The sequence below is a fragment of the Curtobacterium sp. VKM Ac-2852 genome (assembly GCF_013205045.1).
In the GTDB taxonomy this organism is placed as follows: domain Bacteria; phylum Actinomycetota; class Actinomycetes; order Actinomycetales; family Microbacteriaceae; genus Curtobacterium; species Curtobacterium flaccumfaciens.
Window position 1 is genome coordinate 137938 of record NZ_JABMLI010000001.1, and the last position, 57671, is coordinate 195608.

Consider the following 57671-nt stretch of genomic DNA (forward strand, 5'->3'; position numbering starts at 1 on the left):
CTAGCGGACTTTCCCAGCTTGGTACCAGATCACGTGGATTTCGGTCATTGGTCGACGTGTGTTCATCCGCGTTCACTGCCCGCCGCACGGCCCAAGCGTCGGTCGATCGAGGCCTTAGGTGCCAGAAACCCCAGGTGAGAGGCCCTCACGGTGCGCGCTAGAGCACGCTGTGCGTCAGATCAAGGACCTTTGGACCCGGACAGGTTGGTCTTCTGTCCCTCGGAGTGGGGGCACTCCGCGGTTCGCTTTCCGGAGCTTCCGATGTCAGCCAGCGGCGAGCGGCTGCTCGCAGTCGAACGTGAGGGGCTTCGTCTCGGCCTGCCGGACACCGGGAGTCGAGTTCGCCTGCACCGCTGCCTTCGCGTACTTCGCCTCGCCGAGGAAGGCAACGCGGTAGGTCAGGCTCTCGCCGGGGGCGAGCAGGGTCTGCAGCTGGGCCACGGGATGCCCACCGTCGGTCGCCGTCTGCACGGCGGTCGTCTTGCCGTCCTTCGTGGCACCGAGGAAGATCGCGTCCTCGGGCGCGTACGCGGCGAGAAGGGTCTTGATCTTGCCGGGCTCGACGCCGAAGTCCCCACCGCCGGTGACGTACTCGGGGAGACTGGTCGCCGCATCGGCTGGTGCCGTGTTCTTGATGGTGATCTGGACGACGGACGTCGGACGCCGGTCCTTCCGGCACACCGAACTGCCGACGGAGACGCTCTTGTCGAGGTAGTAGTCCATCTTCGAGCCGGTGCCGTCGTTCAGGTAGACGGCGAACTGGCTCGAGTCGGCGGTCGCCGTCGGCAACTCGCCGGCAACCGGTGTCCCGCTGATGCGGCGCTGCTCGGCCTTGTCCGCGCTCCAGAGCCGCAGGCGGCCCTCATCAGCGCTCTGGGTCAGCGCAGACACGAAGGCCTTCGTGTCGAACCCGCCCGAAGAAACCTTGGCGAAGACCGCGCTGGCGGCGGATGCGAAGAACGCGTCCTGCACGGCCGGGTCTGGGTACTTGGCGTACACATCGCTCAGCAGCAACTGGACCGCGTTGTCCGCGGTCAGGGTGTCGCCGGTCGGAAGCTGCACGGGGCCGGTCGCCCTGAGCAGGTAGCTCAGCGTCACGGGATCGATGGCGAGTACGCCGTCGACCTGCTGCGCGAACCGCTGCTTCCACATCTCCCGCGCGAGCTTCGCCGACACGTCGAAGCGCGGCGTGAGCGTGACGTCAAGCATGTACTCGCCGGTGATGTCTCCGTAGAGCCCACGCGTGTCGTCGGTCAGCGGGAGTACCGGCTTGTCGTAGGGTCCGAAGGACGACCCGGACGCTTGGCTCCCCAAGTTGATCGCACCGTCCTTCACCTGCAGGAGCGCCACTGCCCCGGGGATGCCGCCGCCCGCGCGCAACTCGGCGTTGTTCTGGAACAGCAGCAGGTAGTTCCGGTCCCCGTCATGGCCGAGCATGGCCGGCGCGAGCTGCACGATGCGGTTCGCTGCGACCGCCTGCTCGGACGCTGACGACAGGGCGTTCCGCAGCTGCCCCACCGCCGTGGTGACGGGCGACAGCGTTCCACTGGTGTCGATCCGCGCCGCGTCGGTGCGTGCCTGCTGGAGCGTCTTCGTGGCCTCGGCGACCGCCGGCTGCGCGTCCTCGATCGGCTGGAGGTCGATCCTGCCGTTCTTCGGCGCGAACGAGTCCGACCCGAGCCCTCCGATGACGCGGGCAACCGGACTGACGGCGCCGCTGGCCACGTCGTCGACAATCACCGACACGTCACGCACGGCCCGCAGGTTCGTCCCGAAGAACGGCACGGACTGCGCCGCACCCCAGACGGGGTCACCGGTCAGCGATCGCGCCGACGCTGCTTCGTCCTCGAGGTGGCGCGCCGTCTTCTGGGCGGCGGCGGTGTCGCCGCCGGTCAGCTGGGACCGAAGCGTGTCGACGTCCCCGACGGCGCGCTCCAGGTGCCCCTTGGCGAGCATGCCGCGGACACCGACCCAGGCGACGGCGAGGATCAGCAGCAGGACAAGGGCGAGGACGACCCACAGGACGATCCGGGCCCTGGACCCCCGGCGTACTGCAGTGCGTCGCGACTCGGGCGCGTCGGACATGTGGCGATCCTACGGTTCCGCGCGTCCGACAACCGTCACTGACGGACGGAATCCGCGTGTTCGCGGTACCAGTCGATGGTGCTGCGAAGCCCGTCCTCGAGACCGATCTGCGCCGTCCATCCAGCGTCTGCCAGCTTCGACACGTCGAGCAGCTTCTGCGGAGTACCGTCCGGCTTGGTGGTGTCCCAGACTGTCTCGCCCTCGAACCCGACGATCTTGCCGATGGTCTCCGCGATCTCCTTGATCGTGACGTCCGATCCGGTACCGACGTTGACCTGGTCAGGACCGTCGTAGTGCTCCATGAGGTGGAACACTGCTGCCGCCATGTCGTCGACGTGCAGGAACTCACGACGGGGAGACCCGGTCCCCCAGTTCTCGACGGTCGACGCACCGCTGCGAGCGGCTTCGTCGTACCGACGGATGAGTGCCGGCAGGACGTGGGAGCCGGTCGGCGAGAAGTTGTCGCCCGGGCCGTAGAGGTTGGTCGGCATGGCCGAGATCCACGGACGGCCGAACTGCCGACGGACGGCCTGCACCTGCAGGATGCCGGCGATCTTCGCGATGGCGTACGCGTCGTTCGTCGGTTCGAGATGCCCCGTGAGCAGCGCGTCCTCATGGATCGGCTGCTCGGCCATCTTCGGGTAGATGCAGGACGAGCCGAGGAACACGAGCCGTTCGACGCCGTGCTCAACCGCGGCATCCATCACGTTGACCTGGATCTGCAGGTTCTCGCTCAGGAAGTCGTGCGGATAGGTGTTGTTCGCCATGATCCCGCCGACCTTGGCAGCGGCGAGCACGACGTGCTTCGGCTGCTGGTCCGCGAAGAAGGCGAAGACTGCGCCGCGGTCCTTGAGGTCGAGCTCGGACGAGGTGCGCCCGACCACGTCCGTGAAACCCTCCGACTCGAGCTTGCGCCAGACCGCCGAGCCCACCAGACCACGGTGTCCCGCGACGTAGACGCGATCAGCCCGGTTGATCGGACCGGCGGTGAAGTCGGTCGTGGCCATCAGGAACCCCAGCTCTCGAGTCGGACGGTGTCGATCCACGGACGGCCCTCGTGCTCGAGCGCTGAGATGTCGGCGTCGACCATGATCCTCGCCAGCTCGGCGGTGTCGACGGTCGCCTCCCAACCGAGCTTCTCCTTCGCCTTCGAGGCGTCGCCGACGAGGGCGTCCACCTCGCTCGGTCGCAGGTACCGTTCGTCGAACCGAACGTGGTCCTCCCAGTTCAGCCCGGCGTGCGAGAACGCGGTGGTGAGGAAGTCCTTGACCGTGAAGTCGCCACCGGTCGCCAGGACGAAGTCGTCCGGCTCGTCGACCTGCAGCATCCGCCACATGCCCTCGACGTACTCGGCGGCGTACCCCCAGTCGCGGACGGAGTCGAGGTTTCCGAGGTACACGTGGTCCTCGACGCCGGCCTTGATCCGAGCAACCGCACGGGTGATCTTCCGGGTGACGAACGTCTCACCGCGACGCGGAGACTCGTGGTTGAACAGAATGCCGTTCACCGCGAACATGCCGTAGGCCTCGCGGTAGTTCCGGGTCACCCAGTAGCTGTAGACCTTCGCTGCGCCGTACGGGGAACGCGGCCAGAACGGCGTCTCTTCGTTCTGCGGCGGCGGGGTGGCGCCGAACATCTCGGAAGAGGACGCCTGGTAAAAGCGCGTGTGGATGCCGGACACCCGGACCGCCTCGAGCATGCGCATGGTGCCGACGCCTGTCACGTCTCCGGTGTGCTCCGGCTCGTCGAACGACACCCGCACGTGCGACTGCGCCGCGAGGTTGTAGACCTCGTCGGGCTTCAGCTCGCTGAGCAGGCTGACGAGCCGCGCACCGTCTCCCAGGTCTCCGTAGTGCAGGAACAGCTTCGCGTCGGGGTTGTGCGGGTCCACGTACAGGTGGTCGATACGCGAGGTGTTGAACGTGGAGGCACGACGGATGAGTCCGTGCACCTCGTACCCCTTCCGGAGCAGCAGCTCGGCCAGGTACGAGCCGTCCTGTCCGGTGATACCCGTGATGAGCGCGCGCTTGGTCAATCGTTCCCCGATCCCGTGGATGTGTCCGTCGGACGCCCCTGCGCCAACCCTTGCAGCAGTTGAGCATATGTGTCGAATGATGCGCGGCTCGACAATCGCTCGTCTCGAAAACGCCGACCTGCTTGGCCCAATTCCGCAGAGCGAACGCTGTCCCCGCCGAGCATCTCCGCTGCTGAAAGGAGGGCCTGAGGATCACCTGCAGGCACAGAAGTTCCACCTCCGGACAGGAGGATCTCGCTCTCGGTGACGCTGCCAGGGTCAGTAGCAGCAATCACCGGAAGGCCGGTACTGAAGTACGACGTGAGTTTGCTGGGCACTGCCATACCCGCTACACCGGGCTTTTCGTTCACGAGGAGGACATCGGCCGCAGCCAGCGCACGGCGGAAGGCGTTGTCCGAAAGCGATGGAAGCATCCGTAACGCCTCGACGCCCTTCGCCGCTTGCTCAAGCACCGTGCGCTGGTTCCCGTCGCCCAGCAGAACGAAGCGAACACGACTGCCTTGCCCAGAGGCCAGCCGCGCAGCCTCCACAACGTTCTCAAGCCCCTGCTTGACGCCCATGTTCCCCGCGTGGAGGACGATGATGTCGTCGTCGGCCCACCCGAAATCGCTGCGCGCCGACGCACGGTCGACGATCTCGATCTCCTCGAGGTGTGACCAGTTCCGGACCACGGTGACCTTGCTGGGCGGGACGTTCATCCGCTCCACCACCGTGTCTCGGAATCGCTCGTGGATGACGACGACGCCGTCGGCCCGTCGAAGGAGCCATCCTTCGAGCCGCGCGACCGCTCGCGCCATCAAACCAGGACGCTCACCGAGTTCGTCGAGGCCTAGCGAATACAGGTCTTGAACCCAGACGACCACTGGCGCCCGGGTGGACAGTCGCGAGCGGACGAAGCTGATCGCGCTCGACAACAAAGCCGGCGACACAAGGACCACCACATCGGGTCGGCCGAAGCGGGTCGCACTCGAGACGATCCCGAACGAGATCTCGGAGAGCGCCCGAGCGAGTCCCCCGGGCTTCGATGGCAAGCGGTGCCGAAAACGCTCGATGCGAACGCCCGCCCGCTTCTCACGTGTGTGTCGCTCTGGGTCTCCGTCGAACCGCCACTGCGGGTAATGGGCGTGCGCGGTGAGCACCCGTGCGCGTCCTCCGCGACGCACCAGGTCCTCTGTGAGGCCAGTCGAGTACGGCGCGATACCCGTGGTCTCCGGGGCGAAGTTGATGCCGATCAGCAGAACCGACAGGGGACTCGTCACCGGGTGAACATAACAGTCGTACGGCTTCAGGCTCGCATGGGAAGCGCGATGTCCGAATCGAGAGATGCTCTAGGACGCGTGCTGCATCCGGCTACCCTGTGCCTTGTCGATTCGAGAGAAGGTTCGCAATGGCGCGAGTCGTGATCATGCAGCCGTACGTCCCGTCGTACCGGGTTCCGCTCTTCGCCGAACTCGCAACGCGCCTTCGGAAGCAGGGACACGAGTTGGTCATCGCAAGCGGTGAACCCACTGGCTCGCAGGCAGACCGGCATGACAGCGCATCACTGGAGGGCGTTCGAGAACGTTTCGTCCGCACAAGCTCCCTGAAGATTGGGCCGGTTCACTTCCGCTTCGGGTGGGGACGGAGCGCTTGGCGCGACGCGGACGTCATCGTTGCGGAGCTGGCAGCCGGGTCTCTCACGACGTACGGGGCGCTGATGCAACGGCGCCGACCCGTCGCGGTGTGGGGGCACGTTGACTCCTTCGTCCAACCGGACACGGCACTCGGCCGGGCACTTCGGCGATGGCAGGCGCGCTCGTCGTCCCGCGTGCTCGCATACACCACGCGGGGGGCGACGCTCGCTCGCCGATGGGGGGTCCCGGCAGACAGGGTGACCAATCTCCAGAACACTGTCGACACTGCCGATCTGAGTCATGCGATGGAGCAGCGACGCTCGATCGACCCGCAGGCGATTCGCGAGCGTCTCGGGCTGGATGGTGGGCCCGTGTTCGCGATGATCGGAGGCATAGACGAGAGCAAGCGTGTCGATCTCGTTGTCGCAGCGCTTGATGTCCTTTGGCAGACGCATCCGTCAGTCCAGTTGGTGGTGGGCGGCCGGGGTGGGCTCGAGCCGGAGTTCAAGCGCTCGCGCGACCGCGGCCAGGTCCGGATGCTCGGGTATGTCGAGGCCGCGACGAAGGCGGACATCGCGCGAGTTGCCGTCGCCCTCCTCAACCCTGGCCGGGTCGGTCTGGTGGCCGTCGAGAGCATGGCGTTGGCGCTCCCGATCATCACGACGCGAGGGACTCGGCACGGACCGGAGTTCGACTATCTCGAGCCGGGGACGGACTGCCTGGTGTGTGCACCGGAACCGACTGCGCTCGCGGAAGCCATGACGTCGCTCGCTGACCACCCGGAGGCCGCAAATCGGCTCGCCTCCGCGGTCGCGGCCAAGGGTCCGGCGTTCGCCCTGGGAGGCATGGTGGACCGGTACGCCGATGCGATCGATTCACTGCTGCAAAGCATCAAGACGAGATCTGGTCACCCTAAGATGTGATGAGACGAGGTCGCTCCTCGCAGGCAGAGGGAAATCCGGGACTCATGGCAGGGGACGTCGTGCGCGTCATCAAGCTCAAGGCTGCGCCAGGAGAGCGAAGCACGTGGGGCCGTTCGAAGCTAGCGGTCTACGCGTGGGGGGTCGCGGAACTGCTCTTCGTGACCAATCCCTGGCAGATCTCGTCGAAACTCCGAGTGAGGGTTCTCCGGGCCTTCGGGGCCGAGATCGGCGACGGAGTGATCTTCCGACCCAGGACCCGAGTGCGCTTCCCTTGGAAGCTCCACATCGGTGCCGACAGTTGGATCGGGGAAGGTGTCTGGTTCCACAACCAGGACCACATCCACATCGGCAACGACGTAGTGATATCGCAAGAGACGTTCCTCACGACCGGGAGTCACGCGCATCGGCGCGACATGAGTTTGATCACCAGACCCATCGTCATCGAGCCCGGGGTCTGGGTGACTTCGCGTTGCATGGTCGTCGGCGGCGCAGTCATCGGCACCTCGAGCCTCATCAAACCGATGAGCCTCGTCGAGGGACACCTCCCTGCCAACTCGATTGCAGAAGGGCGACCAGCTCAGATTGTCGGTGTTCGCTTCACCGAAGGGGCGCAAGAAGGGTGAGAGTCCTCATCTCGGTGACCTACATCTCGGAAGACGGCGCGTTCGGCGGGCCGGTGAGCGTCGCCCTCAGCCAGGCAGCTGGTCTCGCAGAAGCCGGTCATGAGGTGACCGTCCTCGCCGGTTGGGACGGAATTGCGCGACCAAGAGCACCCGGATTCGAGCTCGTTCTCCTCAAGTCGAAGCCCTTCGCCGGCATGGGATTCGTAGCGACGAGCACCCGATCGCTCGGCAGTTGGCTGCGGAGGAATCTGCGGAGATTCGACGTCGTCCACGTGCACAGCGGTCGTCATCTTTTCGACCTCGCGGTCGCCACGGCCGCACGCCGCATGGGACGTCCTTACGTGGTTCAACCACACGGGATGATCGTCCCCTCTTCTCGGCCCGCGATCTTGATCCTGGACTCTCTCGCGGTGCGTCCGATGCTTCGCCATGCGTCCTCGGTCCTGGCACTGACAGATGCTGAGGAGCGAAGCCTTCGACGGCTCGAACCAAGAGCTTCGGTAAGGCGGATCAGGAACGGGATCCGACCCGTTCAGGCGGCGACGTCCCCACGGCGCGCCGAGGTGCTCTTCCTCGCCCGTCTCCATCCACGCAAGCAAGTCCTCGTCTTCGCCGAGATGGCACGCCTCCTCAGTCAAAGGAACCGTACTGTCCAGTTCGCAGTGGTGGGTCCGGACGAGGGCGACCTCACCGCCCTTCGGTCCTTCATGAGCGCGAACCCTGACCTGCCTCTTCGGTACGAGGGCGCGATCCAGCCTGGCGACGCTCCGGCGCGGCTGGCGCAGGCGCTGGTGTTCGTCCTGCCGAGCCGCGGAGAAGTCTTCCCGGTCACGGTGCTTGAAGCGCTTTCCGTCGGGACCGCGACGGTCATCACGGATGACTGCGGAATCGCTCAAGAGCTTGCGGACCACAAAGCGGCGCTCGTGTCTGAGGGTTCGCCCGAGGATCTCGCTCAGCGGGTCGAATCTCTCCTTCTCAACCCGTCCCTGCTCGAGTCTACGACTGCAGCGGGGCGAGCCTCGGTCAGAACCCTCTACGGGATTGAAGCGGTCGTGAACTCACTCCTGCCCTTCTACGAGGACGCGGTCGGCGCTCGCGGCATCCTGTGGATGACGAACACAGCGGCACCGTACCGCATCCCGGTCTGGGAGAGCCTCGCCCGCAGGTTCCCCGTTGAGGTGATGCTTCTCGAACCTGACCAACGATTGGCGAGAGACAACAACAACCGCGGACCGGAGTGGGAGGCGCGCTCGCGAACCAATCTTGCTTTCGGACTCTCCTGGCTCAAAACAGCGGTGCTGAAGCGCGGCGAAGCGCGTTACTACTTCGGCTGGCTTCGGCACGCTCATCTGCGAAACAAGCGGGCTGTCGTCTTGGGAGGGTGGGAATCGCCCGTCTACTGGCTGGCATTGGTCAGAGCCAAGAGAGCGCGCGTTCGAACGGTCGGGTTCTACGAGTCACACCTTGGCTCGCAAGGGAACACTCGCGGACCGATCTCCTGGTTGCGGCGTCGGTACTTCGCGACGCTCGATGCGGTCGTCACGCCAGGTCCCGCCGCAACTGAGGCCGTGCTGCAGATGGGTGTGCCCAGGAGCCGAATCCACGAGGGGTTCAACGCCGTGGATGTCACAAGCATCCGTGAAGTCGTTCAATCGACACGTCCCGTCCAGCACGGTGACCACCGCCTCCGGATCATCTACGTGGGACAGCTGATACCTCGGAAGAACGTTGGAGCCCTCATCGGCGCGCTCACGGCTTTGCCAAACGCTTCACTCACGATCGTGGGCGTGGGGCCGCTCCGTGCTCAGCTCGAGCAGCAAGTCATCGCGACGCTGTCTGACCCGGATCAGGTGACCTTCGTGGGATACGTCCCCGGACAAGATGTCGCAAAGCTGATGCTGCAGCACGATGTTCTCGTGCTTCCGTCGCTTTCGGAAGTTTGGGGGCTCGTGGTGAACGAAGCGCTTGCGTGCGGGCTCCACGTAGTCGTCAGCACGAGGGCGGGAGTGACTCGCTCGGTTGAGAAGCATGCCGGAGTCGTTGTCTCGGACCCTGACACTTCGTCCTTGCTGTCGGCACTGCAGAGTCTTCCGGATCCAGTGGTTCGGATACTGAACCCAGAGATCCTCCAGCAAACGCCGGCCCGATTCTCCGATGTCTTCGAGAGGGCGATCATGTCGGAGAAGGAATTGTGAAGCGGTCGCCACTGGACGGGTACCTGTCGTCATCAGATAACCGGACCTGGCGCCCCGGAGCACTGCCTCAACCACTTCTGGGGACCATCGTCTTCGCGATCCTCGCCTTGATCGTTCCCTTGTTCGTCGTCGCGACGACTCCGAACAACGGCTACGACGCATGGGCCGGTTGCCTCGCGATAGCGGTCCTCGCAGCGGCGCGGTTCGCTTGGGCCGTCTCCGCTCGTGAGTCCCACATCGTCGACATGGTGGTGTCCGTATTCGTTTACGGATTCCTCGGAATTGCTCCGATGGTCCAGCTCCGACAGCGCGCGGAGATCTCTACTACGCCTGGATTCATCGAACAGTATGCGTGGCAATCAGTCGCCATCGTGTTCATCGGGTACGGCGCGCTGCTACTTGGTGCGTTCTTCGGCAAGCGATCGTCGCCGCAAAACCTCCCGGCTTCGGAACCTGCTGCTGTGACGCTTCGGAACTCCCGGGTCGTACTGACGACCCTCCTGGCATTTGGAATCACGGCGTACTACGTCTACTCGCTCGGACCCGAGGCGCTGTTCCACACCAGGAGCGTGATCGACGCCGAGCGTGCAGCTACTTGGAGCAATCCGACGACTGCTGCACTGGTGACCGGGTTCTCAAACATGGGCCTGCTCGTCGCTGCCGTGGCACAGATACTGCTGTTCCGTCAGCGGCGCGCTTCTGGTGGGCCAGCTCCGTTGGTGCTGATGGTCGCCACCCTCGTCACGCTATTGGTCGTCGTCAACCCTGTCTCCAGCCCCCGTTACACGGTCGGCACGGTGTACGTGGCCCTATTGGCGGCTTGTGGGGCTTGGTCTTCGCTCAGGAAGTACCGAACGGTCTCGGTCTCGTTGATGACCGCCCTCTTCTTTCTCTTCCCGATCGCGTCGACCTTCCGGAACTCGATCGACGCGAAAGTCCAGTTCAAGGGCCCACTCGAATCGCTCGTGAGCGGCGACTTCGACAGCTTTTATCAGATCAACAACGCCGCCTATTTCATCGCGAGCCGAGGGATCACTTGGGGAGACCAGCTACTCGGCGTGGTCCTCTTCTGGGTCCCGCGGGACATCTGGCCTGGGAAGGCGGTCGACACCGGAATCCTTTTGGCAGAATTTCGCGGCTATTCGTTCACGAACCTCTCCGCTCCGCTCTGGGCCGAGTTGATGATCAACGGGAGCTGGCCGCTCCTCGTGCTGGGGATGGTGCTCATCGGGTTCATGGTTCGTCGATGGGACAGCAAGCTCGCGTTGCACATCGCTTGGGCCGGTACCCCTGGGCTCGTCGGCTGCATCGTTCCGGTCTACCTGCTTATCGTGCTGAGAGGCTCGCTTTTGCAGTCGATGGCGTCCCTATCGGTCATCCTGCTGTTGGCGTGGTTCCTGTCTGCCGGCTCAGCTCGCGTCAAATCGAGTCGCAGGTAGCCGGCACTCGAGCCTCGTCACCACGAACAAGTGACGACGCAACCTGGGTTCATACTTGTTTGTGTGACGCGAGGCGCGAAAGACGATCCTCAAAAAGTTCGATCAATCGCCTCTTGAACCGTCCCGGTCCGGCGCCGTAGAACTCTCCGGTGGACCCAGACTGGCCGACGATCCTTGGACGAACGGGAAACCGCTCGAGACGGATCTGCTTCAACGCCGCCGAGCGGGCGAGTGAAGCCGCGACGGCGTGCTCGAGGTAGACGCCCGCAGGCTCGTCGATCATGGTCGTCTCTGCGAGGATCACGTCGAGCCACTCTTGAGCACGTCCGGTCATCAGTCGGGTGTCAACGAACGACCGGTCTGCAGTCGTCCGAACTCGCACGACGGGCCCGAGCACGGGCAGCAGAACTTGCGATGGGTTCTCCAACACGAGGCGGCCCGTCATCTTGTGAATGGTCGCGTCCCTGCCAGAGGACCGGATGATTCCCTCGACGGCGAAGCGGATGGCATCGGCCTCGACGCGTCCCTTGCCCTTGTCCGCTTCAGAAGTCGTCGGGTCGAATCGCACCACCCGAGTCAATGCCCGATCCCTGTCAGTGAGGAGTTCGGTGAGGTCAGCTGTAGCTTCACCACTCGTTTCGACGACCACAAGATCGACTCGTTCGTCGAGCTGGGACCGGATTGCGCTGATCGCCTGTCGGTACTGGAGCAGCCGCACCGCGGGATCAGCCTGCGCGACGAACAGATTGGTGTTCGGCCGAACCGTCGCGGTCAGCAAGACCGTTTCGCGAGTCATGGCTTCCTCCGAGTGGAACGAGCAAGGCTGATGGTCCCGCCGAGGAGCGAGACGAGGATGAAGAGCTGGGCGATCAACGCCGCGTGAGCTGCGCCGAGCGCGCCCGCGGAGCCTCCGAGCACCAGCACCAATGCGAGCTGACCGACTGCCGCAAGGACCATCACGATCGCGACGTAGCGGTCCCGTCGGAACGATTGGAGTACCACGACTAGCGGCTGACAGATGATGGACGGGATAACGACCAAGGCGAGGACCTGAAGCGTCGCTGCTGAGCCTTCGTAAGAGTCGCCAAGGAGTATCCCGACGACGAAGGGCGCTGCGAAGTACACCGCAATCGAGACGGCAATCGCCGCGAGTGGCATCCAGATAGCTCGTCGCAGCTCTGACCATGCACCCCGAAGGCTCGTGCTCCGAGCGGCGTACGGTGCCAACGCAGAAGAGAACGCCGCTGCTAGGAGCGACATGGGTTGTGTCCAGCGATTGACAGCGCCGTAGACTCCCGCCGCCGCGGGTCCTCCCACGGCCGAGAGCAGTGTGAGGTCCAGCGCCTGGGAACTGTTGGCCACGACGGTGAGCCCGAAGTAATGGGCACCGGACCAAGGGTTGGTCAGCCTCGGACGCCGCCGCAGATTGCGCGGGCTCATCGACCAACCCACCACCGCAGCACCGACCGACCCCGCCGACAACGCGATCCACAAGGCCGTCGGTGCGGAAACGTCGGCGGCCAACATCACGAAGAAGAGGACCGACGCGAACACCCTGTCGGCCAGGATGACGAGTGCGACCAATTCGCCCCGCGCAGCACTTCTGAGCGGAACTTGGTACGCCTGATTCGCCACCAATGCAACCGTGATCGGACCGGCCAGCCACAACGCAGAGCCCGGAAGCAGGATCGCAACGCCAGCACCCCACAGCAGCGCCGCGCAGACGGTGATCGCGAGCTTTGAGAACAACCGATCGACGAAGGCCTGGTCTGCGAGGGCGCGCCGGGCAAGTTCTCGAGTCCAGTGGTTGTTCGTCCCGAAATCAACGAAACCGGCAGCAGCGGTACCGAGCGCGATCGCTGAGACCGTCGAACCGAACTCCGATGGAGAAACCTCCCTCGCTGCAACGAGGTAGAGCAACGCCACAAGCACTTGTGCCGCCCCGGTTGCGGCCGCCAGGAAGAGCGCCTGATGGGACATGGGGCGCTCTTGCGACATCTGGTCCCTCATGGAAGCAGAGCCGATGTGAACGCCTCGCTACTTGCCTTCAGCACTGCAGGCGGCCTGGGCGACGACTCGGCCCGGTGCAGTGCCTCTGCCAGCGCCCTGGTGTCGAGTTCCACCCACTCTCCGAGAGCCGGGTATGCGGCGAGATCGTTCTTGAGGCTCTTCGCGCCGGCAGCGACGATCCTGGTCCCGATCGCGGCAGCTTTGCCCAGCAACCCACTCGGCCCCTCGTTCGAGTGGGCAAGGACGACGCAGTCAACACAGGCAACTGCTGAGTCGAGCTCCACGTCGCTCAGTAATCGGTCAACGACGACGACGCGTCCCTCTGTCTCGAGAGTCGCGAGTCGGTGCCGGACTTCGAGCGGGATGTCCTGATCAAGCTTCCCGGCCACGAGCAGCCCGACATTCGTGTCGAGTCCGACGATGGCGTCGAGGATCAGCTCAAGGTTCTTCCGAGCCGAGATGGCCCCGAGCACCGCAAACCAGTATCGGTCGGCCGTGATGCGGTGAGTAGAACGGAAAGCTTCGACGGCAGTCGGCGTTGCCAAGGTGCGGATCGGGTCCACAGCGATCCCGAACGCTGATTCCCCAGCCCACGTCGGTGACTTCAGAACCCGCAGACGGACTCTCCGCATTGCCGCGACCCGCCGGAACGCCATCGTCCGGAGCGCGGTCTTCAGCCGGGTGATCAAAACATTCCTCGCAGGCTGAGCGGTCTCACGCATCACCAGAACGCTCAATTCGCCGCTCCCCTCCCACCTGCGACGGAGCGCGAGACTGATTGCGGTTCGGTCTCCGTCGGGAACGATGACGTAGTCCGAATGCATCACACGCGAGGCGCGGACGAGATCGTCGAGTCCGCTGGCCGGTCGACGTCTGACAGCAATCCCCTTCTGAAGCCCGCTGAGGTGAAGACGTTCTTCCTCGACTTCTGGATGCTCACCAAGAAGAAGAGTGACATCGTCGCCTCGTTGCCGCGCGGCCTCCGCGATGAGCCGGGCATAGAAGAGCCTGTGACCTGTCGGGTTCGGCTCGATGACCACCGTGCGACGAATTCCCGGCATCACGGTAGCCATTGCATCCTCACCACTTTCCCTTTTCGTACGAGAACCGCTAGTCATCGCGCCGCACCTGGCGCGATCAGTAGGCACCGCGCGAAGCGACGACGGCTTTGGCTGTCCGCCAGAGGACCACGAGATCGCCCGTGATCGACCAGTTCTCCACGTAGTAGAGATCGAGCCGCACGGAATCCTCCCACGACAGGTCGGACCGACCGCTCACCTGCCACAGCCCCGTCATCCCCGGCTTCACCAGGAACCGACGGTGGACATGTGTGTCGTAGCGAGCGACCTCACGCGCCAACGGCGGTCGGGGCCCGACCAGAGACATGCTGCCGGCCAGGACGTTGAACAGCTGCGGCACTTCGTCGAGGCTGTAGCGGCGCATGAACCCGCCGACCCGGGTGACCCGGGGGTCGTTCCGCATCTTGAACAGGACGTCGTTGCCCTCGGCCCGGTCGAGCGCACTGAGCTCCTGCAGGCGTTCCTCGGCGTCGACGACCATCGAGCGGAACTTGATCATCCGGAAGGTGCTGCCGTTCAGCCCGACGCGCTCCTGCCGGAAGAAGACCGGACCGGTCGAGGTGGTCTTCACCAGCACGGCCAGCACGAGGAGCAGCGGCGACAGGACGACGACGAGCAGCCCCGCGCCGAGCAGGTCGAAGGCGCGCTTCGTGTAGAGCTTGCGGCCCGAGTACGTCGGCGTCTCGACGTGGATGAGCGGCAGTCCCTGCACCGGTCGGGTGTGGATGCGCGGGCCACCGATGTCGGTCAGGCTCGGCGCGACCACCAGGTGCTGCCGACCCGGCTCGAGCGACCAGCTGAGTTCCCGGACGCGCTCCGGCGGCAGGTCGTCAGAGCTGGTGATCACGACAGTGTCGGCACCGGTCTCGCGCAGCGCGGACCCGACGTCGTCGAAGCCGCCGTGGCTCTGGATGGTCGACCCGGCCAGCAGGCCGCGGTGGTTCGTCGACACCACGGCGCCGACCACGCGGTAGCCGGCTTCGGGGGAACGCGCGAGTTCGCGGCCGATGTGCAGCACGCTGGTCGGGGATCCGACGAGCAGCACCGTCGCCGAGTAGGCGCCCTGCTGACGCTGGGCGACGAGCCACTGGCGCCAGATCCACCGGGACAGCAGGAGGACGAGGATCCCGATCGGGAACGCGATGAGCACATAGCCGCGGGCCAGGTCGACGTGCAGCAGGAACGCCGCGATCGCGAGCAGGCCGAACACGCGGACGCTGGAGTCCGCGACCAGGCGGTACTCGGTGCTGCCGACGCCGATCACCCGCGCGCCGCGGGTGTCGTACAGGGCGAGTGCGCTCATCCACACGACGATCACCACGATGGAGATCGCGGAGTAGCTCAGTCGCAGGTCGGCGGTGTTCGTGGCCAGGTTCGACTCGAGTCCGAGCCAGGCGATCTGCACGCCGAAGACGACCCAGATCAGGGCCAGCAGGTCGGTGAAGAGCACACGGCGTGAGTACGTGCGGCTCCACTCGTCGGTGGCTCCGAGGGCGCGCGGTGCGCGGAGCGCGTCCGCCGTCACGAGGACGACCCGGTCACCACGTCGCCCCACCGTCCGACGAGACCCGGACGGTCGTGCCGTCCCACAGCCACACGTCCTGGCCGGCACGGTCGATGGTGACGGTGTTGTCCGTGTCCGCGCCGTCAGCGCAACCGACCGGCGTGACGGGGGTGCTCGGCGTCACCCCGGCGGCGGGCATCGTCACGAGCTGCACGCCGTCGCACGACGCGACCCCCACGCGGGCCAGCGTGTAGTCGCTGCCGTCGACGGCGATCGAGCGCACGCCGCCCATCGGCACGTCGACCCAGGCTTCCTCACCGGTGCGCCACTCGAGTTGGCCGTCGCAGATGACGACCGCGGTCTGCTGCCCCTGGAACGCCTCGATCGGGTCGGCGCACGGCGCCTGGACGGTCCCCTTCGAGAGCACCACGCCGTCGGCACTGATGCCGGCACCGGCTGCGCCGGGTGCCCCGGCTTGCCACGTCACGCCGGCGTCGGCGCTGGTCCGCGCCGTCGTTCTGCAGTCGTCGCCGACGCCTGCCAGGATCGAGAGCTCCGCACTGGAGGCCCGGATCGCCATGAGCGATCCGACATCCGTCCCGAGTCCCACCGGGACCCACCTCGCCCCGCCGTCCACGGAGTGTTCCAGCACCGGCCGCGGGCCGCCGCACGACCCACCGGACGCGCGCCACGCCTCCTGGCCGTCGACCGCTGCCAACAGGCGGCGACCCTGCTGCTTGGTCGACGCGGCGTCTGCGTCGGCAGACGCGCTCGGCTTCGGTGTCTCGCTCGAATCCGGTGCCTGCGAGAAGGTCGGGATCGGACCTGCCGGTCCGTTCTGTTCGGGCGCGGTGCGGCCCAGGGCGAGCGCGACGAGCACCACGTCGACGACGATCAGCGCCACCACCACGACGGCCACCAGGATGAACGTGGTCCGGGGCAGTGCGCGGCCGAGGCTTCGGGTCCCCCGGCGATTCTTCATCTGATCGGCCCCGTTCAGCGTCCGGCGCGGCGGAGCACGCCCAGCTTCTTGCCTGCACGCTTCGGCGGGTGCGTCGACGTGGTCACGGTGTTGTCGTCCTCGTCGTGGCCGTAGCTGTAGCCGTAGCCGTAGCGGCCGTGGCCGTAGGCGCCTGGGCCCTTCAGCGGCATCTTCGTCAGGACGAAGCCGGAGACCGGGGCACCGACGTTCTCGAGGGTGGCGACGGCCGCGGCGAGCTGGCCCTTCAGCGTCTGCCCCGAGGCGACCGCGACGATCGCGCCGGAGGCCTTCTTGGCCAGGATCGCCGCGTCGGTGACGGGCAGCAGCGGCGGGGCGTCGAACAGGACGTAGTCGAACTGCTGCTCGAGCAGGTCGATCAGGTCCTGCATCGCACGCGAGCCGAGCAGCTCGGACGGGTTCGGCGGGATCTGACCGGCGGGCAGGACGACGAGCTTGCCGCGTCCCCACGGGTGCGCGACGTCCTCCAGGTCGGCGCGGCCGATCAGCACGTCGGTCAGACCGGCGTTGCTCTCGACGTCCATGTACTCGGCGACGCGGGGGCGGCGCAGGTCGGCGTCGATCAGGATGACGCGGAACCCGGCGCTGTCCAGGGCGATCGCCAGGTTCGCGACGGTGGTGCTCTTGCCCTCGGACTGCATCGACGACGTCATGACGAACGTGCGGGCACCGGTGCCGATGTCCAGGAACTGCAGGTTCGTGCGGAGCGTGCGGAACGACTCGGCGCGGGGGCTGCGCGGGTCCACCTGCACGATGAGCGGACGCTCGGCGGCCTTGGCGTCGAAGGCGATCCCGCCGACGACCGGCTTGTCGCTGATCTTCTCGACGTCGAGCTCGGTGCGGATCCGGTTGTCCAGGGTCTGGCGCAGGACGGCGATGCCGATGCCCAGGGCGAGCCCGACGAGCAGCCCGAGCGCGACGTTGACGGGGACGTTCGGGCTGACCGGCGTGCTCGGCACGTCGGCCTGCTTCACGCGGGTGAGCTTCACCGTGCTCTTGCCGCTCGCGTCCGTGGCCTCGATGTCCTGCACGACGTTCGTCAGGCTCTGCGAGGTCGCGTTCGCGATGTTCGCGGCCTGCACCGGATCGGTGCCCTCGACCGAGATGGCGATGAGGGTGGTGCTCGTCGGCGCCGTCGCCGACACCATGGTCGCGAGCTGGTCCGCGTTCATGTCGAGCTTGAGCGACGAGATGACCGGCAGCAGCACGATCGGTGTCGACACCAGGTTCGAGTACGTCAGCACCCGCTGCTGGGTGAACGTGTTGCCCTGGGCCAGGTCACTGGCGCTGCCGGACGTCTCCGTGGAGACGAAGACCTGCGCCGATGCCGAGTAGACCGGCTTCTTCAGCAGGGAGAACCCTGCGGCTGCCGCCACTCCCACCAGGGCGAGTACGACGATCAGCACCCATCCCTTGCGGAGCACCGTGATGTAGTCGCGGAGTTCCACGCCTTTGCCTTCCCCGATCATGGCCGTCCCCGTGGTCCCGACACAGGCACGCCGGGGTACTCCCAGCGCACGGCATACAAATAGTGCCACAGGAACGAGCGCTGCTCGGGGGAAGTCGCCATCCGGCGCGCGGTGTCCTCTACGGTGGCCCCATGCGCTCCGAGCCGGCACAGACCACCACCGAGCCCAGCGTGCGGCGACAGCGCGACCTCATCGTCATCCTGGTCGCACTCGGCGTCGCCGTGATCCTGACCCGGATCGTCGGACAGGTCACCCGGACTGGGGGCATCCCCTCGCCGGTCCTGCAGGTGCTCGCCGCGGACGCCGCCGTGTGGGTGCCGCTCGTCGTCGCGGCCGCCGTGGTGCTCCGTCGAACCCCGCGTTCGGCGATGGTGTCGCGGCTGCGGCTCGACCTGGGGATCGTGGTCTTCGCGATCGGCATCGTGATCGTGTGCCGCGCGGTGGACGTGTTCCTGTCGATCGCGTTCACGGGGTCGACCGGGCTGGTCCCGGCACCGACGCTCGGCACGCCCGACGTCGGGCTGCTGCTCGTGTCGGCGATCGGCATCGTCATCGTCAGCCCGGTGCTCGAAGAAGTGGTGTTCCGCGGGCTGTTCCAGCGCCGGCTCGCCGCTGAGCTCACGCCCCGCACGCGGTTCCTCGCGGTGCTGGTCACGGCGCTCCTGTTCGCGCTGCTGCACCTGCTGCTCGGTGCGGGTGGCACGTCGCTCGGCGGGTTCCAGGTGTTCGTGACGACATTCCTGCTCGGCCTGCTCACCGGCACGCTCGTCGCGATGACCGACCGCATCGGCGGCGCGATCCTGGCGCACGTGCTGTTCAACGCGGTCGCGGTCGTCGCCACCTGGCCACGCTGAGCGGCCAGGGCCGCGTCCCCAGATGGGGTCAGGGTCGGTCGCTCAGCAGCCCGGACCACTAGCCTGCACTGAGCATGACTCGCCCAACCAGCATCGTCGACAACCCTCTCGTCCGTCAGGCTCCGATCAGCGGCCTGTTGGCGCTGTCGGCGTTCCTGAGCGTCGTGATGCCGACGCTGGCGATCACCCAGCACCACCTGTTCGTCGCGAGCGTGATCGGTACGGTGGTCGCGACGCTGATGAGCGCGATCCCCACGCTCGTGCGCAGCGCGGCCTGGGTGGTGCCGGTCCTGCTCACCGTCGACTTCCTGACGATCGCGCTGCTGCGTACCGGGACGGGCTCCGGCTCCTCGCTGTTCACCGCGATCGTGGTGCTCCCCGTGGTCTGGTGGGCGTCGCTCGAGGGCCGTCGCACCGTGCTCTTCGCGATCGCGGGCATCGTGGTCGTGATCCTCGCGCCCTACGTCCTGACCCCGTCCGACGCGCCCGGCGCGAGTGAACTCGTCCGTCTGGGCATCCTCGTCGTCGTGTTCGGCACCGTCGCCGTCGTCGTGCACGAGCTCTCCCGCCGGGCTCGACGGAGCCTGCGCTCCGCCGAAGCGCGCGAGGGCAAGGTCCGCGCCGAGATCGACCGGGCAGCAGCGGTGCAGCGTTCCCTGCTCCCGACGACGACCGGTCGCATCACCGAGGACGTCGTCGTCGCCGGTGCCTGCCTGCCGGCCCGGAGCGTCGGTGGGGACTTCTTCGACTGGTACCCGACGCCGACCGGCGTGGCGGTGAGCCTCGGTGACGTCATGGGCAAGGGCGTCGGCGCGGGGCTGATCGCGGCCGCGGTGCGCGCGACCCTGCGCAGCGCCCGGACCGTCGAGGACCCCGGCGAGGCGCTGAAGCGGGCCTCCGACGGACTGACCGCCGAAGGTGTCGGGCCCGACCTCGCCTTCACCACGCTGTTCCACGCCCGGATCTCCGACGACGGCAGCCTCCAGTGGGCCGACGCCGGGCACGGGCTGAGCTTCGTCCTGCGCGCCGACGGGCACGTCGACCGGCTCCGGTCGGGCGACATGCCGCTCGGGCTCGGCATCCGCGAGGAGTGGGCGACGACCCAGGGCGCCCTCGAACCGGGTGACCTGCTCGTCTCGTTCAGCGACGGCGTGCTCGACCTGTACGACGACCTCGACGACACGATCGAGTCCGTCGCCGCGATCGCCCGCGCCGGCCGCGACCCGCACGCGGTCGTCCTCGCGCTGTCCGCCCGCGCCGACGAGGTGCCGCACGACGACGACGTCACGGTGATCGCCATCCGCCGGCAGCCCGTCGAGGTGGACACGGAGCGACCGCTCGCGATGCACGCCGACTGACGGCGCGGAACGAGCGCACGCCCACGGACGGCCCGGAACGAGCGCACGGCGACCGGCGGCGCTGAACGAACGCCGGCCTGCCGGGATTGGTACGCGCCGCCGCTCGAACCCGAATCGTGCGGCGACGCGTGCAGACGGTGAGCGCCTGCCCTCGGACGCCCTAGCGTCCTCGGTCTGCGGGGGCGGCCCGACGGGCCACCCGGAGGGTCAACCGACCCGGTCGAGGTCCCAGAGGGGCGGCACGTACGCGCGGGACCAGCCCTCGCGCAGGCGGGTCACGGCGCGGTCGAAGGCCTCGAGCAGGTCCATCTCCGGCCGCACCATGGACTGCAGCTGCAGCCCCTCGTAGGTCGCGAGCAACTGCTCCGAGCCGCGCGCCGGCTCCATCGTGCCGGGCTCACGGCCGAGCAGGACGTCGCGCTCCAGGGCGTGCTGCACGAAGGCGTGGAACCGTCGCCACCGGACGTGCAGCATCGGCGCGAGCGGGTGCTCGGGCGACGCCGCGATGTTCAGCGTCGCCGTCAGGAACCGCATGAGCGACGGGTCGGCCACGTTCGCGGTGACGATCGCGCGCAGGAACCGGATGGTGCCGTGCTGCTCGGCCAGGGGCATGAGCGGGAGGGTGCGCTCCTCGTTCCACCGGTCGATGGTCGCGAGCAGCAGACCGTCCCAGCTCGGGAACGTCCGGGCGACGACCTCGGTGTCCACACCGGCCGCAGCCGCGACGACCTCGGGGGTCACCTCGTGCAGCGGACGGGAACGCAACGCCGTGATCATCCCGTGGATGACCTCACCCCGCAGGGCGGTGTCGTCGGAGGTGGTGACCGGCGGCGTTTCGATGTGCATGCATACACTGCACCAGCCCGGAGCGACCGTGCACAGTCCCCCGAACGGGAACGCGCGTTCCCCGGACAGGCCCTACGGCTGGTCCGGCACCGTCACGATCCGGTTCTGGTACGCCCACACCACGGCCTGCAGCCGCGATCGCACCCCGAGCTTCGGCAGCATCCGCGCCAGGTGCGACTTGACGGTCGACACCTCGAGCACGAGCGCAGCGGCGATCTCCTCGTTCGACATCCCCTGCGCCAGCAGGAGGAGCACCTCGCGCTCGCGGGCGGTCAGCACGCCGTCGGCCCGGTCGCCGGAGACCGGCTGCAGGCTCCGCCGTGACACGAACTCCCGCAGCACCCGCCGGGTCAGGGCCTGGTCGAGCGTGCCGTTGCCGGCGGCGACCTGTCGCACGGCGTCGACGATGGTGTCCGGCTCGGCGTCCTTGAGCAGGAACCCGGACGCACCGGCCTCGAGCGCCCCGAACACGTAGTCGTCCAGGTCGAACGTCGTCAGCATGAGCGCGGGGATCGCCGGATCGGCGTCCGGAGCGCAGAAGATCCGGGCGAGTTCGATGCCGTTCATCACCGGCATCCGGATGTCCAGGCAGGCGACGTCGGGTCGCGTCTCGCGCGCCAGCGCGAGCGCCTCGCCGCCGTCGGCGGCCACCCCGACCACCTCGATGTCCGGCTCCGCGCCGAGCAGCGCGGACACCCCGGCGCGGACCAGGGGCTGGTCGTCCGCGACCAGCACGCGGATCACGCGACCACCCCGGTGCCGTCGGCGGCCTGCGCGGGTGCGGCAGGTGCCTCCCGGCCGAGCGCCAGCTCCACCAGCCATCCGCCGGTCGCGGTCGGGCCGGTCTGGAGGCGCGCCCCGACCAGGTCCGCCCGCTCGCGCATCCCCCGCAGACCGTTGCCGCCCGAGGGAGAGGTCCCCGCTGCTGGGACGGTGGCGGGTGCGTTCTCCACCCGGATCACCACCCGGGTCGCGTCACGGTCGTCGATGGTGACGGTGCACGGGGCGGACGGGGCGTGCAGGGCGGCGTTGGCGAGTGCCTCCTGGACGGTGCGGTAGGCGGCGAGCTGCGCGAGCGGGCCGACGCCGTCGGCCAGCGGGCGGTCATCCGGCAGCACGTCGAGCCGGACGTCACTGCGGAACCGCGCGCGTTCGGCCAGGTCGACGATGCCGGCGACCGTCTCGACGGCGCGCTCCGCTGGGGCGTCGTCGCGGAGCAGGCCGACCAGGCGGCGGAGGTCCTCGAGCACGGCGGTGCTCTGCTCCCGGACCTGGCGGGCGCCCTCGTGGGCACGCTCCGGGTCCGCGTCGATCTGCCGGTCGATGACGGCGGCCATCAGCGCGATGCCGGACAGGTGGTGCGCGGCGATGTCGTGGAGCTCACGGGCCATCGCGGCGCGTTCGCGGGACACCGCGGCGTCGACCAGGGCGTCCTGCTCACGGTTCACGGCGCTGGCCTCGGCGGTGCGGGCGACGCGGACCTCGCGGCGGGACTGCACCAGCAGGGTGACCAGCAGGGGCAGGCCCACGGCACCGATCGCCTGCAGCACGCCCTGCCCGAGCGAGCCGGCGAGGCCCGTCGAGAAGTCACCGCGGAACGCACCACCGGCGATGGCGAACAGCACCGCGCTGCCGGCGGCGACGAGCGCCCCGGCGACCAGGAGCGTCGGCCACAGGCGGGCCAGCGGGACACGGAGTGCGGCGAGGACGACGGCGACGACCACGGGCAGTGCGGTGAGGCCGAACACGTCGAACGACTCCGGGGCGAGCGCCGCGACCACCACCGGCAGGGCGGCGACCACGATCAGCACGGTGCGCGGTGCCCGACGGGCGGCGAGCAGGGCAGCCGACTGGACCAGCAAGCCGATGGCCAGGACGCTCCAGGCCAGGGTGAACGGTGCGGGCGCCCGCAGCGCCAGGGCGGCACCGTCGGGCTCGAGGGCGTCCAGGGGCGGCAGACCGAGCAGCAGCCCGAGGGCGACGACGGCCGTGCCGAGGGCGACGACGACGTCGACGCGGCGGGCGCGCTGTGCTGCCGGCTCGGCCGGTGCACGCTGCGCTGCCGGCTCGGCCGGTGCGCGCAGCGCGTCGTGCTCAGCGGGTGCCATCGTTGGATCCTACGAGGCGGGCGTGGGTGGGGACCGGTGCGTCGAGGGGCAGGGCGCGTCGGGCGGGGTCGTAGCCCAGCCGGCCACGGGTCGCGACGAGGAGCACCGCGGCGGCGATCGTCGACATGATGGTCAGGCCGATCATCAGCGTGCCGGCGGTCATGCTCGGGTACATCTCGGGGAAGAGCGTCGAGATCGTGTTGTTCACGCCGACGTGCAGCAGCAGGGCCAGGGGCAGGCTCTCGCGGGTCTTGTTGAAGACCTGGATCATCACGACGTTGAAGGTGATGGTGAACAGGGCGAACACGACGGGCTCGCTCCAGTGCGCGTTCGGCCAGCCGCCCCAGTCGCTGAAGTACAGCGGCATGTGCCAGAGCGCCCAGATCGGGCCGAGGATCGCGGCGGCACCGAGGCCTCCGAAGCGGTGCTGCAGGCGGGGCAGGGCGAAGTCGCGCCAGCCGGGCTCCTCGCTCAGGCCGGTCGAGAACAGCTGGATGATCAGCCCGGGCACGAGCATGGCGAAGGCCAGGGCCGAGGGGGCCCGCACGTCACCACCGGCGAACGGCAGCGCGGACACGACGATCAGGGCCGGCACGACGACGAGCGCCAGCGCGTACCAGTACCAGGCGACCCGCCAGCGGAACAGCCGTCCGACCCAGCGGCGGAGTCCCGCGCGACCGTCGGCGACCGCGGTGACGATGAACGCGCTGCCCAGCGGGCCGAGGAGCGCCCCGGGCAGGACGCCCGTGAACTGAGCGCTGCCCAGGACCTCGGGGAAGTGGATGTCCCACACGCCCATGCCGTGCGGCGACAGGATGTACGGCACCCACGCGAGCCAGCTCAGGCCGAGTGCCATGGTGAAGAAGGACACGAGCGGGTGCCGGGCGATGAGGCCGCGGACACCCCCTCGGTCGCGGGCTGCGGTGCCGGCGGTGGGCCGGACTTCGGTGGTGTTCGTCATGTACACGACGCTAGGAACCAGCGCGCTCGGGGACGACCGGCTTCGGGATGCACCTGCGGGAGTTCCATCGAAGGATGCAAGAGCCGTTCGGGCCCTGGTTTCGCCTGGGTGATGAACACGCCGTCGTCATCGCTCGACGCCCCGTCGTGCTCGAGACGCCGCGGTATTCGGAGGCGTCTCATGCGCTCGACGGCGTCGGGGGAAGACACCGGCGTCCCGAGCGGCGCACTCGCGCCCGGACGGTCAGGAGGCCCGGTGCCAGCTGACACCGGGCCTGGCGTCCGTCAGTGGGTCAGACCACGGCGCGCAACGCGTCCGCGATGCCCGTCAGCGCCACGTCGAGCTCGTCGGCGACGCGCTGGTGGGTCGCCGTCGAGCGACGGTAGGGGTCGTCCACGTCGTCGTCGGCCGGGTCGGCGGGCGGCGGGACGGTGCCGCGCAACCGGGCGACGCGTTCCACGAGCTGCTGCGGGGTCGTCACGTCGGCCAGGTCACCGGACTCGAGGCCGGCGAGCACCCGCGCGAACTGCTTGATCGTGAAGGTCCGCTTGGACGCCCGGGGCGCCAGGGAGACGGCGGCTGCACGGTGCGATCGCTCAGCGGTCAGCACCAGGTCGGCCCGCTCGACGATCTCGGCCGTCAGGTACCGCGACCGGTGGGCCGAGGGGTCGCCGCCGAGCCGCACGGACTGCTCGGCCGCGGCGGCGTCCATCGGGGCGCCGTCGTCCGCGATGGTGCCGGCCGACTCGACCACGAACGCCGGAGCGTCCGGGCCGAGCCGTGCCGTCAGGACCTGCGCGCCGAGCGGGGACCGGCAGATGTTGCCGCTGCAGACGAACAGGATCCGCATCGTCACGCTGCGTCGGTGCGTTCGCCGGCGCGCTCGTCGGCACGTTCGTCAGCGCCGAGCAGGTCGTGCCGCACGACGATGGCGTCACGGCCGGGGCCGACACCGATCGCGGAGATCCGTGCGCCGGACATCGCCTCGATGGCCAGGACGTAGTCCTGTGCGTTCTTCGGCAGGTCGTCGAAGGTGCGGGCTCCGGTGATGTCCTCGGTCCAGCCGGGGAACTCCTGGTACACCGGCTTCGCGTGGTGGAAGTCGGACTGGTTGACCGGGACCTCGTCGACACGGACGCCGTCGACCTCGTACGCGACGCACACCGGGATCGTCTCGAGCCCGGTCAGGACGTCGAGCTTGGTGAGCACGAAGTCGGTCACGCCGTTGATGCGTGCCGTGTAGCGGGCGATCGGGGCGTCGTACCAGCCACAGCGGCGCGGGCGGCCGGTGGTGGTGCCGAACTCGAAACCGTTGGCGCGCAGGAACTCGCCCGACTCGTCGAACAGCTCGGTCGGGAACGGACCGGCGCCGACGCGGGTCGTGTACGCCTTGACGATGCCGATGATCCGCTCGAGCTTGCCCGGGCCGATGCCGGAACCGGTCGCGGCGCCACCGGCGGTCGCGGACGACGAGGTGACGAACGGGTAGGTGCCGTGGTCGACGTCGAGCATCGTGGCCTGGCCGGCTTCGAACAGGACGGTCTCGCCACGCTCCAGGGCACGGTGGATCTCGAGGGCGGTGTCGGCGACCATCGGGCGCAGGCGCTCGGCGAACGAGAGCAGCGACTCGACGACTTCTTCGGGGTCGATCGCGCGGCGGTTGAAGACCTTGACCAGCAGGTGGTTCTTCTGGTCGAGCGCCGCCTCGACCTTCTGGCGCAGGATGTTCTCGTCGAAGATGTCCTGGATCCGGATGCCGACGCGGTTGATCTTGTCGGCGTAGGTCGGGCCGATGCCGCGACCGGTGGTGCCGATCTGGCGCTTGCCCAGGAACCGCTCGGTCACCTTGTCGACGGTGCGGTGGTAGTGCGTGATGACGTGGGCGTTGGCCGACACGAGCAGCTTCGAGACGTCGACGCCGCGGGCGCGCAGGGCGTCGAGCTCCTGGAACAGCACCTCGAGGTCGACGACGACGCCGTTGCCGATGACCGGGGTCACGCCGGGCGTCAGGATGCCGGAGGGCAGCAGGTGCAGCGCGTACTTCTCGCCGCCGACGACGACGGTGTGGCCGGCGTTGTTGCCGCCGTTGAACTTCACGACGTAGTCGATGCGGGAGCCGAGGAGGTCGGTGGCCTTCCCCTTGCCCTCGTCGCCCCACTGGGCGCCGATGATGACTGCTGCGGGCATCTGGTTCTCCTCACGTTGGCGGAGGACCGCACACGGCCGTCCGGGCCGGTGGTCCACCCGAGTCTATCGGCTGGTCACCTGCGCGTCACCCGCCGTGACGCCCTGTGGACCGTGGGCCCCTTGTCCACATCCAGCGCACCTGGGTGTCCGTCCGGATCCGTCGGAGCACGGTCGGACCCGTCCAGATCCACCAGGGAAGGAGCACGACATGAGCGGCATCGGAGACAAGGCGAAGGACTTCGCCGACAGCGACAAGGGCGAGAAGGCCACGGACGCCGGCCTCGACAAGGCGGGCGACGCGGCCGACAAGGCGACCGGCGGCGGGCACGGCGACCAGATCGGCAAGGCCGAGGACGCGGCCGACGGCAAGATCGGCGAGTGACGTCCGAGACGCCACCGACGTACAGACGGGAGGCGCGGTGCCAGCTGGCACCGCGCCTCCCGTCTGTCGGTCGGTGCGTCCCGGATCACCCGGCCGACCCCGGATCAGCTCCGGAAGAAGTCCTGGTACGACGGGTCACCGACGGGCTGGGAGTGCCCGGGCTCGGCCAGGCGCTGCTCGATCATGGCCTGGATGACGTCCGGCGGAGTGAGTCCACGACGGCGCCACTCGACCGGGTTGGACCGGAGCTGGTTCAGCGTGTTCTGCATGGGAGCAACACTGGCACCACGTAACTAGTTTGTCTAACTACCTGTCCTGTACACGCACCGGCGAGACGTGACTCCTGCACGAACAAGAGGTGCCGAGCCCGATCCGGGCCCGGCACCTCCTGGTCACCGTGTCGAACGGCGGATCAGCGCGCCACCTTGGCGGTCGGCGTCGACGTCGCCGTGCCGTCCTGGTAGCCCGTCGCCTTCGCGACGACCGTCACCGAGATCCGGTGCCCCGCGTCAGCGGAGCCGAGCGTGTACGACGAACCCGTGGCGTTCGTCACGGCCTTGCCGTCGCGCAGCCACCGGTACGAGTAGGTGACGCCCGTGCCGTCCCACTTGCCGTGGCCCGCCTTGAGCTTCGACCCGACCTTCGGCGTGCCGGCGATCGACACCCCGCTGCCCTTCTGGAGCTGCAGGGTCGGAGCCACCCAGGTCGCGGCGACACTCTGTGCCTGGCTGCCGACCGCGTTGCCGAGGTGGAGCAGCAGGACCCGGGCACTCGCGACACCGGGCGACCGCGTGACCTGGAGCGAGCCCCGGTCGGCGAAGACGACACCCGTCGACGAGCCCTGTGCGAAGGCCAGGGGCGGCTTCGCCGGGTTGAAGGCCACCGCGGTGGTCTCGTCCACGATCGACGAACCGCTCGTGGCCGCGGCCGGAGCGTAGGCCGACTCGGTCAGGACCGAGTACGTGAACGTCGACGTCGCACCGATCACCGCGGCATCCACCGTCAGCACCTTCACCGTGCTGTCGAAGGTGTTGACGTCCTGGCCGGGCGCACCGCCGTTGAGGGGCTGCGCGTCCACGGTCTTGCCGGTCGCGAGGTCCACCGTCGTGGCGAGGGTGGCGTCGATGGTCGCCGACTTCGCGTCGTAGACCAGGTAGTCCGGCTCACCGTCGCGGTCCGTGTCGATCAGCACCTCGACGTTGGTCACGGCGCCGGGGTTGGCGTCGGGTCCCGCGGTCTGGATGCCGAACGCCAGCTTGCCGGAGGCCTTGTCGAAGCTCGCCCCGTAGGCCCGGACGTCCGCTGCCCGGAGCGACTGCGACGCCGAACCGTCCGCGAACGTCTCCTGGGGGTCCGTCCCGCCGAGCACGAACGGCGCGACCGCCGCGTGGTACCCCGTCGTCGCCGTCCCCTGGTCGACCACCCGGCCACGAAGCGGCAGGTCGGCGGTCTTCTGGGAGCCGGTGTACGTGATGCCCGCGCCGCGGACGGCGCTCACGGGCTTCGGCGCGACGTACGTGCCGACCCGCAGCGGACCGGTCGTGGTGTCGGTCGGGGTGAAGGTGACGAGCCCGGTGGCCGCCGCGACGAACTCGCGCTGGTACCCCTTCTGGACCGACTCCTGGGTGGGGTCGATGACCCGGCGGAGGGCCGTCGGGTCGGCGATCGTGAACGTCAGGTCCACGACGGCACCCCGGCCCGGCTGGACCGTGACGCGCTTGGTGCTGAGCGAGAACGCCACACCCGGCTGGGACACCCGCGGCTGGTAGGCCACGTCGTAGGTGTGCGCGGTCGAGCTGGTGTTCTCGACGAGCAGGGACCGGGTCTCGGTGGTCTTCTCGGCGACCTCGACGACACCGAACGAGGCGGTGACGAGCTGGCCGTTCTCGACGCTGCGGACCGTGGTGTCCGCCGTGACGGCCTGCAGCGCGTCGACGCGGCCGGTGCCCTGGCGAAGCAGGGTCGCGGTGCCGTCGCCGTCCTTGACGTCGTGCGTCGCCGTGTTCATCAGCGCCGCCTTCACCTGCGGGGCGGACCAGGTCGGGTGCGACTGGAACGTCAGCGCCGCGATGCCCGCGACGTCCGGCGTTGCCATCGAGGTGCCGCTCATCGACATGCGGCCGTCACCGGTGCCGTTGGCCGCCGAGATCACGTTGACCCCGGGGCCGGCGATGTCCGGCTTGACGATGTCGGCGAACGACCCGTGCACGCCACGGCTGGTGAAGGAAGCGAGCGTGTTCACGGCGTCCGCCTCGAAGGCGACCTCGAAGCCCTTGAGCTCGTCCGCGAAGCGGACGTGCATGGTCCCCGCCTTCGCGGTGGCCTGGAGGCTCGCCACGCTCTTCGCGGTCAGCTCGGCACCCGGGATGGTCGCGTTGCCACCGATGCCGGATTCGAACGTGTCGAGCGTGCCCGCCAGCAGGACACCGACGCCACCGGCAGCCTCGACGTTGTTGAAGCGCACGGCGGAACCGCACTCGAGGGCGGCATCCGTCCACTTCAGCCAGACGACCTTGCCCGCGATCTCCGCGGCGTCAGCGGGGCTGAACGCTGCGCAGCCGTCGATGTTCGTGGTCGGGACGACGACGTCGCCCTCGACGGGCAGGGTGCCCTTGAAGTTGGACGAGTACTGCGAACGGTAGGTCTTCGCGACGTCGGCCGGCGCGGTGACCTGGACGCCGTCGTAGAGCGACTGGCCGGTGGCGCTCGCGGCGACGGTGAGCGCACCCTCGGCGTTGCCCGGCGCACCACCGATGTCGGTGAAGTCGTCGGCGTTGCCCGAGGCGATCACGGGGAGCACCCCGCGAGCGGTCAGTGCGTCGATCTTGGCGTTGTCGGGGTCGTCCGGCGCGCCGTAGTCGGAGCCGAGCGACAGGTTCAGGACGTTGATGTCCTTGCCCTGGGTGAGTGCCTGACCCACCCAGTCGAGCGCGGCACCGGTGACGTCGGTCGAGCCGCCGTCGTCACCGAAGACCTTCAGGGCGTACAGGCCGGCCTCGGGCGCGGTGCCCGGCCCGATCCACATGTCCTGCACCTGCTGCGAGGTGAGCTTGGTGTAGTCACCGGCGAACCGCTGCTTGTCGGCGGTCAGGCCGTAGCCGGCGATCGAGCCGGACACGTGCGTGCCGTGGTCGCCGCCCTTGCCGTCGATCGGGTTGTCGTCGGGAGCCGGCACCGGGTCGTAGGTGTTCGGGTCCGTCGGGTCGGCGTTGTAGGTCGCACCGGCGAAGTCGTACCCGCCGAGGAACTTCGACGCGTCGTACAGGCTGGGGTCCGGGGCGCCGCCGCTCGCGTTCGCCAGAGCCTGCTGGTACGCCTCGGTGGTGCCGGGGCCACCGAAGTCGGCCTGGGTGTAGTCGAGACCGGTGTCGAGGACGGCGACGTTGACGTCCTTGCCGGTGTGGCCGGTCTGCTGCCAGGCATCGAGCGAGCGCGTGTAGACGTCGCTCGCGGCGTTCTTCGGCGCGACGCCGTCGGCACCGGGGCGCACCAGGCTCGGGTCGACGCCCGAGGGAGCGGCGTCGGCGTTCTCGTTGACCGTCGGCTCGACGATCTTCTTCGGCGTGAGCGGGATGATGCTCTCGACGTCGGAGCGCTCCGCGATCTGCCGGAACGCGTCGACGTCGGCGACGACCGCGACTCCGGGGACGGTGTACTCGGTCGAGTAGAGCTCGGCCGCCTGGGCGTCAGCGCGCTTGACGGCCGACCGCACCGCGGCGACGGTCGACTGGATGGCCTCGACGCGGTTCTTGGCTGCGGAGGACTGGGTCCGCGACTTCGTCAGGTCCCCGCCCTTCGCCTTGGCGTCCACTTCGAGGGCACCCTGGCCGGTCGTGCGCACGAACGCGGCGACGGTCTTCGTCGGCTTGGCGTCACGGAGCGGGGCGGAGAGCTTGAGGTCGGCCACCGAGATCCCGGCCGGAGCTGCGGAGGCCGCGCCCCCGACTGCGAGACCGCCACACGCGAGGGCCGCGACGGCGATGCCGGCGGTCAGGACGCGGGTGAAGCGATGGGGTGTTGGGTTCGGGTCGGGAATCGGTGTTGCACGGTTCAAAGAGGGCACTCCAGGCTCAGTCCGTGGTTCGCATGAGATTCCTGTGAAGCTATGCGTTCGTTCTCAGGCTGGACAGTCCGCTCTTTGGGGGACTCCCCTCGTCCGGGGGACGGAACCTGTTAAGTTGCACACCTGTGTGCACGTTATTACGATGGGGTGCGTGACCACCACCGAGCAGCCCTCCCGCGCGCCCCGCCGCGACGCCACGGAGAACCGGGCAGCCCTCCTCGACGCGGCGAAGACCTGCCTGCAGCAGGACCCTGATGCCTCGATCGAGACGATCGCCGCCTCCGCCGGCCTCTCGCGTCGTGCGGTGTACGGACACTTCCCCTCGCGCGACGACCTGGTGCGCGAGGTCGTGACCGCCGGCGCCGCCCGGATCGCCGCCGCCATGCCCACCACCTCGGACCTGCAGGAGCTCCCGCCGGCCGCACGCCTCGCCGCCATCGCCGTGACGCTCTGGAGCGAGGTGTCGCACGTCCGCTCGATGGCCCGGGTCGCCGTGCGCAGCCCCTTCGCCGAACCCGTCGCCGAGGTGTTCGCCCCGTTGCGCTCGCAGGTGCGCCAGGCGTGCGCGCTCGGGATCGCCGACGGCGCCATGCGGGACGACGTCGACCCCGAGACCCTCGGCCGTCTGGTCGAGGGCGCGTGCATCGCCGTCCTCGACGAGGCCACCCGTTCCGGCACGAGCGATGAGGACGGACGGCGCATGGTGGTGGTGTCGGCGCTGGGCATGGCCGGCATCGACTGGCGCACCGCACTGCTCTCCGAACCCGCTGCTCCCGCTCCCGCCCCCGCCTCTGCCCCGAAGGACCACGCATGACGCTCGAACTCGACCACGTCGGCATCGGCGAGGAGCCCGGCGCGCCCCTGCCCGTCGTCTCCGCCGTCGCCGCCCCCGGACGCCCGGGGGTCCTCGCCGTCGAGACCGAGCAGGCACCCGTCCTCGCGTCACTCGTCGCCGGTGGCCGCATGCAGCCCGACACCGGCCGTCTGCTGCTCGACGGCCACGAGGACCCGGCAGCCGTCCGGCGCGCGTTCGCCCTGGTCGACACCCCCGGGGTCGCCGAGCCGTTCCCCGTCATGACCCTCAAGCAGATCGTGCGCGAGGAGCTCGCGTTCGCCGGGCAGCGCCCGAACCGCGAGCACGTCGACACCGTGCTCGACGAGCTCGGACTGCGGGACTACGTCGACACCGCCGTGCAGCGGGTGCCGACCGCCGTGCGCATCCGACTGCTCGTCGAACTCGCCCTGCTCCGCGACGGTGTGACCGGCATCGTGATCACCTCGCCCGAGCGACACGGCGGCGCCGTCGAGGACTGGTTCCAGGTGGTCCGCGACGTCGCACGACGGGGCGTGACCGTGGTCCTCGTGACCTCGAAGGCCGCCGCCACGACCGTCGAGCACCTGCTCGACACGATCGACACGCACGACGACGTCGCGACGCAAGACGACGTCGCGACGCACGTGACGCCCCAGACCGAGGACCCCGAGGACGTGGCCCGAACCGACGGAACCGAGCCGGGCCTCCCGGCCGCTCCTTCCGGCACCGAAGCATCCGCAACCGTCCCGACGGAGGCACAGAAGTGACCACCACCTCGCTCGTCCGCGCAGAACTCGCGCGGCTCACCGCGACCCCGCTCGCACGCCTGGCGTTCATTGCGCTGATGATCGTGCCGCTGCTGTACGGCGGTGCCTACCTGTGGGCGAACCGCGACCCCTACGCGAAGCTCGACCAGATCCCCGCCGCGATCGTGAACCTCGACGCCGGCGCCACGCTGGACGGCGAGCACGTCGACTACGGCAAGGACGTCACGAAGGAGGCCATCGACGGCGCCGACTTCAAGTGGACGAAGACGAGTGCCGCCGATGCCCGCTCCGGCGTCCGGAACGGCACCTACGACTTCGTCGTCACCATCCCGCACGACTTCTCCGAGCACCTGGTGTCCGCGCAGTCCGACGACCCGACGCAGGCGAAGCTCGTCATGACGACGGCCGACACGAACTCGTACCTGGCGTCGACCATCGCCGAGCAGGCGGGCAAGACCATGCGCACCGCCGTCGCCGAGCGGGTCGGCAAGCAGGCGGCGAAGACCCTGCTCGTGGGGCTCGCCGACGTGCGGGACAGCCTCGGCGACGCCGTCGACGGGGCCGATGAACTCGCCTCCGGAACCGCCAAGGCGGACTCGGGCGCGCACCAGCTCGCCGACGGCACGGGCAAGCTGTCGTCCGGCGCGGCGGAGCTCGCGTCCGGCACGGCCGACCTGCCGTCGCAGACCCAGCAGCTGAACAGCGGGGCGCAACAGGTGGCGTCGGGGGCGTCGACCCTGGCGTCCGGGCTGGCCAGTGCGCAGCAGCAGACGGCGGCGCTGCCGTCGCAGACGCAGCAGTTGAACAGTGGGGCGCAGCAGGTCGCGGCCGGCAACAAGCAGCTCGCCGACACGGTCGACTCGTACAGCGCCGACGTCGATTCGCTCCGACCCCTCGACGCACAGACCGTGATCTCGGGCATCACCGACAACCTGCCCGAGGGTGTCGAGCTCACCGAGGAGCAGCAGGCTGCCCTGCAGTCGACCGTCACCGACGCCGTCACCCGGGTCAACACCGCCGGTGCCTCCGCGAAGAGCACCTACGAAACGACGAAGTCCTCGGTGGACAAGCTCCGTGACGGCTCCGCACAGGTTGCGGCCGGTACTTCGTCGCTCGCCTCCGCGGCGCCGACGCTCGCGTCCGGCATCTCCTCGGCGGCGACGGGGGCATCCACGCTCGCATCGGGGGCCGCCCAGGTGGCGGACGGCACGTCGAAGCTGGCCTCGGCCGCTCCGACGCTGTCATCCGGTGCGTCGCAGCTCGCGACCGGTGCGAAGACCGCCGACCAGGGCGCGTCATCACTCGCGTCGGGGCTCGACAAGCTCACGACCGGGTCGTCGAAGCTCGCGTCGTCGCTCGACGAGGGCCGCACGAAGATCCCGGCGTCGAACGCCTCGGAGCGTGAGTCGCAGGCCTCGGTCATCTCCGACCCGGTCAAGGTCGGGGACGACAACGTCGCTGCCGCGTCGAACTACGGTGCCGGTCTCGCGCCGTTCTTCATCTCGCTCGCCGCCTGGATCGGCATGTACGCGCTGTTCCTCATCCTCAAGCCGATCTCCAAGCGTGCGATCACGGCGGTGCGGAAGCCCCTCGCGGTGGTGTTCGGCGGATGGCTGACCCCAGCGCTCCTCGGCCTGGTGCAGATGGTGGCGCTGTTCTTCATCGTGCGCTTCGCCCTCGACCTGAACGTCGTGCACGTCGGCGGCACGATCGGGATCATGGTGCTGGCCTCGGCGACCTTCGCGGCGATCATCATGGCGCTCAACGTGCTGCTCGGATCGGTCGGGCAGTTCCTCGGCCTGGTGCTCATGCTCGTGCAGCTCGTCACCGCCGGTGGCACGTTCCCGTGGCAGACGCTGCCGGGGCCGTTGGCGGCGCTGCACTTCGCGTTGCCGATGACGTACTCGGTCGACGCGATCCGGCAGACGATGTACGGCGGGAACCTCGGCGCCGCGTGGTCCGACGCGGGCGTGCTGCTCTGCTGGCTGCTCGGGGCGCTCCTGGTGTCCTTCGTGGTCACGGCGCGGCAGACCCGTTCCCGCACGCTGCGCGACCTGCGCCCGAGCCTGATCGGGTAGCGGGCGCGGCACGGGGCGGGGCCGGCGCCGGCGCCGCACGCTTCGTGAGCAGAAGAGGTCGGGTGACGTCAGGTCACCCGACCTCTTCTGCTCACGAAGTGCGTTCGCCGAGCGGCTGGTGCACCATCCCGCCGCCGAGGGTGCGCAGGTCGTCGGTCGGCAGGGCAGCACGGGCGTCCGCGTCGAGCACGGCGGACGCGTCGTCGAGGGGGTGGAACCCGATGCGCTCCCCGGCGGACAGGTCGGCCGGCGACCCTGTGTTCCGTGACAGGGCCCAGACCACGTGGTGCCCGGGATCACGGAGCGCCACGGTCGCGAGCACCAGTCGCGTCAGGTCGTCGGGCGAGGTCCACATGAGCAGCCCCCGGGTCGTCGGCGGCAGCGCCCCGAACGCACCGATCCGCGCGGACACGATCGACATCTCGTACCGATCGGCGAACAGGCTGCCGAGCAGTTCCATCGCCGCCTTCGTCACGCCGTAGTACGTGTCCGGACGGGGTAGCCGGTCGCCGGGCACGCTCCCCGGCTGGTCGAGGGGTTCGGGCACCAGCCCCACCGCGTGGATCGAGCTGGCCTGCACGACCCGGAGCACCCCGGCGGCGGCCGCCCGTTCGAGCACGTTCTTCGTGCCGGTCAGGTTCGCCGCGATCAGGTCGTCCCAGGCGGCCTCGGTCGGGATCCCCGCCAGGTGCACCACGGTGTCGACCCCGGCGACCGCATCGTCCAGCGCCGCCGGGTCGTTCACCGAACCGGGCACGAACCGTTCCCCGGCGACGATCGGATCGTGGGGCCGCTGTTCGTCGAGCAGCACGAGGTCGTGTCCCGCGGACCGCAGTCGAGGACGCAGGGCGCTCCCGATCCGACCCGCGGCTCCGGTGATGAGCAGCGTCGCCATGCTGCGGACGCTACCCCCGGCGCGCGAGCAGCGACCTCAGGTGTGCGACCGCGCCGAACGCCGGGGTGTCGAGGTCGGACTTCGTCCACCGGACGACCGCCCAGCCGACTCGTTCCATCTCGCGGTAGCGGCGGAGGTCACGGCCCCACTGCTCGGCATCGGTCCGGTGGTGGTCACCCTCGTACTCGATGACGATGCGCTGCTCCGGGTAGGCCAGGTCGACACGGCCGACGAACCGACCGTCTTCGTCGAGCACGTCGACCTGCAGGTCGGGCTCGGGCAGCCCCGCGCGGACGATCGCCAGCCGTGCTCTGGTCTCCTGCGGCGACCCGGCCCCCACCCGCACGAGCTCGAGCGCCGCTCGCAGTCGTCGGACACCCGATCGCGCGCCTGCCAGGGCGACGGCGGCAGCGAGGTCGTCGATCGTCGTCCCGCACCGTCGTTCCGTGACGATGGCGTCCCCGAGCACGACGAGCTGGTCGATCGAGAGCACGGCACCGCAGTCCACCCACAGCGCCGCGGGCGTGCTCGTCGGCATCCCCCACCGCTCCGTCACCCGGGCACGGTCCGGTGTGATGCGGTGCCCGACGACCCCGCGGCGGCGCGGTTGTGCGATCGGCACGGGACTCGTGACGTGCACCGGTCCGTCGTCGGCGAACGGGACCGGCAGCTGCCAGAGGACCGCCGCCGAGACGTGACTGAAGAACTGCCCGGGGACCAGGACCGGCCGGAACGCCCGGATCCGGTGGACCGGGTCGGGCGGACGGTCACGTGCCCATCGGATGGACCGGGTCGGCCGGATCAGGTCACGCCGTCGGAGTCGTTGTCGGGAGACGCCCGCGCGGTCGGCGGCACCGACGTCGAACGTGCGCCCGCGCAGCGGTGTCGGAAGTGGTCGTGCTCGCATGACCACCACGTTCGCGCCCCGCGCCCACTGCCCGCGCGCCGAACGCGACTTCTGTGCACAACGCACCCCGGGCCTCCCGTGTGGAGGACCAGCCACGCGCAGATCGTGAGCAGAAATGGTCGGGTCGCCGCCCGGCACCCGACCATTTCTGCTCACGAAGCGAAACCGACACCGCGACCCCACCACGACCCCGCCCGGCCCATGTCACGTCAACCGCTACGATCGACGCACGAGCCAACGGAGGTCGAAGCGCATCATGGGAGACGGCAAGCCCGCGACCATCTACGACGTCGCCGCACGCGCCGGGGTCTCGAAGTCCCTCGTCTCCCTCGTGCTGCAGCGCTCCCCCCGGGTCAGCGACCAGCGCCGGGCCGCCGTGCTCAAGGCCATCCAGGAACTCGACTACCGCCCCTCCACCGCGGCCGTCTCCCTCGCCGGCACGCGCAGCCGCACGATCGGCGTGGTCCTCGACGACTTCCGCAACCAGTGGTTCGTGGACCTGCTCACCGGCCTGCGCGAGAGCCTGCAGGACCAGGGACACCGGCTCGTGGTCGCCGACCGGTTCCTCAACACGGGGCTCGATGCCTCTCCGGTGGAGGGCTTCCTCTCGATGCGCGTCGAGGGCATCGTGATCGCTGGCGAGCCCACCACGGACCTCGCGATCCCGGCCTCGATGCCGCTCGTGATCGCTGGCGGCCGGGTCGCGATCCCCCGTGCCGACACCGTGGCGAACGACGACCACGCCGGTGGCGGCATCGCGGCGCAGCACCTGCTCGACCTCGGCCACACCCGCCTCGGGTTCGTCGGTGCGAGCTCGGCGGCCTCGGCCGAACGCCAGGCCGGGTTCGCGCAGGCCGCGGCGGCACGCGCGTCCGTCGTCACGACGGTGCTGCCGGGAGAACCCACCGAAGAGGCCGGTTCCCGCGCCCTCGGCATGCTCCTCGACGAGCACCCGGACGTCACCGCGGTCTTCGCCGCGAACGACGTGATGGCCCTGGGCGCTCTGTCGGAGCTCGCTGAACGCGGGTTGCGCGTCCCCGAGGACGTCTCCGTCATCGGGTACGACGACACCCCGGTGGCCGCGATGCGCTACGTCGGCCTGACGAGCATCGACGACCGCAGCGTCGAGATCGGCCGCGGCGCCGGCGAGCGCCTGCTGGCCCGGATCGCCGATCCACGGATCGCTGCCACGGAACTCCTCGTCGAACCCCGCCTGGTCGCGCGTCGCACCACCGCCGCGCGCTGACGGGGCAGCCCGGGCCCCGGCCTGGAGGCCCGATCTGCCTCCGCCCCGCCCGCTTCGTGAGCAGAAATGGTCGGGTTCAGGGCCCGTACCCGACCTTTTCTGCTCACGAGGTCGCGCCGGGCAACTCCGCGTGCTGGACGACCCAGCTGTGCATGACGATCGCCGCGGCGGCCGAGGCGTTGATGCTCCGCGTCGACCCGAACTGCGTGATCTCCAGGTGTGCGTCGGCACCGGCGACCGCCTGCTCGGTGAGCCCGGGGCCCTCCTGCCCGAACAGGAACACGCAGCGCTCCGGGATCGTCGCGGTCTCGATGCGCTCGGCACCGGGGGTGTTGTCGATGGCGACGACGGGACGCTGCTCCTCGGCCATCGCGGCGAGGAACGCCTCGACGTCGGGGTGGTACCGGACGTGCTGGTACCGGTCGGTGACCATCGCTCCGCGCTTGTTCCACCTTCGTCGTCCGATGATGTGCACGGTGCCGGCCAGGAAGGCGTTGGCGCTCCGCACGATCGACCCGATGTTCAGGTCGTGCTGCCAGTTCTCGATCGCCACGTCGAACGCGTGCCGACGGGTGTCGAGCTCGGCGACGATCGCGTCCATCGACCAGTACCGGTAGCGGTCGAGCACGTTCCGGGAGTCCCCCGCGGCCAGCAGCTCCGGGTCGAGCCGCGGGTCGTCGGGCCAGGGTTCCGGGTGCGGCCCCACCCCGTTGGTCGTCAGCTCGTGCGACGGTTCGGGCGCTGTGGTCACCCGACCAGCGTACGGCCGAGGTCAGGCGCTGTGGTCCGGGTGGTCGATGCGCGACTCGATGCCGGCGATCAGGATGTCGAGGCCGAGCGCGAACCGGTCGTCGTAGGAGTGCTCGCCGAGGATCTCACCCACCAGCCGGTGCCGCTCGGGGCGTCCGGCCTCGGAGTCCCCGCGCCCGACCTGCACCCCGGCGTGCCCGACCACGAAGTCGTAGACGACGAAGAAGGCGTACATCGCCTCGGCCGGCGGCAGTCCGGCGTCCTGCAGGGCACCGACGACCTTCGCCACGACGGCGTCGGACTCGGTCGAGGCGAGCGGGGCGCGCTGGCTGTGCGACTCGAGCACGAGCGGGTGGGTGCGCATCAGGTCGCGGAACGTCGTGGCGAAGGTGCGGACGACGGCGTGCCACTCGTCCGGCCAGACGAAGGTCGCGGTGAACTCGTCGACGGTGCGGCGGACGAGTTCGGCGTGCAGGTCGTCGAGGCCGCCGATGGTCCGGTGCACGGTCATCGGGGCGACGCCGAGCCGCACGCCCAGTGCCCGGAAGGACAGGCGGTCGAGGCCGTCCTCGTTCGCGATGGTCGTGGCGGCGTCGATCACCTGCTCGCGGGACAGCACGTTGGGACGGCCCCGGCGTCGTCGCGGCGTCACCTCGAGCTCCGTCTCCGACACCGGAGTGGGTCGGGGCGCGGTGGACGGGGTTCCGGGTTCGACGAGCACGAGGGGGCCTCCTTGATTCGGTACGTGTCCCGAAAAGCGTAGGGCAAAAGCCGACCGCGGTTCGGTGTCTCGACCATCTCGGGTCTGGCAGCAGCGCGCAAGAGCCGCTCCGGGCCTCCCGGCCCTTTCTGAGCGGACCGTCAGTGGGGGCCGCGACGAGTGCCTCGCCGCGGCCCCACTGCTCAGCGTTGGCTCGATCCGCGGGTGCGACGCCTGCGCGCCACGATGAGGCAGCCCAGGGCCAGGAGCAGCACCGCCGTCGCCGCCGCCAGTCCGAGTCCGTCGGCTCCGGTGAACGCCAGTCCGCCGCGTGCCGGGTCGCGGGATCCGTCGCGGGTACCCGCCGCCTCCGCGTCGTCGCGGGTGCCGGGTGTTCCCGAAGACCCGGCGTTCCCAGCGCTCCCGGCGTTCCCGGGATGTCCGGGTGTGCCGGGCACTCCCGGGCCACCTGGCGTCACCGGCGGTCCGGTCGGTGTCTCCGTTGCGGGCAGGAGCCCCGCGTCGACGGTGCGGTCCAGTTCGATGTGCTCGAGCTCGCCCTCGTCGGAACGGATCGCGGCGAGTTCGACGGGGGCGGTCGCACCGGAGGTGTCGGCGTCGGAGTCGATCGCGCGGTCGTCGCCGACGAGCTCCTTCGTGAACTCCCGACCGTCCGGTGCTGTCCAGTGCACGGTGTAGGAGCCGGGGCGCAGGTCGTCGAAGGCGTACTCACCGTCGCCGTCCGTGGTGGTCGTCCGGCGCACGGCGTCGCCGCGGTCGTCCGAGCCGGTGAGGCGGACCGAGACGTCCGCGACGCCGGCTTCGTCGTCGTCCTGCAGACCGTCGCCGTTCTCGTCGGACCACACGAAGTCTCCGATCGAACCGGCGACGACCGTGACCGTCGCCGGGTTGGACTGGACCGGCAGCGCGAGGTTCGAGGCGCGGAGGCCGAACCGGTTCGTGTACGCGTCACGGTCGCGCTGGCCCGCCGTCGCGACCACGACCCGGTGCGTCACGGTCTCACCCACGCCCACGGGGGCCGTCCGCAGGATGCGCGCAGCCGTGACGTCCGCGAGCTCGGCCGGGCATCCCCCGGTGCCGAACGCCGACGCCGAGCACCAGGTGGTGGCGCCACCGCCCTGGTTCGACGGGTCAGCGGCGTCGAGCACGACGTCGCGCGGGTCGCGGCTCGTGTAGCGGACGCGCTCACCGGCTGCCTCGGCGACCGCGATGGGCTCGGCGAGTCCGACCGTGCCGTGGAAGGTGGAGTTGCGGGTGTCCCCCCGGTACGGAAGGACGTCGATGACGTCCAGCCCGTCGATCGGGGTGGCGTCGATGTTCGTGTACCCGAGGTCCCACTCCAGGTGGTCCCCCGACACGACGACCGGCTCGACCGCGGTCTTCTCGACGCCGACCCCGCCGGTGGCGACGACCTGGACGGCGCGCTGGGCGTCGCGGAAGGCCTCCGGCGACTTGTCCGTCGGCGAAGCGATGTCCGTCACGTTGGTGATCGCCCCCGCCGGGGCGAGCTTCGAGACCGCGGCGGTGTACGTGATCGGGTCGATCGCCTCGTTCGGCCGGACCGCTGTCGTCCAGGTGAGACGCTGGACGTCGTTGCCGTCGTCGTCCTTCGTGGTGTCGATCTCCGGCACCTCGGAGGCACTGCCGGCGACGTAGGTCACGTGGTTCGGCAGCACGTCCCGCACCGTCACGGAGGTCTCCTTCCCCGTGGTGTTGCCGTTCGTGAGCGACGGGTACAGGGCGTAGTCGACGGTGTCGCCGGCGACGGTGAAGGTGGTCTCGTCGGGGGTGTCGGCCGCGTCGTGGCCCGGGTCGACGATCTTCTTCTGGATCCGGGCGAGGTTCTCGGTGAGGATGACGCTGTCGGACAGGGGACCGGCACCGAGGTCCGCGTCGGACCAGACGTCGTGCGCCCAGCGCTCTGAGCGGTCACCGAACCACGCGTGACCGAAGTCGTAGGCCCGCGTGCCGTCCGCGGCGTCCTCGGTGGTGACGTAGCTGTAGAGCGTGCCGTCACTGCCACCGGGGACGTCGCCGGTCGCGCGGACCGCTCCGACGGCGTCGATGCCGCCGGGGACGTCTTCCGGCTGGTCGTACCACGGGCCGTCCTCGTCGTCGCAGGTCGCCTTCTGGCCCGCGGAGGGAGAGGTCATGTCGTACGCGGCGTACTGCACCTTCGCGCTGGTCATGCCGCTGGTGAACGCCGCGACCCCGCCGCCGCCCACGCGGGTGACGTGCTGCGTCTCGCGGTCGAAGGTGTCGCAGAGGATCGCGTTCTCGAACGACGCCAGCCCCCTGTTGGAGGCGCTGACGTCGCTCCGGAGCAGCGTGCCCGGGGTGGCCCACGGGTCACCGTCGCGAGCAGAGCCCCGCTCGACGGCCTGCCCGTCGCCGATGACCCGGAGGAGCCGCTTCTGCGCGGAGCCGTCTGCGTACTCGAGGACGTTGCGCTCGGCGGAGTTGTCACCCGTCGGTTCCGTGCCGCCGGGGAAGTTCGGCGCTCCGCTGACGGACATGGTCTGCAGCGGCGTGAAGGTGTTGACCGACTCGACCGAGGTCCCGGTCGGAGGGTTGCGCATCCAGAGGCTGATGTAGCCGCTCACGAAGTAGGGCTTGGCGCCGCCGGCGATCGGCCCGTTCGTGAGGCTCCTCGAGGGGACGTGCTCGGGGTCGGTGACCGTCCCGGTGATCGTGACGTCGACCGCCCGGCCGGGGGCCGCCTGGTCGCACGAGAACGCACCGGAGTCCGTGACCGCTTGCTCGCCGCCGCCGCTGCCACCGGGCAGGCCGCCCATCCGCCAGTCACCCGGCTCGTTCGGGCCGCAGACGGGGTTCCCGCCGTTCCACAGGACCGCATCGGAGGGCACGGCGCCGAGGATCTGGGAGAGGTCGTCCGTGAACGTCATCGGGCCGGCGCTCTTCTCGAACCCGAGGAGCCCCTGTCCGGGCACGAGCGGCTGCCAGTCCACGGCGATCGGGTAGATCAGCTGCAGCCCCTTCGTCGTTCCGTCCGGACCGGTGACGTCGGTCCGGAGCGATGACGCGTGGACGTTCTTGCTCAGGTTGTAGCGCGCGGCTGCGGACACCGTGACGGCGTCGGCGACCGCGGTGACGGTCCCGTTCTCGGCCTCGTCCGCGGTCGCGGTCACCGGGACGGCGAGCGTGTCGCCGTTCTGCAAGTCGCCCGAGACGTCGAGGACGATCGGCACGGCGACCGTCCGGCCTTCTCCGAGCGTGCCGATGTTGCATGTCAGCACGGCCCCCGAGACCGCAGAGCCTGGGCCGGCGCAGATGGTCGGGACCCCTGCCCACGACGTGTCGGCGGGGGCGGTCACGCTGAAGCGTTCGTTCGTGCTGGTGCCGTCGTTCGAGTTGAGGGAGACGCGGTACGTGACCGCGTCCATCGTGCGGACGATGCCGTTCTTCTCGCTCGCGTCACCACCAGCGCCGTTCGTCGGGGTGAAGGGGCCGTTGCCGTCCTTCGTGACGTCGATCGCGACGGCGACCGTGCTCTGCGGCGCGGCGGATGCGGTGCCGTCGGGCCCTTCCGGCTCGCTCGCCGTCACCGGGGCGGTCGGCAGGGCAAGACCGAGGACGACGCCAGCGGTGGCCAGCGTCGACACGGCGATGCGCGCTCTACTTCGAGATCGCATGGGTCTCCTTGTTCTCGCGAGGCTGATGTCCCGCAGATCGGGGGGACGAGGACCGCCCCGACCGGCAGCGTACGCACACATTGCATGTCACAACAATTATTCATGTTCCGCATATCGCTCATGGTGATTGCCGAGCATCGGGACCGCTGGCGTGAACCCACGCGCAGTAGGGTGAGGGCCATGGCGACCCGAGACGACGTCGAGTGCTGGCTGACCGACATGGACGGCGTGCTCGTCCACGAGAACCAGGCGCTCCCCGGCGCCCCGGAGCTCATCCAGCAGTGGCTCGACGACGGCACCGAGTTCCTCGTGCTGACGAACAACTCGATCTTCACGCCGCGTGACCTCAGCGCCCGGCTCCGCGGCTCGGGCCTGCACGTGCCCGAGGAGCGGATCTGGACGAGTGCGCTGGCGACCGCGGAATTCTGCAAGTCACAGATGCCCGGCGGCTCGGCGTTCGTCATCGGCGAGGCCGGCATGACGACCGCCCTGCACGAGGCCGGGTTCATCATGACCGAGACCGCTCCTGACTACGTCGTCGTCGGCGAGACCCGCAACTACTCGTTCGAGGCGATCACCAAGGCCGTCCGCCTGATCCGCGCCGGGGCCCGGTTCATCGTGACGAACCCCGACGCCACCGGCCCGAGCGCCGAGGGGGTCCTGCCGGCGACCGGCGCCATCGCCGCGATGATCGAGAAGGCCACCGGCAAGCAGCCCTACGTGGTGGGCAAGCCGAACCCGATGATGTTCCGCTCCGCGATGAACCGGATCGGGGCGCACTCCGAGAACACCGGCATGATCGGCGACCGCATGGACACCGACGTGCAGGCCGGCATCGAGGCGGGGCTGCACACCGTGCTCGTGATGACGGGCATCAGCGACCAGGCGGAGATCGACCGGTACCCGTTCCGCCCGAGCGAGGTCATCTCCGGCGTGCACGAGCTCGTGCGCACCGAGCCCTTCGAGGTCGAGCTCTAGCGCAGGGCGAACGAAGTCACCCGGAACCGCACATCGTACGGCCCGGGTGACTTCTCACACCGCGATCTCTCGGACCACTCAGACCTCTCGACGGCGACGGCGCAGCCAGACCGCCAAGAGCATCACGGCCCCCGAGCCGAAGACGCCCAGGGCGATCGCGACCGTCCTTGCGATGTCCGCCCCCGTGTACGCCAGGTCGGCCGGCAACGGTGCGACGACGAACCGGGCCTCGACCTCGTTGGACCGCACCTCCACGGCACCTCGAGGACCCACGGCCCCGTCTTCGCGCGCCACCGAACCAGTCGCGACCGCTTCGAACAGGACGTGACCGACGGTGACGTCGCCGTCGGTCACCTGACGCGGGGTGCTCGCAGTGCACGCGGTCTGCTCACCGGGGGCGAGCTCCTCAGCTCGGCAGGTGATCACACCGGCCTCCACGCTCTGGACCGAGATCGAACGGGCGACCAGGTTGCTCGTGTTCGTCACCTCGTAGGCCGACGCGATCTCGTCGCCGGATCGCACCGGTTTGCCGTCACTCGGCGTCCAGGCTCCTTCGAGGAACAAGGCCGAGCGTGCATCGAGGCCGACCGTGACGGAGTCGTCCGCCGTCACGGGCTCACCGTTCGGGTCCTTGCCGCTCGCGGTCTCGATGAAATCGACGGCCCCGAGCTCGATGTCGTCTTGCGTGAGGGCATGGTCCGGCACCGTGCACGAGGTCGATCCGCCGGGCACGAGCGGTTCCGCGGAGCAGGTGACGGCGAGCTCGGGTCGGCCCTGGATCGCAGCGCCGATCTCCTTGAGCGTCGTGTTGCCGGTGTTCGTCACCGTGACAGCGACCTCCACCGAGTCTCCCGCAGCGGGAACGTCGTGCTCCGACGACACGAGGTTCGCCGTGATCGAGGTGGACACACTCGGCACCTGGGGAAGCGTGACCGTGTCGTCGTCCTCAGCGTTCACCGTGCGACCATCCGGAGCGATCCCGGCCGCGCGGTCGGAGAACACGATGCTTCCGCGGTCGATGTCGTCTTGCGTGAGGGCATGGTCCGGCACCGTGCACTCGACGCTGTCCGTCGGTGCGAGCTCGTCCTGCGGGCAGCTGACCCCTGCGCCCACCAGACCCGGCATCGTGACCGCCACGTCGTGCAGCGTGACGTTCCCGATGTTCGTTGCGGACAACCGCAGCTCGACCGGGAGGCCCGGAACCGGCATGTCAGTCGCTTCGAGGGTCGCAGAGACTGAGGTCCCGATCGCCGGAGCGGACGCCGTGGTCGGCTGCGAAGCGGAGTCCGTGGCTTCGACCTCTGCGCCGAGGGGCGATCGTGCGGTAGCACCGACCTCGTCATCGATGTGCCCCCGGTCGATGTCCGCCTGGACGACACGACGGGACGGCGTGGCACAGTCCGTCGACGCGCCAGGGGCGAGGTCGTCAACCTCGCAGACGACGACACCGTTGGCGCCCTCGACCTCGAGCCCGGTCACGGGGAGCGCCCCTGCATTGGTGACGCGCTGTGCGAACGCGATTCCTTCACCGAGATCGGCCACCGCATCGCTGCTTCCGCTGAGGACGGGACGGTCCTCGACGACGAGTTCGTTCTGCTCGGGCAGGAACGTGATGCTCGCGGTCTCGGGCAGGTCGATCCCGGTGTGGTCGTTCACCGTGTCGGCACCGATCGAGTAGGTACCCGCCGTTGTCGATGTCACGTCGACCGTGACCGTGCAGGAAGCTGCCCCAGCGGCGAGCCCACCCGAGACAGTGACCGTCGACGAGCCCCCAGCCGCCGCGACGTCGGCTTGTGCGCAGGTGGTCTCGGCACGCGGGTCGGCCGACAGCACGAGATGGTCCGGCAAGGTATCCGAGAAGGACCAGCCCGACTTCGCACCGTTCTCGGACGTGTTCTGCACGGTGAACGTCAACCGTGCGGACTCGCCGACGAACGGAGTGGTCCCGTCGAATGCGTTCGCGAGACGCGGTGTGGCGTCGTACATCGTGACACCGTCGATCGCTCCGTCGTTCCCCGAGAAGTTCCCCTGCCGGTTCCGCATCGTCCAGCCGACCGCGTCGTTCGAGACCAGCAACGCTGCATCAGCGACGAAGTGTCCCCCGCGGACCTGGTGCCCACCGACCGAGTACGCCTTGGTCCCCGCAGTGGTGCACGGGTCGATCGCGGAATCGGTGACGGGACGCTCTCGCCCGCCGTTGACGAGGGAGAACACGAGCGACGGGTGGGCGAAACCGCTGCACGCCGACGCGGCGGCATCGACTCCGAAGGAGATGAACCGGTCAGTGCCGCCGATCGGGACGTCGCGCACTGACCCGACTTGCACACTGCCCGGCGTGGTGGACCGATCCCAGGTCCAAGCGCTGACGGCGTGGTTCGTGCGTGGGTCCCCACCGTTGATCTGGCCGAGCACGTAGGCGAGTTCGCCCACACTCCCCTGGTCGCTGTGACAGGTCGGCGCGGTCGGCGCGACGAAGTTCGTGACGATGCCGTTGCACTGCGCCGCGCTGACCCATTCGGGGTCGGCGCGGTACTTGACGCCGTTCAGCCCCACGTACTGGGTGAGGAGCATCGTGGAGGAACCGACTCCCTGCTCGAAGTCCTCACTGAAGATCACCTTCGGAGCAGAGCCGCTCGCGGACTTCGCGCCGTCCGCAGCCGGTGGGACAGCTCCGGCTCGCGGCAGTTGCCCCTCGGCATGCGCGCCGGCGGCGGTCAGCGACAGTCCGGCCGTGATGGTCGCAGCGACGGCCAACAACGCCGACCACCGTTTCCAGGCTCCAGCGCCCTGTGGCGATGTCATCGGTCTCCTTCAGGTCTTCGTCCGCGCATGTGCTCGGACGGGGGCTTGCGAACGATCGATGGATGGTCGGCATGCAACATTTTACATTCCTTATTGCAAGACGCAATCCCGCCGAGGCTGACCGCCCCGGTGACGATCGGGTGAACAGAACCGTTCCGCGGTGAACGACGGGAGAACTGCCGCGCGGGCGACCCTAGGGTTGCCCTGGGTGGAGCCAAAGCGGCTCTGATCAGGGTTTTCTGTGAATCGCTACAGAATGGGGTCATCGGTGCCGATGTCGGTTCGTGCCACGACGGCAGTGGTCGTCGGCGCGCTCGGAGCGCTCGTGGGGACCGCGATCGTCGCGCCGCACCTGGTCCCCTCGTCGGCGCCGCACACGGCGGCGGCCTCCGTGCAGGCCGGCACCGACGCCTGCGGTGCGGGGTGGCCGGCGAGTCCGGACCGCGCCCTCGCCGGCCCGCAGACGTTCCGGATCCACAACACGTCCGTCGCCGGGATCGAGGTGCAGCTGGTCGACCCCACGAGCGGTGCGGTCTACCTCGACGCGGAGGGGCTGGGGGCGGGCGCGACGCACGACTACGGCGTCCGACTCCCGCGCGGCAGATACCGGTTCCGCTGCCTGCCCGCCGACGCGAACCCGAGCACCGGACCGGTCGTCCACCTGCGCGGTGCCGCCCACGTCAGCGACGAGACCCCGGGGATCGTCCCGGTCACCCGCGACGACCTGATCCCCGCTGCGAAGTCCTACGGCACCTGGATCGAGAGCCGCCTGCCGGCGCTGCTCGACGACGTACGTGCGCTCGACGCCGACGTCCGTGCAGGCGACGTCCGGGCGGCGCAGCGGGACTGGCTGGTCGGTCACCGCGAGTACGAGCAGCTCGGAGCCGCCTACGGGGCGTTCGGCGACGACGACACCGCGATCGACGGCGTCCCCGCAGCCGGACGGACCGCGCTCGACGACCCGCACCTGGCCGGGTTCCACCGTGTCGAGGCGCTGCTGTGGTCGGGCGGCCCCAGCAGCCGTGCCGTCGCGCCGGCCGACGCCCTGGTCGCCGCGGTCGCGCACCTGCGCCGGACGTTCCCCACCCAGCGGGTCGACCCGCTCGACGTCGGCCTGCGCGCGCACGAGATCCTCGAGAACGCGCTGCGCTTCGAGGCGACCGGGGCCACCGACGCCGGCAGCCACACGGCTCTGGCCACGATCGACGCGAACATCAGCGGGACGGAACACGCGCTCGAGCCGCTCCGGCCGATCCTGCGGAGCCGCTACCCGGGGTTGCCGGCCACCGATCGTGCGCTGGCGACCCTCCGTGCCGACGTCGGACGGCACCGACGGACCGACGGCAGCTGGGACACCCTCGACGGTCTCGGCCGCACCGACCGCGAGCACCTCGACGCCGACCTCGACGCCGCACTCGAGCGGCTCGCGCCCGTCGCCGCCATCTGCGACCCGAGGAGGACCTCGTGACCGAACGACCGCAGCACCAGGGCCCGCGGGGCCCCCAGATCCAGCAGGACCCCCGGCGCCGGCAGCACCCACGCGGGATGGACGCGGCGACGTACCGACGGATGGCCGAGGCGCACGCCAGCCTCGGGCTGTCCGCCGACGGCAGCGCGTGCCCAGCCGGTGGTCCGGACGACCGGGAACCGTCGACCACGGGAGCCCGCGGGCTCGGCCGTCGCGCGTTCCTGACCAGCGCGGTCGGGGCCGGTGCCGGAGCCGCTGCGGCGGCAGCGAGCCTGACCGCCGGGGGCGGGACGGGCCTCCAGGCAGCAGCCGCGACCACCGGCGGTGCCGACGCGGCCTCGTACGCGTTCCACGGCGCCCACCAGGCCGGGATCACCACACCGGCGCAGCGACAGTCGGCGTTCCTGGCGTTCGACGTGACCGCGGACAGCCGCGGGGACCTGGCCGACCTGCTCCGGACGATCACCGAGCGGGCCCGTTTCCTCACCCGCGGCGGCACGCCCGCCGACGTCGGGATCACCGCGCCGCCGGCCGACTCCGGCGTGCTCGGACCGGAGGTCGCGGCCGACGGGCTCACCGTGACTGCGAGCGTGGGCGCCTCGCTCTTCGACCACCGGTACGGTCTGGCGGGGCAGCGCCCGGCGCGGTTGCGGACGATGGAGGACTTCCCGAACGACGACCTCGACCGGTCGATCTCGGACGGCGACCTGCTGCTCCAGGTGTGCGCGCACAACACCGACACCGTCCTGCACGCCGTCCGCGACATCGCCCGGGCCACCCGCGGCGGCATGCAGGTGCGCTGGCGGCAGGACGGTTTCGCCTCGCCCCCGCGCCCCTCCGGCACCCCGCGCAACCTGCTCGGGTTCAAGGACGGCACGGGCAACCCCTCCACCGCGGACCGAAGCGTGATGGACGACCTGGTCTGGACCCGCGGCGGACAGGACGGCGAACCCGACTGGGTCACCGGGGGCAGCTACCACGTCGTGCGGACCATCCGGATGTTCGTCGAGTTCTGGGACCGCGTCTCGCTGCACGAGCAGGAGAACATGATCGGCCGCCATCGCGACTCCGGTGCCCCGCTCACCCGCAGCGGCGAGTTCGACGATCCGCGCTACCAGGACGACCCGACCGGCGACGTGATCCAGATGGACGCGCACATCCGGTTGGCGAACCCGCGCACGGCCGAGGCCCGTGCGCAGCAGATACTCCGACGCCCGTACAACTACGACAACGGCACCGACAAGAACGGCGACCTCGACATGGGCCTGTTGTTCGCCTGTTTCCAGGCCGACCTGGAACGGCAGTTCGTCGCCGTGCAGAAGCGCCTGGTCGACGAGCCCCTCGTCGACTACGTGTCGCCGGTCGGTGGCGGCTACTTCTTCGCCCTGCCCGGGGTCCGCCACGCGGACGACTGGCTGGGCCGTCGACTGTTCGCACGCACCTGACCGGGCCCGCCGACCCCACTGCTTCCCCATCCCCACCGTCCCGACCAGTGAGAGGTTCCTCGTGTTCCGACCTTCCGAACGACGCATCCAACAGGGCGCGCTCGCCATCATGGCCCTGGCGGCCGTCGCGGGGACGGCCATCGCCATCCCGCAGTCGGCGTCAGCCGCGGACAACTCCCTGCGGACCACCACCCCCGTCAAGCACGTCGTCGTGATGTACGACGAGAACGTCTCGTTCGACCACTACTTCGGCACCTACCCGAAGGCCGCGAACACCGACGGCACCCGTTTCACCGCGGTGCGTGGCACGCCGACGGTGAACACGCTCGCGTCCTCCGGCACCCTCACGAAGAACCCGAACGCCTACGCACCGTCACGGTTGACGCCCGCTCAGGCGCTCACCTGTGACCAGAACCACAACTACCTTCCCGAGCAGAAGGCCGTCGCCGGTGGCGCCATGGACAAGTTCGTCGAGAGCACCTCGGTGGACACCTGCACGGGGCTGTACGGATCGCCGGGCCTGACGATGGACTACTACGACGGCAACACGACCACCGGGCTGTGGAACTACGCCCAGAACTACGCGATGAGCGACAACGCCTGGGACACCGGCTTCGGCCCCTCCACCCCCGGAGCGCTCAACCTGATCAGCGGCAACACCCACGGCGGCACGGGCGTGGACTCGGTCACCGGCGCCACGGTGCCGACCTCGACCTCCGTCGTCGCGAAGGACGCCGCGGGCCAGGGCACCGTCACGGCCGACCCGGACCCCGCCTACGACGACTGCTCCGACAAGGACCGCACGTCGACGTCGAACCTGGTGACGATGTCGGGCAAGAACATCGGCGACCTGCTCAACGCGAAGGGGGTCACCTGGGGCTGGTTCCAGGGTGGCTTCGCCCCGACGACGGCGTACGCGGGCACCGGCACCCTCGCCAAGTGCGACGCCACCACGACGAACGTGGGCGGGTCGGTCAGCAACGACTACTCGCCGCACCACAACCCGTTCGCGTACTACGCATCGACGTCGAACCCGCACCACCTCGCGCCGACGAGCGACCGCATGATCGGCTCCACCGACCGGGCGAACCACCAGTACGACCTGTCCTCGTTCGACACGGCCCTCGCCGAGCACCGGATGCCCGCCGTGTCGTTCCTCAAGGCCCCCGAAGCCCAGGACGGGCACGCCGCCTACTCCGACCCGCTCGACGAGCAGAAGTTCCTGACGTCGAAGATCAACGAGATCGAGCAGTCGCCGGAGTGGTCGAGCACGGCCATCATCATCAACTACGACGACTCGGACGGCTGGTACGACCACGTCGCGCCCACCATCCTGAACGGCTCGACGGACTCCTCGAACGACACCACGGTCTGCACCTCGGCCGCGACCAAGGTCGGTGTCGCCGGCGGGTACCTCGACCGGTGCGGCCCCTCGCAGCGGCTGCCGTACCTGGTCATCTCGCCGTTCGCCAAGCAGAACCACGTCGACCACACCGCCATCGAGCAGACCTCGACCACGAAGTTCATCGAGGACAACTGGTCGACCGGGCGGGTCGGTGACCAGTCGTTCGACGCTCGGGCGGGGTCCCTCCGCGGCATGTTCGACTTCACGCACCCGCAGCACCGCGAGGTGCTGCTGAACACGACGACGGGTGCGGTCTCGCGGATCGTGTCGACGGCCGTCACCCCGAAGCCGACCCCGAAGCCGCACGCGGGGACCGGCGGCGGGACGGGCTCGAGCGCGGGATCCGGGCGCGGGGCCGGAACGGGTTCGGGTGCGGGTACCGGCAGCGGCACGGGTGGCGGGGCGGCGCCGGCCTCGAGCGCCTCGGCCGGAGCCGCGGGCGCGGGCGCGGGCGCGGGCGCGGGCGCGGGGCAGACCGTTGCCGCCGACCCGTCCGCGGCCGATCCGTCCGCGAAGCGCCTGGCCTTCACCGGCGTGCAGCTCACCGGGGTCACGATCGCCGCGATCGTGTTCCTGATGGCCGGCGTCGCACTGGTCGTCATCCGTCGTCGACAGCTCCGCCGTCGGGCCGACTGACACGGAGCGTCGGGCCGACCAACACAGAGCGTCGGACCGACCGACACAGAGCGTCGGACCGACCGACACGGAACCGAACGGTGCCCCGGAGCGTCCTGCGCTCCGGGGCACCGTCGCGTCCACGCGCAGTCGCCCAGCGCCCGTCGGCGCCGCATCCGTCGTCGCCGCGTCCGTCGTCGCGCCGCGCGTCGGATCCGTTCCCTCAGACCACGTCGACCTGGAGGCGCGGCTCGCCTCCCGGCACCACGACCGCCGCCATCGGCGGCACCGTCCGCCACCGCGTCGCGAGCCGACGGGGCCGGTCGTCGTACCAGGCGATGATCCCGCCGGCCACGATGCCGAACGCGAGCACCCCGAACGAGAACAGCCCGATCAGGCCGAGCAGGGTCAGCTTCCCGAAGTCGCCCGGGTCCGTGGTCGCCGTGAACCCGATCGACCCGAAGTCCCAGAAGGCGTGCAGCAGCACCGGGGCGAGCAGCGACCCGGTCAGCCGTCGCGCGACGTACAGCGTCGACCCGAACGACGCCGCGAACACGACCTGGACCAGCGTCGGCCCGATGCCGGCACCGGCAAGCGCGTTGAGCAGGTGCAGCAGCCCGAACAGCGCGCAGGACAGTGCCCACACCCCCGTCTCCGGCAGGCGCCGCCGCAGCCCCACGAGCAGGGTGCCGCGGGCCATGAGCTCCTCGAACACCCCGACGAACAGCACCCCGACGGCGAGCAGCAGGAAGTAGTGCGCGGGCAGCGCGGTCCAGTCGATCAGGGGCAGCCGGACGAGGCACACCACGAGCACGAGGATCGGCGCCACCATCGTCCACCGGAGTCGCGTCCGGACCGGGTCGACCGTGGCGATGCGCCACCAGCCGAGCGCCGTGACGAACAGGGCGAGTGCCGCGACGGCGATGCCCTCGGGGATGACGAGGGCGTGCACGACGCTGTCGACCGTCTGCCCGAGGGTCGCGTAGTCGTCGCTCGGCCGTGACCGCCAGGCGCTGATCGCTGCGAACACCACGATCGGCGCGAGCCCGAGCAGCAGCGACGGGGGCACCGGCCAGCGACGGCGAGGGGCTCGGACGGGGGCGGTGGTGGTCATCTGCTGGTTGTACCAGGCGGGACGTACGATTGGCGGTATGCGCCTGCCCTCCCTGTCCACCATGGCAGAGGACTACGTCAAGCTCATCTGGAAGGCCAGCGAGCGCGGCGGACCCGGCTTGGCGACGCGCGACATCGCGGCGTCGCTGAAGGTGTCGGCGTCGACGGTGTCGGGCAACCTCAAGAAGCTCGACCGCGACGGCCTGATCGAGCACACCCCGTACTACGGCGTCGTGCTCACCCCGCTCGGGCAGCAGGTCGCGGTGGCGATGGTCCGGCGGCACCGGCTGATCGAGACGTTCCTGGTGGAGCGGCTCGGTTACTCGTGGGACGAGGTCCACACCGAGGCCGAGGCCCTGGAGCACGCCGTGTCGGAGCGGTTCCTCGACCGGGTCGACGCCGACCTCGGCCACCCGACGCACGACCCCCACGGCGACCCGATCCCCGGTGCGGACGGCATCGTGCCGGACTCCCCCGGCACCCTCCTCGGCGCGATCGAGCCGGGAGCGTGCGGAACCGTCGACCGTGTCTCGGACGACGACCCCTCGCTGCTGCGGTACTTCGACGAGCTCGGGGTGGGGCTGGGCACGCACCTGCGGGTCGAGCGGGTGCGTGACTACGCCGGCGTCATCGCGGTGTCGCGGCGGGCGACCGACGGCTCGGAGTCCCTGGTCGACCTGCCTGCCGCGGCGGCGTCGTCCATCTGGCTCGCGCCCGACGGCGACTGACCCCGCTGCGCGTTGCTGGCCGGTCGGTCGACTGGCCGGCTGGTCGGTCGGTCGGTCGGTCGGTCGGTCGGTCGGCTGGTCGAGACACCCCGCTCACGTCCGTCGACTGGTCACGTTCTGTCGCCCGGGAGCCCCGCAGCCGACGGTTCGCGACCACCCGGCACCCCACCCACGGGGTGTCGTGACCGCACCGCGGCCCGCGAACGCGCGTGGCGTCGGACGGGAGGCCCGGCGCCCCGCCGCCACGCGCCTCCCGTCCGGCGCCCCACCGGTCAAAACACCCCGCTCAGGTCCGCTGAGCGGTCACGCTCTGTCGCCCGGGAGCCCCGCAGGCGACGGTTCGCGACCACTCGGCGCCCAGCGCACGGGGTGTCGTGACCGCACCGCGGCCCGCGAACGCGCGTGGCGTCGGACGGGAGGCCCGGTGCCCCGCCGCCACGCGCCTCCCGTCCGGCGCCCCACCGGTCACGACACCCCGCTCACGTCCGTCGACTGGTCACGCTCTGTCGGCCGTGAGCCCCGCAGCCGACGGTTAGCGACCACCCGGCACCCCACCCACGGGGTGTCGTGACCGCGCGACACGGCCGCCCCACGGCCACACCACGACCGTGACGGCGACGCTTCGTGACCACCCGGCGCTCCCGGCCGGGCGCGCCCGACGGCCCTAGCCCTTGACGGAGCGCGTCCGGCCGAGGGCGACCTCGCGCCGGGCGCGTTCGAGGGCGAGCGCAGATGCGGCGTCCGGGTCGTGCAGCAGTCGTTCGGTCTCGCGCACGTGCTCCCGAACGGCGTCGGTCCCCCGCTCGGCGGCCGAGGCGAGGACGGGTCCGACGGCGTCCTCGCCGAGTCCCACCAGGGCACGCGACAGGCTGAGCCGACGCCCGCGGTCGCCGATGCCGTGCTGCACCGCGAGGGTCCGCGCGAGCGACGCCCGCTCCTCGTCCGGCACCAGTGCGACGGCCGTCCGCCAGGCCGCGCGGAGCACCTCGTCGTCGTGGTCCCCGAGCAGCGGTCGCACCGCCGGCCACGCGTCCGGGTCACCGATCTTCGACAGCGTGTGGAGCGCCTGGCTGCGGGCCTGCGGCTCGGAACGCTCGAGCTCGGGCAGCACGCGGGCCACGACGTCGTCGGCAGGGTGCCGGGTGAGTGCCCACGTCAGCATGTCGCGGACGAAGAAGTCCGGCTCGACGGCGCACTGCGCGACGAGCACCTCGAGGTCCGCGGGGTCCGGAGTGGTCCCCGCAGCCATCACGGCCTGCAGCCGGGCAGAGGATCGCGGGTCGGCGAGGGCATCGGTGAGCGTGGTCATCCCTCCATCGAAGCCCCTCACGCCGGGGCCGTGTCAAGCATCGGGGCATAGCGTCGGGAGACGTGCGGTCCGCTCCCACCGCACCTCCGACCACGAAAGGACCTCCGCATGCCCCGCATCGGTACCAGTGACCTGCACGTGTTCCCCCTCGCCCTCGGCGGCAACGTCTTCGGCTGGACGGCGGACGAGTCGACCTCGCACCAGGTCCTCGACGCCTACACCGCGGCCGGTGGCGACTTCATCGACACCGCGGACGTCTACTCGGCCTGGGCGCCGGGCAACTCGGGCGGTGAGTCCGAGCGGGTCATCGGTTCGTGGCTCCGTGCCTCGGGCAAGCGGGACGACGTCGTCATCGCGACGAAGGGCTCGCAGCACCCGGATTTCCAGGGCCTCGCCGCGGACACCGTCGCCGCCGCCGCCCGCGCCAGCCTCGAGCGCCTCGGCACCGACCGGATCGACCTGTACTACGCCCACTTCGACGACCAGTCGACCCCGCTCGAGGAGACCGTCCGCGCCTTCGACCAGCTCGTGCAGGACGGCCTGGTCCGCTACACCGCGATCTCGAACTACTCGAGGGACCGCGCCGCGGAGTGGATCCGCATCGCGACGGAGAACGGCCTTGCCCAGCCCGTCGCCATCCAGCCGCACTACAACCTGGTCACCCGCCAGCCGTACGAGGCGGAGATCGCGCCGCTCGCGCACGAGCACGGACTCGGCGTCGTGCCGTACTTCTCGCTCGCCGCGGGGTTCCTGACCGGCAAGTACCGCTCGAAGGAGGACTTCGCCGGCAAGGACCGCGAGGGCCAGGTGTCCGGGTACTTCACCGACGAGGGGCTCGCCGTCGTGGACGCGCTGTCCTCGATCGCCGACGCGCACGGCTCCGAGATCGCCACCGTCGCACTCGCCTGGTTGCAGGCGCAGCCCGACGTCGTCGCGCCGATCGCGAGCGCCCGGAACACCGAGCAGCTGCCGGCGTTGCTGGCCTCGGCGGAGCTCGAGCTCAGCACCAGCGAGCTGCAGACGCTGTCCGACGTGTCGGCGAAGGTGCCCGCGAGCGCCTGACACCCGCGCACTGTCGAGCGACGCCGGCGGTCGCGGGCGGACGCAGGCGGACACGGACGCGGACGCGAACGCGAAACGACGATGTCGCTGTCGTACGACGTCGACATCGTCGTTCCGCGTCGGACCCCCGCCGCCCGACCGACCGCCCGCGCCGACGATCGACCCGCGCCTACGCCCCCGGCGCCAACGACCCGGTCAGCGGCTGCCCCGACGAGCGCGTCACGAAGCACGAGATGAACCGGTCACCCTGGTCCCACGTCGCCTGGTCCGGCGCGTAGGAACCCTGCACCTGCACGTCGCCCACGGCAGTGGCGGCCGAGGCGTTCAGCGCCGCGTCGGACTGGCACTGGTCGGCCGCCTGGGTCGCGAGGGCCTCGGTACCCGGGTAGGTGTCGCCCTGGACCGGGAGTCGTGCGGTCAGCTGCCCGATGTGCGGCGTCGCGCAGTCCACCACCGTGAAGGTCTGCGACCACGCGTTCGTGAACGGCGACAGGCACTCCCCGCCGGCCAGGTCGGTCCACGGGTGCTCGCCGGGCAACGCCGGCGTCGTGGCGAACTGCAGCGTGGCGGCGGGCGCGGCGGCCTCGCTCGACTGCGAGGCCGACGCTGACGGCGCAGCACTCGGTGTCGCCGGCGCCGAAGCGGCCGCCGGCGACTTCGTCGGCACGGCCTGGTCGGCGATGTTGTTGCCGAGGATCCACTTCGACAGCAGGAACACCAGCACGATGAGCACGAGGATCAGCGCGATCGACCCGTAGATCAGCAGCTGCTTGCCGCGCTTGCCCTCGTTCCGCAGCCGCGCGAAGCCCTCGTTGATGAAGTTGTCGCGTTCACCGGACGGCCGGTCCGGACCGCCGGCAGGCCGTCCGGCAGCAGCGGGCGCCGGTGCAGCAGGAGCGGCGGCAGCAGCAGGCACGGCAGCCGCCGGCATCATCCGCGTCCCGGTGTCCTCGGGGTCGTAGCCGGTGCCACCGAGCTGCCCGACCGCCTCGGTGCCGAAGAGGTCCTTGATGGCGCTCGTGTCGCTGGTCTCGCGGCCGTCCCACTCGGACTGGTCCAGGTCGTCCGGCGCCGCGGCGGGCAGGGACTCCGGCTGCGAACCGGTGTCGTTCCCACGCAGTCCCAGAACGGCGTCGAGGTCCTGCCCCACCGACGGCGGCAGGTGCGCCGGGTACTCCTGTGCACCGGTGGGTTCGACGAGGGGCGGTGCCGCGGTCGGCGGAACGGTCGCGTCGGGCTCGGACCACCAGGGGGTCCCGGCCGCCGGCATCGCGGTGGTCGGGGCGTCGGCCTGGAGGCCCTCGGTCGCGTCCGGCACGTCGTCTCCGGCGGACCGACGGGGTGCGTCCACTGCCTCGGTCGCCTCCGACGGAGCACCAGCGGCAGCGGCATCGGCATCCGGCACGGCAGCCGGAGCAGCCGTGTCCGACACGGGCGCGGCCGGGACCGCCGGGGGCACCACCGGCGGCACGGGGACCGCCGGCGGCACCGGGTAGGCCCGCGGTGCCTGCGGCAGCCCGGAGGTCGGGGTGTCGACCTCGCCGGCGACGACCTCGTCCTCGTCCTCGGACTCGTCGGCGAGCGACCAGGACCCGGCGGACAGCGCCGTGGTGTCGAACGAGTCGGTGGTCAGCGTCGCCGGGACCTCGCCGGGCTCGTCGTCACCGATCGCCCAGTCGAACGGCCGGTCGTGCGCGCCGGTCTGCGTGGGGACCGGCCCGGTGCTGGTGATGCGCAGCAGGTCGGTGAAGGTCGGTGGTTCCTCGGTCGGGGGCAGCACGTTCTCGACGCCGAGGGGCTGCGGTGCAGCGGGAGCAGCGGGCGGCACGGGCTCCGGGTGGTTCCCGGTCGCGCGGCCGAGCCAGTCGACGTCGGCGCGGCCCTCACCGAACGGGTCGACGCGGCGACGCTCGTCCTCGATGGCCTTCGACGCGGCGGCACGTTCGTCCCGGTGGGTCTGCGCGGTCGGCAGCACGATCGACGACGGGTGCGGCGCGGCGGATTCCGGCGGGGCGTCGGCGGCGGCGGGGATCCGGTCGTGCAGTGTGGAGCGTTCGTGCTCGACGACGGCGTCGGGGTTCTCGGAGGGTGCGAGCAACTCTGGCGGCATCGAGATGGCCTGGGTCGCGCCGTCGTCGAGCGCCGGAGCAGCAGGCTCAGGCGCCGCAGGAGCAGCTGCCG

The 57671-nt window shown here is 69.9% G+C and carries 44 protein-coding genes (1 of these 44 running past the window's edge); 17 read left to right on the plus strand and 27 right to left on the minus strand.

Annotated elements, in window-relative coordinates; translation table 11 throughout:
* Positions 1-264: 264 nt before the first annotated feature.
* The 4 genes from HQQ79_RS00705 to HQQ79_RS00720 are packed head-to-tail and all read right to left on the minus strand — an operon-like array spanning position 265 to position 5379.
* Positions 265-2085 (minus strand): DUF4012 domain-containing protein, encoded by a 1821-nt coding sequence (locus tag HQQ79_RS00705; RefSeq protein WP_173032169.1) that lies wholly within the window; start codon positions 2083-2085, stop codon positions 265-267.
* A 35-nt stretch (positions 2086-2120) separates the two neighbouring features.
* Complete coding sequence (locus HQQ79_RS00710; RefSeq protein ID WP_111056809.1) at positions 2121-3092, minus strand: GDP-L-fucose synthase; 972 nt, start codon at positions 3090-3092, stop codon at positions 2121-2123.
* Positions 3092-4120, minus strand: a complete 1029-nt coding sequence (gene gmd / locus HQQ79_RS00715) for a GDP-mannose 4,6-dehydratase (RefSeq protein ID WP_173032170.1) — start codon at positions 4118-4120, stop codon at positions 3092-3094. Before gmd ends, HQQ79_RS00710 begins: the two co-directional genes overlap by 1 nt.
* Entirely contained in the window at positions 4117-5379 is a 1263-nt protein-coding gene (locus tag HQQ79_RS00720; RefSeq protein ID WP_173032171.1) for a glycosyltransferase family 4 protein, read from the minus strand. Before HQQ79_RS00720 ends, gmd begins: the two co-directional genes overlap by 4 nt.
* Positions 5380-5525: 146 nt before the next feature.
* On the opposite strand from HQQ79_RS00720, the gene HQQ79_RS18855 reads away from it, so the two are divergent.
* Genes HQQ79_RS18855 through HQQ79_RS00740 form a run of 4 tightly spaced genes read left to right on the plus strand, consistent with a single transcriptional unit; the run spans position 5526 to position 10913 of the window.
* A complete protein-coding gene (locus tag HQQ79_RS18855) occupies positions 5526-6656 on the plus strand; it encodes a glycosyltransferase family 4 protein (RefSeq protein WP_301952539.1) in 1131 nt (376 codons plus the stop codon).
* A 59-nt stretch (positions 6657-6715) separates the two neighbouring features.
* Complete coding sequence (locus tag HQQ79_RS00730) at positions 6716-7279, plus strand: acetyltransferase (protein ID WP_309148137.1); 564 nt, start codon at positions 6716-6718, stop codon at positions 7277-7279.
* Between the two features lie 14 nt (positions 7280-7293).
* Positions 7294-9474 carry a glycosyltransferase gene (locus HQQ79_RS19060; RefSeq protein WP_173032173.1) on the plus strand — a complete coding sequence of 727 codons (2181 nt, stop codon included), beginning with the start codon at positions 7294-7296 and terminating at the stop codon, positions 9472-9474.
* A complete protein-coding gene (locus HQQ79_RS00740) occupies positions 9471-10913 on the plus strand; it encodes a hypothetical protein (RefSeq protein WP_173032174.1) in 1443 nt (480 codons plus the stop codon). Before HQQ79_RS19060 ends, HQQ79_RS00740 begins: the two co-directional genes overlap by 4 nt.
* A gap of 49 nt (positions 10914-10962) precedes the next feature.
* On the opposite strand, the gene HQQ79_RS00745 is transcribed toward HQQ79_RS00740, so the two are convergent.
* The 6 genes from HQQ79_RS00745 to HQQ79_RS00770 form a co-directional block, all read right to left on the minus strand.
* Positions 10963-11709, minus strand: coding sequence for a hypothetical protein (locus HQQ79_RS00745; protein ID WP_111056803.1), 747 nt, complete (start codon positions 11707-11709; stop codon positions 10963-10965).
* A complete protein-coding gene (locus tag HQQ79_RS00750; RefSeq protein WP_173032175.1) occupies positions 11706-12893 on the minus strand; it encodes a lipopolysaccharide biosynthesis protein in 1188 nt (395 codons plus the stop codon). The genes HQQ79_RS00745 and HQQ79_RS00750 overlap by 4 nt, the downstream gene beginning before the upstream one ends.
* Before the next feature lie 26 nt (positions 12894-12919).
* Positions 12920-13996 carry a hypothetical protein gene (locus HQQ79_RS00755; protein ID WP_173032176.1) on the minus strand — a complete coding sequence of 359 codons (1077 nt, stop codon included), beginning with the start codon at positions 13994-13996 and terminating at the stop codon, positions 12920-12922.
* A gap of 64 nt (positions 13997-14060) precedes the next feature.
* A complete protein-coding gene (locus tag HQQ79_RS00760; RefSeq protein WP_173032177.1) occupies positions 14061-15557 on the minus strand; it encodes a sugar transferase in 1497 nt (498 codons plus the stop codon).
* A complete protein-coding gene (locus HQQ79_RS00765; protein WP_173032178.1) occupies positions 15541-16488 on the minus strand; it encodes a hypothetical protein in 948 nt (315 codons plus the stop codon). The genes HQQ79_RS00760 and HQQ79_RS00765 overlap by 17 nt, the downstream gene beginning before the upstream one ends.
* Positions 16489-16502: 14 nt before the next feature.
* Positions 16503-17954 carry a polysaccharide biosynthesis tyrosine autokinase gene (locus HQQ79_RS00770; RefSeq protein ID WP_111056798.1) on the minus strand — a complete coding sequence of 484 codons (1452 nt, stop codon included), beginning with the start codon at positions 17952-17954 and terminating at the stop codon, positions 16503-16505.
* 152 nt (positions 17955-18106) lie between these two features.
* Here HQQ79_RS00770 and HQQ79_RS00775 point away from each other — a divergent pair, with 152 nt between their 5' ends.
* Both HQQ79_RS00775 and HQQ79_RS00780 read left to right on the plus strand, forming a co-directional pair.
* The gene (locus tag HQQ79_RS00775) at positions 18107-18829 is read left to right on the plus strand and encodes a CPBP family glutamic-type intramembrane protease (RefSeq protein WP_173032179.1); all 723 of its coding nucleotides are present in this window, start codon (positions 18107-18109) and stop codon (positions 18827-18829) included.
* A 74-nt stretch (positions 18830-18903) separates the two neighbouring features.
* On the plus strand, positions 18904-20187 hold the full coding sequence (locus HQQ79_RS00780) for a PP2C family protein-serine/threonine phosphatase (RefSeq protein ID WP_173032180.1): 1284 nt from the start codon (positions 18904-18906) through the stop codon (positions 20185-20187).
* 207 nt (positions 20188-20394) lie between these two features.
* On the opposite strand, the gene HQQ79_RS00785 is transcribed toward HQQ79_RS00780, so the two are convergent.
* The 6 genes from HQQ79_RS00785 to HQQ79_RS00810 all read right to left on the minus strand — a co-directional run bounded on the left by HQQ79_RS00785 (position 20395) and on the right by HQQ79_RS00810 (position 26289).
* Positions 20395-21033 carry a TetR/AcrR family transcriptional regulator gene (locus HQQ79_RS00785; RefSeq protein WP_173032181.1) on the minus strand — a complete coding sequence of 213 codons (639 nt, stop codon included), beginning with the start codon at positions 21031-21033 and terminating at the stop codon, positions 20395-20397.
* 72 nt (positions 21034-21105) lie between these two features.
* Complete coding sequence (locus HQQ79_RS00790) at positions 21106-21777, minus strand: response regulator transcription factor (protein WP_071248459.1); 672 nt, start codon at positions 21775-21777, stop codon at positions 21106-21108.
* Positions 21774-23141: a sensor histidine kinase gene (locus tag HQQ79_RS00795; RefSeq protein WP_173032182.1), complete on the minus strand. Its 1368-nt coding sequence runs from the start codon at positions 23139-23141 to the stop codon at positions 21774-21776. The genes HQQ79_RS00790 and HQQ79_RS00795 overlap by 4 nt, the downstream gene beginning before the upstream one ends.
* A complete protein-coding gene (locus tag HQQ79_RS00800; RefSeq protein ID WP_173032183.1) occupies positions 23128-24102 on the minus strand; it encodes a CPBP family intramembrane glutamic endopeptidase in 975 nt (324 codons plus the stop codon). The genes HQQ79_RS00795 and HQQ79_RS00800 overlap by 14 nt, the downstream gene beginning before the upstream one ends.
* Before the next feature lie 292 nt (positions 24103-24394).
* On the minus strand, positions 24395-24952 hold the full coding sequence (locus HQQ79_RS00805) for a low molecular weight phosphatase family protein (protein WP_254066092.1): 558 nt from the start codon (positions 24950-24952) through the stop codon (positions 24395-24397).
* A 2-nt stretch (positions 24953-24954) separates the two neighbouring features.
* Positions 24955-26289, minus strand: coding sequence for an adenylosuccinate synthase (locus HQQ79_RS00810; RefSeq protein ID WP_111056792.1), 1335 nt, complete (start codon positions 26287-26289; stop codon positions 24955-24957).
* Between the two features lie 208 nt (positions 26290-26497).
* On the opposite strand from HQQ79_RS00810, the gene HQQ79_RS00815 reads away from it, so the two are divergent.
* Positions 26498-26671, plus strand: a complete 174-nt coding sequence (locus HQQ79_RS00815; RefSeq protein WP_173032185.1) for an antitoxin — start codon at positions 26498-26500, stop codon at positions 26669-26671.
* 104 nt (positions 26672-26775) lie between these two features.
* On the opposite strand, the gene HQQ79_RS00820 is transcribed toward HQQ79_RS00815, so the two are convergent.
* Positions 26776-26940, minus strand: coding sequence for a hypothetical protein (locus HQQ79_RS00820; RefSeq protein WP_155896763.1), 165 nt, complete (start codon positions 26938-26940; stop codon positions 26776-26778).
* 143 nt (positions 26941-27083) lie between these two features.
* A complete protein-coding gene (locus HQQ79_RS00825; protein ID WP_173032186.1) occupies positions 27084-30578 on the minus strand; it encodes a S8 family serine peptidase in 3495 nt (1164 codons plus the stop codon).
* A gap of 307 nt (positions 30579-30885) precedes the next feature.
* On the opposite strand from HQQ79_RS00825, the gene HQQ79_RS00830 reads away from it, so the two are divergent.
* The 3 genes from HQQ79_RS00830 to HQQ79_RS00840 are packed head-to-tail and all read left to right on the plus strand — an operon-like array spanning position 30886 to position 34393.
* Complete coding sequence (locus tag HQQ79_RS00830; RefSeq protein ID WP_173032187.1) at positions 30886-31548, plus strand: TetR/AcrR family transcriptional regulator; 663 nt, start codon at positions 30886-30888, stop codon at positions 31546-31548.
* Positions 31545-32315 carry a hypothetical protein gene (locus tag HQQ79_RS00835; protein ID WP_173032188.1) on the plus strand — a complete coding sequence of 257 codons (771 nt, stop codon included), beginning with the start codon at positions 31545-31547 and terminating at the stop codon, positions 32313-32315. Before HQQ79_RS00830 ends, HQQ79_RS00835 begins: the two co-directional genes overlap by 4 nt.
* Positions 32312-34393 carry a YhgE/Pip domain-containing protein gene (locus tag HQQ79_RS00840; protein WP_173032189.1) on the plus strand — a complete coding sequence of 694 codons (2082 nt, stop codon included), beginning with the start codon at positions 32312-32314 and terminating at the stop codon, positions 34391-34393. Before HQQ79_RS00835 ends, HQQ79_RS00840 begins: the two co-directional genes overlap by 4 nt.
* Positions 34394-34484: 91 nt before the next feature.
* On the opposite strand, the gene HQQ79_RS00845 is transcribed toward HQQ79_RS00840, so the two are convergent.
* Both HQQ79_RS00845 and HQQ79_RS00850 read right to left on the minus strand, forming a co-directional pair.
* Entirely contained in the window at positions 34485-35288 is an 804-nt protein-coding gene (locus HQQ79_RS00845) for an NAD(P)-dependent oxidoreductase (RefSeq protein ID WP_173032190.1), read from the minus strand.
* Positions 35289-35298: 10 nt separating this feature from the next.
* Positions 35299-36195 carry an endonuclease domain-containing protein gene (locus HQQ79_RS00850; protein ID WP_173032191.1) on the minus strand — a complete coding sequence of 299 codons (897 nt, stop codon included), beginning with the start codon at positions 36193-36195 and terminating at the stop codon, positions 35299-35301.
* 256 nt (positions 36196-36451) lie between these two features.
* Here HQQ79_RS00850 and HQQ79_RS00855 point away from each other — a divergent pair, with 256 nt between their 5' ends.
* Positions 36452-37441 (plus strand): LacI family DNA-binding transcriptional regulator, encoded by a 990-nt coding sequence (locus HQQ79_RS00855; RefSeq protein ID WP_027464994.1) that lies wholly within the window; start codon positions 36452-36454, stop codon positions 37439-37441.
* A 103-nt stretch (positions 37442-37544) separates the two neighbouring features.
* On the opposite strand, the gene HQQ79_RS00860 is transcribed toward HQQ79_RS00855, so the two are convergent.
* The 3 genes from HQQ79_RS00860 to HQQ79_RS00870 form a co-directional block, all read right to left on the minus strand.
* Positions 37545-38192 (minus strand): TrmH family RNA methyltransferase, encoded by a 648-nt coding sequence (locus tag HQQ79_RS00860; RefSeq protein ID WP_027464993.1) that lies wholly within the window; start codon positions 38190-38192, stop codon positions 37545-37547.
* A gap of 21 nt (positions 38193-38213) precedes the next feature.
* A complete protein-coding gene (locus HQQ79_RS18500; protein WP_071246435.1) occupies positions 38214-38912 on the minus strand; it encodes a TetR/AcrR family transcriptional regulator C-terminal domain-containing protein in 699 nt (232 codons plus the stop codon).
* Between the two features lie 182 nt (positions 38913-39094).
* Positions 39095-42565, minus strand: a complete 3471-nt coding sequence (locus HQQ79_RS00870; RefSeq protein ID WP_173032192.1) for an SdrD B-like domain-containing protein — start codon at positions 42563-42565, stop codon at positions 39095-39097.
* Positions 42566-42745: 180 nt separating this feature from the next.
* Here HQQ79_RS00870 and HQQ79_RS00875 point away from each other — a divergent pair, with 180 nt between their 5' ends.
* Positions 42746-43543 carry an HAD-IIA family hydrolase gene (locus HQQ79_RS00875; protein WP_173032193.1) on the plus strand — a complete coding sequence of 266 codons (798 nt, stop codon included), beginning with the start codon at positions 42746-42748 and terminating at the stop codon, positions 43541-43543.
* A gap of 78 nt (positions 43544-43621) precedes the next feature.
* On the opposite strand, the gene HQQ79_RS00880 is transcribed toward HQQ79_RS00875, so the two are convergent.
* Positions 43622-46345 (minus strand): hypothetical protein, encoded by a 2724-nt coding sequence (locus HQQ79_RS00880; RefSeq protein WP_173032194.1) that lies wholly within the window; start codon positions 46343-46345, stop codon positions 43622-43624.
* Positions 46346-46619: 274 nt separating this feature from the next.
* On the opposite strand from HQQ79_RS00880, the gene HQQ79_RS00885 reads away from it, so the two are divergent.
* From HQQ79_RS00885 to HQQ79_RS00895, 3 genes are all read left to right on the plus strand, one after another.
* Positions 46620-47813, plus strand: a complete 1194-nt coding sequence (locus HQQ79_RS00885) for an EfeM/EfeO family lipoprotein (RefSeq protein ID WP_173032195.1) — start codon at positions 46620-46622, stop codon at positions 47811-47813.
* Entirely contained in the window at positions 47810-49258 is a 1449-nt protein-coding gene (gene efeB / locus HQQ79_RS00890; RefSeq protein WP_367948029.1) for an iron uptake transporter deferrochelatase/peroxidase subunit, read from the plus strand. The genes HQQ79_RS00885 and efeB overlap by 4 nt, the downstream gene beginning before the upstream one ends.
* A 109-nt stretch (positions 49259-49367) precedes the next feature.
* On the plus strand, positions 49368-51299 hold the full coding sequence (locus HQQ79_RS00895) for a phospholipase C (RefSeq protein WP_173033049.1): 1932 nt from the start codon (positions 49368-49370) through the stop codon (positions 51297-51299).
* A 202-nt stretch (positions 51300-51501) separates the two neighbouring features.
* On the opposite strand, the gene HQQ79_RS00900 is transcribed toward HQQ79_RS00895, so the two are convergent.
* Positions 51502-52392, minus strand: coding sequence for a CPBP family intramembrane glutamic endopeptidase (locus HQQ79_RS00900; RefSeq protein ID WP_173032196.1), 891 nt, complete (start codon positions 52390-52392; stop codon positions 51502-51504).
* A 37-nt stretch (positions 52393-52429) separates the two neighbouring features.
* Here HQQ79_RS00900 and HQQ79_RS00905 point away from each other — a divergent pair, with 37 nt between their 5' ends.
* Positions 52430-53119, plus strand: coding sequence for a metal-dependent transcriptional regulator (locus tag HQQ79_RS00905; protein ID WP_071246445.1), 690 nt, complete (start codon positions 52430-52432; stop codon positions 53117-53119).
* A gap of 664 nt (positions 53120-53783) precedes the next feature.
* On the opposite strand, the gene HQQ79_RS00910 is transcribed toward HQQ79_RS00905, so the two are convergent.
* On the minus strand, positions 53784-54428 hold the full coding sequence (locus HQQ79_RS00910; protein ID WP_173032197.1) for a HEAT repeat domain-containing protein: 645 nt from the start codon (positions 54426-54428) through the stop codon (positions 53784-53786).
* A 108-nt stretch (positions 54429-54536) separates the two neighbouring features.
* Between HQQ79_RS00910 and HQQ79_RS00915 the strand changes: the two genes are divergently transcribed.
* The gene (locus tag HQQ79_RS00915; protein ID WP_173032198.1) at positions 54537-55490 is read left to right on the plus strand and encodes an aldo/keto reductase; all 954 of its coding nucleotides are present in this window, start codon (positions 54537-54539) and stop codon (positions 55488-55490) included.
* A gap of 169 nt (positions 55491-55659) precedes the next feature.
* Here HQQ79_RS00915 and HQQ79_RS19065 read toward each other — a convergent pair whose 3' ends face one another.
* Positions 55660-57671, minus strand: partial view of a septum formation family protein gene (locus tag HQQ79_RS19065; RefSeq protein WP_173032199.1) — the 3' portion only. 298 nt of this gene lie beyond the right edge of the window; only the last 2012 of its 2310 coding nucleotides appear in the window; the start codon falls outside the window, past its right edge — the gene reads right to left on this strand; its stop codon occupies positions 55660-55662.

Coding starts and splice junctions, on each gene's coding strand:
- HQQ79_RS00910 (WP_173032197.1), bottom strand. CDS start 54,428: ATGACCACGCTCACCGATGCCCTCGCCGACCCGCGATCCTCTGCCCGG.
- HQQ79_RS00750 (WP_173032175.1), bottom strand. CDS start 12,893: ATGTCCCATCAGGCGCTCTTCCTGGCGGCCGCAACCGGGGCGGCACAA.
- HQQ79_RS00780 (WP_173032180.1), top strand. CDS start 18,904: ATGACTCGCCCAACCAGCATCGTCGACAACCCTCTCGTCCGTCAGGCT.
- HQQ79_RS00795 (WP_173032182.1), bottom strand. CDS start 23,141: ATGGCACCCGCTGAGCACGACGCGCTGCGCGCACCGGCCGAGCCGGCA.
- HQQ79_RS00705 (WP_173032169.1), bottom strand. CDS start 2,085: ATGTCCGACGCGCCCGAGTCGCGACGCACTGCAGTACGCCGGGGGTCC.
- HQQ79_RS00815 (WP_173032185.1), top strand. CDS start 26,498: ATGAGCGGCATCGGAGACAAGGCGAAGGACTTCGCCGACAGCGACAAG.
- HQQ79_RS00900 (WP_173032196.1), bottom strand. CDS start 52,392: ATGACCACCACCGCCCCCGTCCGAGCCCCTCGCCGTCGCTGGCCGGTG.
- HQQ79_RS00775 (WP_173032179.1), top strand. CDS start 18,107: ATGCGCTCCGAGCCGGCACAGACCACCACCGAGCCCAGCGTGCGGCGA.
- HQQ79_RS00870 (WP_173032192.1), bottom strand. CDS start 42,565: ATGCGATCTCGAAGTAGAGCGCGCATCGCCGTGTCGACGCTGGCCACC.
- HQQ79_RS00710 (WP_111056809.1), bottom strand. CDS start 3,092: ATGGCCACGACCGACTTCACCGCCGGTCCGATCAACCGGGCTGATCGC.
- HQQ79_RS00835 (WP_173032188.1), top strand. CDS start 31,545: ATGACGCTCGAACTCGACCACGTCGGCATCGGCGAGGAGCCCGGCGCG.
- HQQ79_RS00915 (WP_173032198.1), top strand. CDS start 54,537: ATGCCCCGCATCGGTACCAGTGACCTGCACGTGTTCCCCCTCGCCCTC.
- HQQ79_RS00820 (WP_155896763.1), bottom strand. CDS start 26,940: ATGCAGAACACGCTGAACCAGCTCCGGTCCAACCCGGTCGAGTGGCGC.
- HQQ79_RS00755 (WP_173032176.1), bottom strand. CDS start 13,996: ATGGCTACCGTGATGCCGGGAATTCGTCGCACGGTGGTCATCGAGCCG.
- HQQ79_RS00785 (WP_173032181.1), bottom strand. CDS start 21,033: ATGCACATCGAAACGCCGCCGGTCACCACCTCCGACGACACCGCCCTG.
- HQQ79_RS00765 (WP_173032178.1), bottom strand. CDS start 16,488: ATGAAGAATCGCCGGGGGACCCGAAGCCTCGGCCGCGCACTGCCCCGG.
- HQQ79_RS00895 (WP_173033049.1), top strand. CDS start 49,368: ATGGCCCTGGCGGCCGTCGCGGGGACGGCCATCGCCATCCCGCAGTCG.
- HQQ79_RS00800 (WP_173032183.1), bottom strand. CDS start 24,102: ATGACGAACACCACCGAAGTCCGGCCCACCGCCGGCACCGCAGCCCGC.
- HQQ79_RS00745 (WP_111056803.1), bottom strand. CDS start 11,709: ATGACTCGCGAAACGGTCTTGCTGACCGCGACGGTTCGGCCGAACACC.
- HQQ79_RS18855 (WP_301952539.1), top strand. CDS start 5,526: ATGCAGCCGTACGTCCCGTCGTACCGGGTTCCGCTCTTCGCCGAACTC.
- HQQ79_RS00885 (WP_173032195.1), top strand. CDS start 46,620: ATGTCGGTTCGTGCCACGACGGCAGTGGTCGTCGGCGCGCTCGGAGCG.
- HQQ79_RS00880 (WP_173032194.1), bottom strand. CDS start 46,345: ATGACATCGCCACAGGGCGCTGGAGCCTGGAAACGGTGGTCGGCGTTG.
- HQQ79_RS00805 (WP_254066092.1), bottom strand. CDS start 24,952: ATGCGGATCCTGTTCGTCTGCAGCGGCAACATCTGCCGGTCCCCGCTC.
- HQQ79_RS00850 (WP_173032191.1), bottom strand. CDS start 36,195: ATGCGAGCACGACCACTTCCGACACCGCTGCGCGGGCGCACGTTCGAC.
- HQQ79_RS00810 (WP_111056792.1), bottom strand. CDS start 26,289: ATGCCCGCAGCAGTCATCATCGGCGCCCAGTGGGGCGACGAGGGCAAG.
- HQQ79_RS00905 (WP_071246445.1), top strand. CDS start 52,430: ATGCGCCTGCCCTCCCTGTCCACCATGGCAGAGGACTACGTCAAGCTC.
- HQQ79_RS00855 (WP_027464994.1), top strand. CDS start 36,452: ATGGGAGACGGCAAGCCCGCGACCATCTACGACGTCGCCGCACGCGCC.
- HQQ79_RS00875 (WP_173032193.1), top strand. CDS start 42,746: ATGGCGACCCGAGACGACGTCGAGTGCTGGCTGACCGACATGGACGGC.
- HQQ79_RS00845 (WP_173032190.1), bottom strand. CDS start 35,288: ATGGCGACGCTGCTCATCACCGGAGCCGCGGGTCGGATCGGGAGCGCC.